Genomic DNA, 55881 nt, shown 5'->3' on the forward strand with positions numbered 1-55881 from the left:
TCATGAAGGTCACGACGCTGGTCGGACGCAACTCCTTGGCGGTGCGCTGCACCTTGAGCTTCATGCCTGGCGTGTAGCGGCCGGAGGCCATGCGCACGAAGGCGATTCGGTCGCGGTGGTTGGCGTCCATGTTGGCCTGTACCTTGAACACCACGCCGGCGAAGTCCTTGTCCTCGGGCTGGATCTCCTTGACCACCGGCTGCCGGTTGACCAGCGTGGTGCTGACGCGCGGCTGTGGTTGGGGCGCCAGGTCGACCAGCGCGTCGAGCACTTCCATCACGCCGAAGTTGTTGACCCCGGAACCGAAGAAGACCGGCGTCTGCTTGCCGGCGAGGAATGCCTCGCGGTCCCACGTGGGGGATGCGCCCGTGGCAAGTTCCATGCTCTCCATCGCGGTATCGAATTCGCGGCCGAAGCGCTTCTGCAGCGTCTCGCGGTCGGTAAGCGGGATGGCTTCGAAGTCCTGCGGCAGACGCTCGCTGCCCGACTCGAACACCGTCATCGCCTGGGTGCGCAGGTTCACGATGCCGCCGAAGGACTTGCCCTGGCCCACGGGCCAGGTCATCGGCACGCAGGGCATGCCCAGCTCGCGCTCGATCTCGTCGAGCAGTTCGAGCGGCTCGCGCACTTCGCGGTCCATTTTGTTGACGAAGGTGATGATCGGCGTGTCGCGCTGGCGGCAGACCTCGATCAGGCGGCGCGTCTGCGCTTCGACACCGTTGGCGGCGTCGATCACCATGAGCGCCGAATCGACCGCGGTGAGCACGCGGTAGGTGTCTTCAGAGAAGTCCTTGTGGCCGGGCGTGTCGAGCAGGTTGATGACGTGGTCGCGGTAGGCCATCTGCATCACCGACGAGGCGACCGAGATGCCGCGCTGCTTTTCGATTTCCATCCAGTCGGAAGTCGCATGGCGAGAGGCCTTGCGCGCCTTGACCGAACCGGCGATCTGGATCGCACCTGAGAACAGCAGCAGTTTTTCCGTCAGCGTGGTTTTACCGGCGTCAGGGTGGGAAATGATCGCGAAGGTGCGGCGGCGGCGGGTTTCGGAGGCGAATGTCATGGGGGTGAACGCGGTGCGCGCTCACGGGCGCGGGCTGCTGGAGGCAAAGCCCACGATTTTACCGTTTTGGCCCCTCCTGGGTCGTCCAGGGCGACCCTCGTGCTCACATGGGCGGGGTGAATCCGTTGCGGCCCACCAGGAGGCTCGAAGCGGTGGGCTGGCCGTCTTTCATCTGCGCGGTAACGACGACCTTCGCGCCCGGGACCACCAGCGCCGACTGGTCGTCCTTGCCGGGCTTGAAAGTGACGATCGGCGTGCCGCGCGGAACGATCACGGTCTTTTCGCCGTCCTTGTACTTCAGCACCAGCTTCTGGCCGCCCGGCACCGCGGCCGGCGCCGCCGACAGTTTGGAGACGGTGGCGTTGGTCATCGTGCCGTTGGGCATGTAGTCCCAGGGTCGAAAACCTTCGCCGGTGCCTCGCATGGATTCGGGAAACACCAGGACTTCGACCGCGCGCTGCGTGCCGTCGGGCTGCGGCATCGAGCCTGCGCCGACGAAGCTGTTGGGCTTGATGGCCGCCGCAGTCACCGGGAGCACCTCGATGACGCGCATGTCGGCGGGGCGCACCATGGTCACGACTTCCCCGCTGCGGTCCTTGACGGTCAGCGATTTCGCATCGACGTGCACGATGACACCGCGCACACGCACGTTCTGGGCGGCGGCCGGAGCGGCCGGGGTCTGCGCCGGGACCGCCATCGGCAGTACCGCCGACGCGATCACGAACGATGTGGCAAGGACTCTGGCTTTGAACATGTTGTAACGCCGTGGTGGGTGGGTCTGGGGTGGGCGTTGCAGTCTAGGCCGATCGAAACAATGCTGCTGCGACGGCTCCGCCCGCACGCGCTAAAATCCCCCGTTCCGAGGAGCGTTGCAGCGCCGACAGGCGTGAGGCTCGGACCACCATCGCAACCACGCTCACCCGCTGTTCTCGCGGTGAGTCCTTTCCCCGAACGCAGTGGCATCTTTCAAACTTGCTTTGGAGCCAACATGAGCGCTGTTCTCAAATCCCCCGTTTCCACCGCCGACCAGGCCATCGCCGACCTGACCCTCGCCGCCTGGGGCCGCAAGGAAATCCGTATCGCCGAAACCGAAATGCCCGGCCTGATGGCGATCCGCGAGGAATTCGCCAAGAGCCAGCCGCTCAAGGGCGCGCGCATCACCGGCTCGCTGCACATGACGATCCAGACCGCCGTGCTGATCGAAACCCTGCAAGCGCTGGGCGCCACCGTGCGCTGGGCCTCGTGCAACATCTTCTCGACGCAGGACCATGCCGCAGCCGCCATCGCTGCCGCCGGCACGCCGGTGTTCGCGATCAAGGGCGAGTCGCTGGAAGACTACTGGGACTACACCCATCGCATCTTCGATTTCGGCGCGAAGGGCTCGGCCGGCGAAGGCCCGAACATGATCCTGGACGACGGCGGCGACGCCACGCTCCTGATGCACCTGGGCCAGCGTGCCGAGAAGGACCAGAGCGTGCTCGCCAACCCGACCAGCGATGAAGAGCGCATCCTCTACGCCGCGATCAAGGCCAAGCTGGCCGTCGACGCGACCTGGTACACCCGCAAGTCGGCCGAGATCATCGGCGTGACCGAAGAGACCACCACCGGAGTTCACCGCCTGAACGAGATGAGCGCCAAGGGTACGCTGCTGTTCCGCGCCATCAACGTGAACGATTCGGTCACCAAGAGCAAGTTCGACAACCTCTACGGCTGCCGCGAATCGCTGGTCGACGGCATCAAGCGCGCCACCGACGTGATGATCGCCGGCAAGGTCGCCTGCGTGGCCGGCTACGGCGACGTGGGCAAGGGTTCGGCCCAGGCGCTGCGCGCGCTGAGCGCCCAGGTGTGGGTCACCGAGATCGACCCCATCAACGCCCTGCAGGCCGCGATGGAAGGCTACAAGGTCGTCACGATGGAATACGCCGCCGATAAGGCCGACATCTTCGTGACCACCACCGGCAACCGTGACGTCATCCGCCACGAGCACATGGCCGCGATGAAGGACCAGGCGATCGTCTGCAACATCGGCCACTTCGACAATGAAATCGCCGTCGCTTCGATCGAGAAGTACGAGTGGGAAGAGATCAAGCCGCAGGTCGACCACATCACCTTCCCGGACGGCAAGAAGATCATCCTGCTGGCCAAGGGCCGCCTCGTGAACCTGGGCTGCGGCACGGGCCACCCGAGCTTCGTGATGTCGTCGTCGTTCGCGAACCAGACCATCGCCCAGATCGAGCTCTTCACCAAACCCGACGCCTACCAGGCCGGCAAGGTCTACGTGTTGCCCAAGCACCTCGACGAGAAAGTCGCTCGCCTGCACCTGAAGAAGGTCGGCGCCATGCTGACCGAGCTGACGGATGCCCAGGCCGCCTACATCGGCGTTGACAAGAACGGCCCGTACAAGCCGGACACGTACCGCTACTGATGGCGCGGGCGTAGCGTTTTGCGCGCCGATCAATTGCTTGTCGAACGCGGCCTCGCTGCGTCGCGCTCGCAAGCCGTCCGGCTGATTGCCGGCGGCTTGCGATGGCGCGACGGAGCGAACTGGCGTGTGGTCAGCAAGAATCGCGACGAGGTGCCGGAGGCGGCCGAGCTCGAACTGCTCGATGCCGCCGAGGCGCGCTATGTCTCGCGCGGCGGGCTCAAGCTCGAAGGTGCACTGGCCGCGACCGGGGTCGACCCGCGGGGGCGGCGATGCCTCGACGTGGGCCAGTCGACGGGCGGCTTTACCGACTGCCTGCTGCAGCAAGGGGCCGGGCACGTGGTCGGCGTTGACGTGGGCCACGGGCAGTTGCATTCGCGCGTGCGCGACGATGCGCGCGTGACCGCCGTCGAAGGCGTCAATGCCCGCACGCTGAGTGCCGATGCCTGGGCAGACCCGTTGCCGGACGATTCGGATTTCGGGTTGATCGTGGGCGACCTCTCGTTCATCTCGCTAACGTTGGTGCTGCCGGCGCTGGTGCCTTTGCTGGCGCCGGGCGGCGACCTGCTGATGCTGGTCAAGCCGCAGTTCGAGTTGCAGCCCGGGCAGGTCGGCAAGGGTGGCATCGTCCGTGACCCCGCGCTGTATGAGGTCGTCGAGCAACGGCTGCGCGACGCCTGCGAGGCGCTCGGCCTGCATGTGCAGAGCTGGCTCGACAGCCCGATCGCGGGTGGCGATGGCAACCGCGAGTTCTTCATTCATGCCGTTCATGCCAACGGCGAACCAGGAGCCGGCCGTGCGCCTTCCGCTCAGCTTTGAATTCTTTCCGCCCAAGACGCCAGAAGGCGCAACCAAGCTGCGTGCCGTGCGGCAGCAGCTCTATGCGCAGGCCCCCGAGTTCTGTTCGGTGACCTACGGCGCGGGCGGCTCGACGCACGACGGTACCTTCGGCACCGTCCGCGAGATCCTGGAGGAAGGTGTCGCCGCCGCCAGCCACTTCTCGTGCATCGGCGCGACAAGGGCGACCGTGCGCGAGCAACTCGCCGAACTGAAGGCGATGGGCGTCGACCGTCTCGTCGCGTTGCGGGGCGACTTGCCCAGCGGCTATGGCATTGGTGGCGAATTCCTCTACGCGAGCGATCTCGTCGCCTTCATCCGAGAAGAGACCGGACGCGATTTCCATATCGAGGTGGCCTGCTATCCCGAAGTGCATCCGCAAGCCCGATCGCCCGAGGCCGACCTGCAGGCTTTCGCGGCCAAGGTGCATGCCGGTGCCGATTCGGCCATCACGCAGTATTTCTTCAGCCCGGAGGCCTACTTCCGCTTCGTCGACGAGGCGCGCGCCATAGGCCTCGGCACGCCAATCGTGCCGGGCATCATGCCGATCACCAGCTCGACGCAGCTGATGCGCTTCTCGGACGCCTGCGGCGCCGAAATCCCGCGCTGGATTCGCCTGCGGCTGCAGAGCTTTGGCGATGACACTGCGTCGATCAGGGCGTTCGGTCTCGATGTGGTCACCGACCTTTGCGAACGCCTGGGTGCCGGTGGTGCACCGGCGCTTCACTTCTACACGATGAACCAGTCGGTGGCTACGCTCGGCGTGCTGCAGCGGCTCGGCTGGGGTGCATGAGTTTGGGTAGGCGTGTCGCCGGCAGCTTGCCTGCGCTCGTCGCGGCGGTATGGCTGACAGCGTGTACCACGGCGCCCTCGACGGGAGATGACGACGGAATGGCTCAGATCAGGCTGCGCCCCCTGGTCAAGCAACTGGCCGTCCCGCCCGGCGCGCCGCCGCGCTCCCAAGTGCCCTCCGTGCGCTATGACCTCGCGGTCTCCGGCGCAGGCGAGGCGCCAGACGACGGCGTGCCGGGCGACGAGGGCCCGCGTGAGATCTTCGAGCGTGGCGGTGCTTCCTGGTACGGCATCCAGTTTCATCAACGCAAGACCGCAAGCGGCGAGCGTTTCGACATGACGGAATTCACTGCTGCCCACAAGACGCTGCCGTTCAATACGCGCGTGTGCGTTCGCAGCCTCGTGAACGGGCGGGAAGTACTGGTTCGCATCAACGACCGCGGCCCCTACACGTCGGGTCGCATCATCGACCTGAGCCGCGCCGCCGCCGAGTCGATCGGCCTCCTGGGGCTCGGGATCAAGCAGGTGGCACTGCATATCGTGGTCAAGGAGACGGACCGCTGCGGCGGTACGGTGGTCGGCGTGGCCGACGTGCCGGCGGCGCCGGCAGAGCCCGCACCCCAAGCCAAATCCGTGCGCAAGGTCGCACCCCGCACGCGGAAGTGACGTTGCCCTTATCCGCCGCTGTCCAGGGAAAAGGCAGCGTTGCGGTCTTGGCCGAGAAGGTCGGCCATTTGCGGCAGGGCGGCCGCCAGCAGCGGCTTGAGCGTGTAGGGCGGATTGATCAGGAACATGCCGCTGGCGGGCAGGCCGGGACGGTGCGTGGCACCTGTCGCATCGGTGGTGATCTTGCTGGACTTGACTGTCAGGGTGGCATGCAGCCACGGCTTGCCGGCTTTCGTGGCCATTGTCTTGAGGCGGCGCGGCAGGTCGTGCGCCTCGGGGCGCGGAATGATCGGGTACCACACGGCATAGGTGCCGGTCGCAAAACGCTTGAGCGCCTCGGCGACGAAATCCAGCACGCGGCCGTAGTCGCTCTTGATCTCGTAGCTCGGGTCGCACAGCACCAGGGCACGGCGTGACGGCGGCGGCAGGAACTTGGTGGCGCTGCCGAAGCCGTCGTCGCGCAGTACGCTGATCTGGCGCCCGGCTTCGAGTTGCGCGATGTTCGCGTCGAGCGTGCGCGCATCGGTCGGGTGCAGCTCGAACAGCTTGAGCTTGTCGTGATCGCGCAGCAGGTGGTGAGTGATGAAGGGCGAACCCGGATAGATTCGCGCGCCGCCCTTCGGATTGAAGTCGCGGATCACCTCGAGGTAGCGCGAGAGGGCGTCGGAAAGAGGCGCGGGTGGCTTTTCGGCCGTCTTTTTTGCCGATCCCTTGGCGGGGCTGGCCGCTTCGCCCGCGGCGGGCTTGGGATCGGAAAGCAGGCGCAGCACCCCATCTGCCGCCTCGCCGCTGGTGCCGGCGTAGTCGCCGTCGAGCCGGTAGAGACCGGCACCTGCGTGGGTGTCGACCACCGTCAGGGCGGCGTCTTTTTCGAGCAGGTGCTCGAGCGTGGCAATCAGCACCGTGTGCTTGAGCACGTCGGCGTGGTTGCCGGCGTGGAAGGCGTGGCGGTAGCTGAACATGACCCCGATGGTAACCGCCGGCCCCCGGAAACGGAGCCGAATTGCCTCTTGAGGACGATTCTTCGTATAATCGAGGGCTTCGCAGCGCTTTTGTGGCCCCGCGGCGAAGGAATGAAACCCACCTAAGAGATTCCCGCCAGAAATGGCACAGAGGAAAGCCGACCGTGGAAAAGGGCCCGCCAAACCCTCTTTCAAGAGAAAACTCATGACCAAAACGTTCAGCGCCAAGCCCGCTGACGTGACGCACGAGTGGTTTGTGATTGACGCGACCGACAAGGTCCTCGGACGAGTAGCCAGCGAAGTTGCTCTCCGTTTGCGCGGCAAACACAAGGCCATTTACACGCCTCACGTCGATACCGGTGACTTCATCGTCATCATCAACGCAGCCCAGCTGCGTGTCACCGGCGCCAAGCCGCTTGACAAGGTGTACTACCGTCACTCGGGCTACCCGGGCGGCATCACGGCCACCAACTTCCGCGACATGCAAGCCAAGCATCCGGGCCGCGCCCTGGAAAAGGCCGTCAAGGGCATGCTGCCCAAGGGTCCGCTCGGCTACGCGATGATCAAGAAACTCAAGGTGTACGGTGGCGCAGAGCACCCGCATACCGCCCAACAGCCCAAAGTGCTGGAACTGTAAGGAGCCTTGAGAATGATTGGTGAATGGAACAATGGCACCGGCCGTCGCAAATCGAGCGTCGCCCGCGTGTTTCTGAAAAAAGGCACCGGCAAGATCACGGTCAACGGCAAGGACATCCAGGAGTTCTTTGGCCGCGAAACCTCGATCATGATTGCCAAGCAACCGCTTTTCTTGACCAACAACGTCGAAACCTTCGACATCATGGTCAATGTGGCTGGTGGCGGTGAATCGGGCCAGGCAGGCGCGACGCGCCACGGCATCACCCGCGCCTTGATCGACTACGACGCGACGCTCAAGCCGGTGTTGAGCCAGGCCGGCTTCGTGACGCGCGACGCGCGTGAAGTCGAGCGTAAGAAGGTCGGTCTGCACTCCGCACGCCGCCGCAAGCAGTTCTCCAAGCGCTGATCGCCCTTTGGGCTTATCGCTTGCACTGTCAAAGAACCGCCTTCGGGCGGTTTTTTGTTGTTTGAAGTAGCATTGATCGATCGGCCGCACGTTCGGCCCCACAGGAGTCCCCTTCATGAGCGCCGTTGCAGAAAACATCCAGACCCAGATGCCTGAGCCCATCGTCTTCACGGACAGCGCGGCAGCCAAGGTTGCCGACCTGATCGCCGAAGAAGGCAATCCCGATCTCAAGCTGCGCGTATTCGTGCAGGGTGGCGGTTGCTCTGGCTTCCAGTACGGTTTCACGTTCGACGAAATCACGAACGAAGATGACACCACCATGACCAAGAATGGCGTGTCCTTGCTGATCGACGCCATGAGCTACCAGTACCTGGTCGGCGCCGAGATCGACTACAAGGAAGATCTGCAAGGCGCCCAGTTCGTCATCAAGAACCCCAACGCCACCAGCACCTGCGGCTGCGGATCGAGCTTCTCGGCCTGATGTGCTGAGTTCGTCCGCGTCCTTTCAAAAAGCCGCCTCCGGGCGGCTTTTTGCTGCCCGTCACCTTCCGAGTTCATGACTTCATCGAGTTCACCGCGCAAGAGCCTCCTGTGGCTGGTGGCCATCGGCTTCTTCATGCAGACGCTCGATGCGACGATCATCAACACGGCGCTGCCCGCCATGGCTGCCAGCCTGGGCGAGAGCCCGTTGCGCATGCAGTCGGTGGTGGTGGCCTATTCGCTCACCATGGCGATGCTGATTCCCGCGTCCGGCTGGATCGCGGATCGCTTCGGCACGAAGCGGATCTTCTTCGCTGCCATCGTGCTGTTCGTGCTCGGATCGGGACTGTGTGCCTTGTCACGGGGCATTGGGCAGCTGGTCGCGGCGCGTGTCGTCCAGGGGATGGGCGGCGCGCTCCTGCTGCCCGTCGGGCGCCTCGCATTGCTTCGCACGGTGCCGCGGGCCGAGTTCCTGGCGGCCATGAGCTTCGTCGCGATCCCCGGGCTGATCGGGCCGCTGCTGGGTCCGACGCTGGGCGGGTGGCTGGTGCAGTACGCGTCGTGGCACTGGATCTTCCTGACCAACGTGCCGGTGGGCCTGATCGGGTGCTTCGTCACCTTGCGCGTCATGCCGGACCTGCGCGCGGATCTACTGCATCGTTTCGACGCGGTCGGATATGCGTTGCTGGCCTTGGGCATGGTGTCGATTTCTCTCGCCATCGACGGTGTCTCCGGACTTGGATTGCGCCAGGTCGGCGTCCTCGTACTGCTGGTGTTCGGCTTCGCCAGCATCACGGCCTATTGGCTTCATGCGGTGCGTCGCCCCTATCCGCTGTTCGAGCCCGCTCTTTTCGGCATCCCGACGCTGAGCATCGGCCTGCTGGGCAATCTGTTCTCGCGCCTTGGCAGCGGCTGCATGCCTTTCCTGATCCCGTTGTTGCTCCAGGTCTCGATGAGCTACTCGCCGCTGAAGGCGGGGCTCATGATGCTGCCGATCGCGCTGGCCGGCATGGCGATGAAGCGCTTCGCCACGCCGCTGATCACGCGGTACGGCTACCGGCGGGTGCTGGTCGTCAACACCGCGCTGGTGGGACTGACGATGGCAAGCTTCGGCTTGACCACGCCCTCCCAGCCGGTGGCGCTGCACATCGTCCAGTTGCTGGTTTTCGGCGCAGTCAATTCGCTGCAGTTCACGGCCATGAACACGATCACGCTGAAGGATCTGGACGGCAGCATGGCGAGTGCCGGAAACAGCCTTCTGTCGATGGTGCAGATGCTCGCCATGAGCCTGGGAGTGGCTGCTGCGAGCGCGGTTCTCGCGGGCTACACGGGGATCTTCGGCAGCGAGACGCCGCTGGAAACGCTGCACGCGTTCGAGGCGACCTTCGCGAGCATGGGGTTGATCACGCTGGCCTCGGCGCTGATCTTCTGGCACCTGCCGCCGGAGGCGCGCGCGGTCCAGCCGGCGCAGCCGGAAGTGTCGGGTCAGGGGTGACGCGGATCGGCGTTGGCGCCGAACGAGCGGGAGCAATCAGGCGGGATAGAGGGCGCCGAGAACGCGCGCACCGCGCGCGCCGGTCACGCTGGCGAGGTTGCCTGCCTGGCCGAGCATGGTGCTGCGCGCCAGCCATGCAAATGCAGCGGCCTCGACCTCCTGCGGCGGCAAGCCGCGTTCGGCGGAGGAGAGCACTTCGAGGGACGGTAGCAATGCGCGCAGGCGCGACAGGAGATGGAGGTTGAGTGCGCCGCCGCCACACACGATCAGCAACTGGCTGTCGGGCCCGTGGCGGGTCAGATGGGTCGCACAGACCTGGGCAGTCAGTTCAGTCAGGGTGGCCTGCACATCGGCGGGCTTGGCGTCCGTCGTGCCCATGTGCGAAGCCAGCCAGTTTGGGTTGAACAAGTCGCGACCGGTGCTCTTGGGCGGCGCCTTCGCGAAATACGCATCGCCGAGAAGCCGCGACAGCAGTTCCGGCAGAACCTGACCGCTGGCCGCCCATTGGCCGGCCGCGTCGAAGGGCTGGCCGATGTGCGTCTGGCACCAGTGGTCGATCAGCGCGTTACCGGGACCGCAATCGAAGCCCAGCACCGTGCCGCTGCCGGCCGGCAGCAAGCTGAGATTGGAAATGCCGCCGATGTTCAGCACTGCCACAGCCCGGTCGTCCCGTGCGAACAGCGCCCGGTGGAAGCCGGGTACCAGGGGCGCACCCTGGCCACCCGCTGCGAGATCGCGACTGCGGAAGTCCGCCACCACGGGAATGCCGGTCAGCTCGGCGAGCAGGGAAGGGTTGTTGATCTGCAGCGTGTATCCGACGTCGTCGAATTCACCAGGGCGGTGGCGCACCGTCTGTCCGTGCGCGCCGATCGCGGTCACGGTATCGCCCGAGATGCCGGCATCGGCCAGCAACTGCTGCGCCACGCGCGCATAGACCCGGGCTAGGCCGTTGCCAGCCAAGGCGGCGCGGTGCAATTCGTTGTCGCCGCCGGGCGAATTGAGCGCCATCAACTCGGCGCGCAGGCTCACTGAAAACGGCGCTGCCGCAAAGCCCTGAACCGCGATGCGTCCGTCCGAGAAATCGGCGAGCACTCCGTCGACGCCGTCCAGCGAGGTGCCCGACATGAGGCCGATGAAGAGTTCAGCCATGGTTCGGGGAGTCGTGTGGTGGTCACCCGGGCGGCCAGGGCCCGTTGCTCAATCCGCGCTGGCTTGTACCACCGAGAACGCGGCCGAAAGCTCGGTGCGGGTCGCGAGGGCAAGGCGTTCGAACGCAGGGCGTGCCGCCGCGGTGATCGGGACACCACCTTCCTGCTGAGCGATGGTCGAGGGATCGTGGTATTCGCCGTTCACCCGGAATTCGAAGTGAAGGTGGGGGCCGGTGGCCCAGCCGGAAGAACCGACGGCGCCCAGGGTCTGGCTTTGGCTGATGCTCTGGCCGGTCTTGACGTCGATGCGGCTCAGGTGCGCGTAGGCCGTTTCCTGGTTGTTGCGATGCTTGACGATCACGATGTTGCCGTAGCCGCTTTGCGTGCCGGCAAACTCGACGGTGCCATCGCCAACGGCGCGGACGGGCGTGCCGGTGGGGGCTGCGAAGTCGATGCCGTGGTGCTGGCGCCAGCTGTTGAGGATCGGATGCAGGCGCATGGCAAAACCGCTCGATACCCGCGTGAATTCGACGGGCGAACTCAGGTACGCGCGGCGAAGGCTGTCACCGTTGGGGCGGTAGTAACCACCTTTCTGGCCGGGCTCCTGGAACCACAGCGCCTGGTGCAGCTTGCCGTTGCTCTCGAACTCGGCCGAGAGCACGCGGCCGCTGCGCAGCGACTGGCCGTCCGCGTCGAAGGTTTCGTAGACGACGGCAAAGCGGTCGCCCTTGCGCAGCGAGCGGAAGTCCACGTCGCCGGAGAAGACGTCCGCCAGCTGGCTGGCCACGGAATCGGGAATGCCTGCGTCATCCGTTGCCGCAAAAAGCGAGGTGCGGACGACACCGCTGGCGAGGCGGCTGCCGGGCGTTAGCGCGTCGGATTCGGTGCGGGCGGTGAAGCTGTCGCCCTTTTTCTCGACCACGAGGCGCTTGAAGCCGCCGTCGCCGTCGGGAATCCAGCGCGCGCTGAGCTTTTGCAGGGTGTTTTCCTGCGTGGCTTCCGCGGTGACCGTGCGGCCGGGGCGGCTGAGCAGGGCGGCGCGCGCTTCGGGATTTGCCCGGACGAAACCAGCGGCTGCCGGATCGGCAATGCCCAGACGCCGCAACAGCGCCTCGGCGGTGTCGCTCGAACGGGTGGTTTCGTTGCGGAACAGCGTGAAGCTGTGGGTGTCGAGCGCTTCGACCTGTTCGGCGAACGAGAGCGGCTTGACCGCTTCGAACACTTGCCTGACGGGGAGGTCGGCCGCATCGGGGCCGAGCGAGGCGACTGCAAAGGCACCGCCACCTGCGGACAACAGCACGGCAGCGATCGCGGCCGTGATCTGCTTCGGGTATGTCCGAAATGTGTGGGCCACGCGCGAAGCAATCAGCTCCTCGGCGGCCAGAATGCCGTTGATCAAACTTAGAAATTCCAACTCAGGTTCTGCAGATCCGTGCTGCGAAGGCCGTGTCGAACGGTCGGCAGGACGGTGCGGGCACACAGCGCCGCTTAGAATCCGGCGCTTGAAAAGTCCGGCTGAGTATAGCTTCGGCCATACAAAATTCAGCCAAAAAGCCCAATGAACCCCGGTTTTGTTACATCCGCAAGTCTGTCCGAAGGTGTAGGACGAGCCCTCGAAATTTCACTCCGTGGAACCGACGAGTTGCTCCCACAGGATGAATGGGTGCGCAAGCTCCAACGATCCGAAGCGACGGGAACCCCCCTGCGCATCAAGCTGGGTCTGGATCCGACCGCGCCGGACATCCATGTCGGGCACACGGTGGTGCTCAACAAGATGCGCCAGTTGCAGGATCTCGGGCACACCGTGATCTTCCTGATCGGCGACTTCACCACCACGATCGGTGACCCGTCGGGCCGCAACAGCACCCGGCCACCTTTGACGCGCGAGCAAATAGAGGCAAACGCCCAAACGTACTACCGCCAAGCCAGCCTGGTCCTCGACCCTTCGAAAACCGAGATTCGTTACAACTCCGAATGGAGCGACCCGCTGGGGGCCCGCGGGATGATCCAGCTGGCGGCCAAGTACACCGTGGCGCGGATGATGGAGCGCGATGACTTCAGCAAGCGCTTCAAGGCGGGCCAGTCGATCTCGGTCCACGAGTTCCTGTATCCGCTGATGCAGGGCTACGATTCGGTCGCGCTCAAGTCCGACCTCGAACTCGGCGGCACCGACCAGAAGTTCAACCTGCTCGTCGGTCGCCATCTTCAGCAGGAATACGGTCAGGAGCCGCAGTGCATACTCACTATGCCGCTCCTGGAAGGTCTCGACGGCGTCGAGAAGATGTCGAAGAGCAAGAACAACTACATCGGCATCAGCGAGGGCGCGAACACCATGTTCGCCAAGGTGCTGTCCATCTCCGACACGCTGATGTGGCGGTGGTACACCCTCCTGAGCTTCAAGTCCCTCGCCGAGATCGCAGTCCTCAAGGCCGAGATCGACGCTGGCCGCAACCCGAAGGACGCCAAAGTTGCCTTGGCCAAGGAAATCACCGCCCGCTTCCACAGCCCCGCTGCAGCCGAAGCCGCCGAGCAGGACTTCATCAACCGCAGCAAGGGAGGCGTGCCCGACGAAATCCCGGAAGTCGCCTTGTCAGGTGCCCCTCTCGGCATCGCCCAACTGCTCAAACAAGCCGGCCTAGCCCCTTCGACCTCCGAAGGCAACCGCCTCATCGACGGGGGCGGCGTCCGCGTCGATTCCACGGTGATCAGCGACAAGGCCCTCAAGCTCCCCGCGGGCAACTACGTCGTTCAGGTCGGCAAGCGCAAATTCGCTCGAATCACGCTGACCTGACCGAACGCCGGCCGGCGAAGCCCGGCCCGTTCGCGGAACACCGCGGATCCCGCTCCGCCGGTCCGCCGGTGCTGCCCCCGGTCAGGGGGTAGGCGAAGCGACACGAAGTGCGCGCAGCCTGGGGGCGAGCAACAGTCACCTGACTTCGATGGTCACCCGTCGATTCCTCGGCTCATTGACCTCATCGGCCGTCGGGATGGCCAAGTCGCGTTCGCCGCGACCGACTGCTTCGACGCGTGCCGCCGGAAAGCCGCGCGCCACGAAGAGTTGCCGAACAAGCAACGCCCGGCTGCGCGAGAGTTCGTCGTTGCGATTGACGACGCCGACGGTGTCCGTATGCCCGGTGACCACGATCTCGCCACCGCTGCGCGCCAGCGCCGCGGCCAGGGCCTCGCTCATCACGGCCAGCGACGCCGGTGTGAGGACGGTGCCTCCCGCCTCGAAATACAGCGTGAATCGTTGCGCCGGGGGTGGCATCAGATCAAACAGTGCCTTGTTGTCGGCCTTCACGCGTTCGGGGTCGGCCTTGTCGACGACGGGCGCGCCCCGTTTCCCCACTGCGGCAGTCGCGCGCTCGAACGGTTCCGAAAGCGTCTCTACGCCGTCTTCGGTGCTCACGATCACAGCCGACGGCTTGCCGTCGGCCTGGGGCAGCAGCACGACACGCGTCCCGGGGGTGGAGCATGCCGAGAGCAGCGCGAGCGAGAACAGGGCGGACAGAAGCGAGAAACGACGAAGCATCACGGCTGACCGTCCACCTGCACGATGAAATCAGTGCCTCGAATGCCGATCACTGCGGTCTGCGTCTCGACCCGCACGGCGTCGGGATGGGTCTTGCCGATGAGGCCGGTGATCATGCGCATTGATCCGCGTAGCAGCGATACCAGCATGCCGCCATCCTGCGTGGTCGAATCGAAATGGAATTGCTTGAGGTCCAGCCTCGAAGATGGACCCACGACCAGCGAAGTGCCGTCGCGAAGCACCATGCTCGCGCCGGAGTCGGCGCCGGTCACGATGCGGTCGATGGGCTCGACCGCATCGCCGGGCGTCGCGCCGCGCGAGGCACCGTCGGCGCTCAGCAGTTGAACGTCGCCGCGCACGGACTTCAGGGTGCCAGCCCGAATTTCGCTGGCCGCGGGCGACGGCGCGCCGCCCGGTGCGGTCTGGGCCCACGCACACGTGTTGGCGGCAAGGAGGAAGCCGCTCAGGGTGATGGCAATGCGCTTTTTCACGAATGCTTCTGGAGAGTCCTGGAATGTCAGGCAATAGTACGCGAGAGGTGTTTCGCTGATCGAGCCACGATAATTCGCCACGATTGTTCAGCCTTCCTTGCAGTCATTTCTCTCTTCGACCTTGATTTGAATCTCGCCGCACTGAGCCCCAGGCAGTTGCTCCGCGTCTCGATCGCAGTCGCGATCATCACCATTGTGCTCAAGGGCGCGGCCGGGTATATCACCAATTCCATGGGTCTGATCTCGGACGCCATGGAATCGTTCGTGAACCTCGCGAGCGCGACCTTCGCATTGGCGATGGTCACGGTCGCCGCGAGGCCGGCCGATGAAGACCATCCTTACGGCCATCACAAGGCCGAATACTTCTCTTCGGGTTTCGAGGGGATCCTCATCATCGGCGCGGCCATTGCCATCTTGTGGGTGGCCGTCGCGCGGCTGTTGTCGCCACAGCCGCTCGAGCAGCTCGGGTGGGGCCTGGCCCTGTCCATCCTCAGTTCGGGCTTCAACGGTGCGCTCGCCTTCGTGCTGTTTCGCGCCGCTCGCGTCCATCGTTCCATCGCGCTGGAGGCGGATGCGCGTCATCTGCTGACCGACGTCTGGACGTCCGCCGCAGTCGTGATCGGCATCGTGGCGGCCGGGTTGACCGGCTGGCTCTGGCTCGACCCGCTGCTTGCCATCGGCGTGGCGCTGAACATCGTGCGCGAAGGCGTGAAGCTGGTCTGGCGTTCGTCGCAGGGCCTGATGGACGAAGCGCTCGATCCCGAATCCCTCGCAGTGCTGGATACGACGCTGAAGCGCTTCGCGGCGAGCGTGCCCGAAGGCGCGGAGCTGCGTTTCGACGACATCGTCACGCGCCGTGCCGGCCAGCGTCGCTTTGCCGATCTGCACATGCATGCGCCAGGCACATGGTCGCTCGAGCGTGCAGCTGGCTTGCGCGATGCGCTCGAGCAGGCGCTGATGGATGCGGTGCCCGGCCTGCGCGTGACCATCCAGTTGCTGCCGCTGAGCATGGAAGCACGCGCGACGCAGAAGGAATACATGGCATGAAGGCATTGCTTCAGCGCGTGACCAATGCAAGGGTCGATATCGCGGGTCGCACTGTCGGCGCGATCGATGCGGGGCTGCTGGTGCTGCTGTGTGCCGAGCGCGGCGACACCGACGCGCTGGCCGATCGCATGCTCGCGAAGATCCTGAAGTTGCGGGTCTTCTCGGACGAGGGCGGCAAGATGAACCGCAGCGTCCAGGACAACGGCGGCGGCCTCCTGGTGGTGAGCCAGTTCACGCTCGCGGCTGACGTGAGCGGCGGCAACCGCCCTAGCTTCACACAGGCTGCGCCGCCCGATGAAGGCCGGCGGCTCTACGAATACTTCGTGGCGCAGGCGCGTGCCGCGCATCCCGTGGTGGCGACCGGCGAATTCGCGGCCGACATGCAGGTGCATCTCGTGAACGATGGACCGGTGACCATTCCGTTGCAGATGGCGGCCTGAGGTCCGGCGACTTCAGTAGGGGTTGCGGATGCCGAGCCCCGCGAGGATCTCGATCTCGCGCGCCTCCATGGCTTCAGCGTCTTCCTCGCCGGTCTCGTGGTCCCAGCCCTGCGCGTGGAGGGTGCCGTGGACCAGCAGGTGGGCATAGTGAGCGGCCAGCGTCTTGCGCTGCTCCTTCGCTTCCTTCGCGACCACGGGCGCGCAAAGCACCAGGTCCGCCATCACGACCGGCGCCTGCGCGTAGTCGAAGGTCAGCACGTTGGTTGCGTAGTCCTTGCCGCGGAATTCGCGGTTGAGTTGCTGACCTTCTTCTGCATCGACGACGCGCACGGTGAGTTCGCCGTCCGCATCCAGCGCATGACGGATCCAGCGCACGACGCTATGACGGGGGAGTGCCGCCCGATGGCGCTCCACCCCCTTGAAGCGCGCGAACTGCAGGGACAGAGACAGTGCAGCCAGCGCCATGTCAGCGTGCCGCGCCGCGCTTGCGCGCATTGTCGTAGGCGTCGACGATGCGGGCTACCAGCGGATGCCGAACGACGTCGGCGCTCGTGAAGTGCGTGATCGCGATGCCGTTCACGCGCTTGAGCACCCGCTCCGCGTCGATGAGCCCGCTCAATTGCGCCTTCGGCAGGTCGATCTGGCTCACGTCGCCGGTGACCACCGCCTTGGCGCCGAAGCCGATGCGCGTGAGGAACATCTTCATTTGCTCCGGCGTGGTGTTCTGAGCCTCGTCCAGGATCACGAAGGCATTGTTGAGCGTGCGGCCGCGCATGAAGGCCAACGGCGCGATCTCCAGCGCATTGCGCTCGAAGGCCTTCTGCACGCGGTCGAAGCCCATCAGGTCGTAGAGCGCGTCGTACAGGGGCCGCAGATAGGGGTCGACCTTCTGCGTCAAGTCGCCGGGCAGGAAGCCGAGGCGTTCCCCGGCTTCCACCGCGGGCCGGGTCAGCACGATGCGCTGCACGGCGCTGCGTTCGAGGGCGTCGACCGCACACGCCACGGCGAGATAGGTCTTGCCCGTGCCGGCGGGGCCGATGCCGAGCGTGATGTCGTGGTTCGCGATGTTGTGCAGGTACACGCTCTGATTGGGCGTGCGTGCGCGCAGGTCGGCGCGCCGCGTTGCCAGCATGACGGCGCCATCTTCGGCCTCCGTCATCGCTCCGTCGCCCGCAAGGGTCAGTTGGACGACCGCAGCATCGATCGGCCGTTGGGCGATCTCATAGAGCGCCTGCAGGACTTCCATCGCGCGCTGCGCGTTGACCTTGGGCCCGTCGATCTTGAACTGCTCGTGACGGTGCGCGATCTTGACGTTGAGTGCTTCCTCGATGCGCCGCAGGTTCGCGTCGAGCGGGCCGCAGAGGTGTCCCAGGCGCGTGTTGTTGGGCGGGGCGAAGGTGTGTCGCAGAATCACGCGGATTTCATTTTCAAAAGCGAGAAGGGCACCCATGATAGGCAAACTCACCGGCATCCTGGCCGAACGCAATCCGCCGCAGGTGGTGGTGGACTGCAACGGCGTCGGCTACGAGGTCGATGTGCCCATGAGCACTTTCTACAACCTGCCGGGCGCCGGGGAGCGGGTTTCGCTGCTCACGCACTTCGTGGTGCGCGAGGACGCGCAGATTCTCTATGGCTTCGGCACTGCCGCCGAACGCGTGGCCTTTCGCCAACTGATCAAGATTTCCGGCGTCGGGCCGCGCACGGCGCTGGGCGTGCTCAGCGGCATGAGCGTGGACGAACTCGCGCAGGCCATCACGCTGCAGGAGGCCGGGCGCCTCGTGAAGATTCCCGGCATCGGCAAGAAGACGGCCGAGCGGCTGCTGCTTGAACTCAAGGGCAAGCTCGGTGCGGAAATCGCGCTGCCTGCACACGCGGCGAGCGACGCGCAGGCCGACATCCTTCAGGCGCTGGTCGCGCTCGGCTACAGCGACAAGGAAGCCGCCGCGGCGCTCAAGGCATTGCCGAAGGACATCGCGGTGGGCGAGGGGATCAAGCTGGCGCTGCGGGCGCTGGCCAAGTAGGCGGCTCAGCGCCAGTCCTGCATCGCGAGCGCCATCGCGAACAGGACGGTCTGCACGACCACGACGATGCCGTGCCGCTGCATCAGCTTGCGAGCCTCCAGCACGCGATCGGCCAGTGGGCGCGATCCGTCGGAACTGCGGCGCAGGCCGAGTTTTTCCAGGCTGTTGTCCAGGGCGGACGGCGAGGCGATCGCACCTTGCACGAGCCCTTCGAACAACGAAGCGACGAGCGCAAGGCGAAGTGTCAGATAGCGTTCGGGCAGTCCGATCAGCCCGACCATCGCGTAGATGAACCAGGCCGACGAAGGCAGCGATCGCCCCGTGAGAGCCAGCACCAGCGCGGCGATGAAGGCGAGCGCGAGCCCCCAAAGCGCCAGCGCGCCGCTGGCACGCAGCAGGCCGGCAGTGGTGGCGCACAGCGCGCGATCGTTGTCATTCATGAGGTGATTTGACCCCTTCCCGGTGGCGCATTCTGCCGCAGGGCCGGCGCCAACAGGCTCTAAACTGCGCGCTCAGCCCATTGCCCCATGACCATCCAGACCGACGATTTCGCCCCGGCCCCGCAACGCGTGGTGTCCGCCGCGCCCGCCTCGCCCAACGAAGAAGCCATCGAGCGCGCGTTGCGGCCCAAGCTGCTCGACGAGTACGTCGGCCAGGCCAAGGTGCGCGAGCAACTCGAGATCTTCATCGGCGCGGCGCGCCATCGCGCAGAGGCGCTCGACCATGTGCTGCTGTTCGGCCCGCCGGGCCTGGGCAAGACCACGCTCTCGCACATCATCGCGGCCGAACTCGGTGTGAACCTGCGCCAGACTTCCGGCCCGGTGCTGGAGAAGCCCAAGGACCTCGCGGCGCTGCTCACCAACCTCGAGCGCAACGACGTGCTCTTCATCGACGAGATCCACCGCCTTTCGCCCGTGGTCGAGGAAATCCTCTATCCAGCGCTGGAGGACTACCAGATCGACATCATGATCGGCGAGGGTCCGGCAGCGCGCAGCATCAAGCTCGACCTGCAGCCCTTCACGCTGGTCGGCGCGACCACGCGGGCGGGCATGCTGACGAATCCATTGCGCGACCGCTTCGGCATCGTTGCGCGGCTGGAGTTCTACACGGCCGAGGAACTGGCGCGCATCGTGCGCCGCAGCGCCGGTCTCCTGGCCGTGCCGATGGACGACGAAGGTGGCCTGGAGATCGCGCGCCGTTCGCGCGGCACCCCCCGCATCGCCAATCGGCTGCTGCGCCGCGTGCGTGACTACGCGCAGGTCAAAGGCAATGGCCGCATCACGGTCGACGTGGCGCACAAGGCGCTGGCGATGCTCGACGTCGATCCCCAAGGCTTCGACCTGATGGACCGCAAATTGCTCGAAGCAGTCATCCATCGTTTCGACGGCGGGCCGGTCGGGCTGGACAACATCGCCGCCAGCATCGGCGAGGAATCCGGCACGATCGAAGACGTGATCGAGCCCTACCTCATCCAGCAGGGCTACCTGCAGCGCACGCCGCGCGGCCGAATCGCGACGCTCGCTGCGTATCGGCATCTGGGCGTTGCGGCGCCGCAGCGTGACGGGGACATGTTCGGCTGATGCGGCCTGCTCAGATCGATCGTGAACGCACGTTCGCGGCGATGAGCCACTGCGCGGCGTAGTAGCTGGCCAGCACCCACAACGAAGCCACCGGCAACGGCGAGACGAAGCGATTGGTCGCCAGCAAGGCGTCGCTCAGCATGAAGAGGCACGCCCCTACGGCGACCCGCCGAGCCGATGCATCGCTGAAAACCGCCGCACGCCCGAGCGCCTGGGCTGCCATGCAGGCAATCACCACGACATAGATGCCCACGGGCACCCGCAGGCCGGAGGGCAAGCCGCCCCACCACAGGAAGGCGTACATCGGCACGCCGATGGCCAGCGTGGCGGCGAGCGCGCGCCGCAGTGGAAACAGGCCGACTCCTGAGACAAAGAGTGCGATATACGCCACGTGCGCCAGCAGAAAGCAGACGAGCCCCGGCACGAAGAATTGCGGCCACATCAGAAGAACGTCACCGGCCAGCGAAGCCACGAGACCGGCCGTCAGCAGGAGGGCGAAGCGGCCCGGCATGTTCGTTGAGCGGGCGCGCACCAGCGCAAAGGCGATGAGGATCACCAGCGCGAGCGGCTTGAAGACGAAATGGAGGCCGGCGATGCCCAGGGCGCCGCTGGCGGTGGCCAACGCCGCTGCATCGATGAAGAGGACTTCGATCACCGACAGGCGGCCCTGCAGCACCGCTCCGGTCGCCCACAGGCCGGCCGTCAGCGCGACGAGCCACACCAGCGAGGAGGTGAAGGGCAGCGTGTCGGAATACCAGAGGAAGGCGGTGGCGCCGCCCAGCAGCGCGACGAACTGCATTGCCGCAAAGACCTGCGCGCCGCGCGAAGCCCGCGGTTCGTAGCGACGCACCTGGCTGATGTCGAATGGCGGCTTCGGATCCGCCGCCGCCACGTCCGCCGGCCGCCAGCCCGGCGGCTTGACCCAGATGCGCAGCTTGTCGCTCCAGCGCCGGGTGCGCCACGTGTCGCGCGCGAGCGACCAATAGACCTCGGCATTGGCCCAGACCGGATCCCAACTCTGCAACGGACTGCGCGTGCCGTAGACGCAGGGCTCGTCTTCTTCCTTGAAGCTGCCGAAGAGGCGGTCCCACACGATCAGCACGCCGCCGTAGTTGCGGTCGATGTAGCGGTCGTTCACGGCGTGGTGCACACGGTGATTCGATGGCGAGCAGAACCAGCGATCGAACCAGCCCAGCTTGCCGACCTGCTCGGTGTGCACCCAGAACTGGTAGAGCAGATCGATCAGCGCGACCGCGCCGAAGACCAGCGGCGGCACACCCGCCAGCGCCATCGGCAGATAGAAGATCCAGCCGAGCAGCACGCCGCTGGAGGTCTGGCGCAGCGCGGTGGACAGGTTGTAGTGCTGGCTCTGGTGATGCACCACGTGCGCGGCCCACAGCACCGCGCTTTCGTGACCGAAACGATGCAGCCAGTAATAGCAGAAGTCGTAGAAAACGAGTGCCAGCACCCAGCCGTACCACTGCATCCAGAATTCATCGTTCCGAAACAGGGCAAAGGCCGACCAGATCGCCGTGTAGATGCCGATGCGCAAGAGCCCGGTGATCGCCGCGCTGATCTGGCTCAACATGCCCAGGCCGATGCTGTTGAGTGTGTCGGGCAGGCGGTAGGTGTCCTGGCCGGTCCCGCGACGGGCGCGCAGGCGTCCCACGAAGAATTCGATTCCGATCAGCAGAAAGAAGACGGGGGTCGCGAGAACGATGATTTGGCCGGGTCGCATGCGTCGGATTTTCCGGTGCACGCGGCGCGACTTCGTCGCCGGCTTGTCATGGTTTGCCCGAAGAGACCCGCCGTTGTCATCGACAAGTCACGCCTGTGCCATAGCCGCGTCACGGGTGGAAGCGATCGTGTCCGTCCATGCAACGCGACGACGCCTTTCTTCGCGCATGGCGCGATTCCGCCCCCCAGCTTCCCGAGCCGGAAGACGGGGATGCCCTGTATCCCCCGCAGAAATACCGCACGCTCTGGATCTCCGACCTGCACCTGGGCACGCCCGGCTGCCAGGCACGGGCGCTGCTCGACTTCCTGAAGCACACCGACTGCGAGACGCTGTTCCTCGTCGGCGACATCATCGACGGCTGGCAACTGCGACGTCACTGGTACTGGCCGCAGGCACACAACGACGTGATCCAGAAGCTGCTGCGCAAGGCGCGCAAGGGCACCCGCGTGATCTTCATTCCGGGCAATCACGACGAGTTCGCGCGCAAATACCTGCACCACAACTTCGGCGGCATCGACGTCGCGGAGGAATGGATCCACGAAACCGCAGACGGTCGCAAGCTCTGGGTGATGCACGGCGACCTGTTCGACGGCGTCATCCAGTGCGCGAAATGGCTGGCGCATGTCGGCGACTCGCTCTATGAATTCACGCTCAAGCTGAACCGGCATCTCAACTCCCTGCGTGCGCGGATCGGGCTGCCGTACTGGTCGCTGTCGAAGTACCTGAAGCTGAAGGTCAAGCGCGCGGTCAATTACGTGGGCGACTTCGAGAACGCGGTGGCGCGCGAAGCCCGCAGGCGGGGCGTGCACGGCGTTGTGTGCGGCCACATTCACCACGCGGAGTTGCGCGACATCGACGGCATCCTCTACGCCAACGACGGCGATTGGGTCGAGAGCCTCACCGCACTGGCGGAGCATGCCGACGGCTCGCTGGAGATCCTGCACTGGGCAGAGCACATGCCCGTCGAGGCTCGCGCCGGGCGCGCGGCTCCGCGGCGCGAGCCGGCGCACGCATGACGCGCGCTGCGCTGCTTTCCCCGCGCCCCTCGGACCGGACCGTCGATCTCGTCTACTTCAACGCCGGCGGCGGCCATCGCGCCTCCGCACTGGCGCTCGAGGCGGCGATCCATCGTGCGGGTCTTCCGTGGGCGGTGCGGCTGGTCAACCTGCGCGAAGTGCTGGACCCGAAGGACAGCTTCCGCAAGTTGACGGGCATGGATCCGGAAGACGTCTACAACAAGCGCCTGGCGCGTGGCTGGACGCTCGGCCTGGCGCAGGAACTCAAGCTCCTGCAGGGAATGATCCGCTGGGGGCATTCGACGTTGTTGCGGCAATTGCAGCAACATTGGCTCGCGACCGAGCCCGACATGGTCGTGTCGCTGATCCCCAATTTCAACCGCGCGTTGTGCGAAGCACTGGCTTCGACATTGCCCGGCGTTCCCTTCGTGACAGTGCTGACCGACCTGGCGGATCACCCGCCGAACTTCTGGATCGAGAAAGGCCTGGACCAGCACTTCGTCTGCGGGAGCCCCAGGGCCGTGCAGCAGGCGCGCGAGGCCGGCTATTCGGACGATCGCATCCATGCGAGTTCCGGCATGCTCATCCGCTCCGCATTCCATGACGCGAAGCCGATCGACCGTGCCGCAGCGCGAATTTCGACGGGCCTCGACCCCGATCGCCCGACCGGCATCGTGCTGTTCGGCGGGCAGGGCTCCAAGGCCATGCTCGGCATCGCGAAGCGTCTGCCCGACACGCAACTCATCCTCGCTTGCGGCCACAACGCCAAGCTGGCTCACGTCCTGCGCGCGCTGCCGTCGCGAGCGCCGAGGCTGGTGCTGGAGTTCACGCCCGACATCGCCCGCTACATGCAACTGGCCGATTTCTTCATCGGCAAGCCCGGACCCGGCAGCCTCAGCGAGGCCGTGCAGATGCGCTTGCCAGTGATCGTCGTTCGCAATCGCTGGACCCTGCCGCAAGAGCGCTACAACGCCCAATGGGTGCGCGAACAGGGTGTGGGGCTGGTCTGCGCAAGCTTTGCGAAGGTCGCGAAGGCGGTCGACGAACTGACCTTGCACCTGGAGCGCTATCGGGCCGCGACGCGCGGAATTCGCAACGAGGCGATCGTGGAACTGCCTCGCATTCTTCAGAGCATCCTCGAAGGTAGAACTTTAGAGTTACAATTCGGTTGCACTCGCGCATCCGGACGCCCCGCAGGCTCGTGGGAAAGCGGGACAACCGAGGAGAAGCTGTGGAGAAATCACCCTGGTATGTGGCGGCGGGCCTGACGGCAATGGCGGCATGCCTTCTCGGCTGCGATGGAAGCAACAGGGAGGCTTCGATCGTTACCGGCACCGGCACCGGCGCCGCATCGGCGGCGCCCTCGGCCTCGTCGTCCCCGGTCGTGGTCACGTGGCAGCCGCAAGACAAGCCGGCAGAGTTCCTTAGTGCCTGGCGGCGTCCCAAGGACTAGCCGGCACTGAAGGTCCCAAAGCAAAAAAGCCTGCTATCGAAGTGATAGCAGGCTTTTCTTGTTTGGTGGCTCTTCACGGACTCGAACCGCGGACCTGTGGATTATGATTCCATCGCTCTAACCGACTGAGCTAAAGAGCCGAGCCCGAGATTATAGCAAGGCTCCAGGCCACTTTCAGCTGCCCGTCGAAGTTTCTTGAACTGCAGGGTGCTCCGTCGTCCCGACGGAATGCACGTCACGCGGTCCGGACGGCGGTGCAAGCCGGGGAGCGTGAGGTCAAAATCGCTCGATGCCCGCGCCCACCGCAATCCCCAGTTTCGACGGCACCTCGCCGGACGACGAGTTGATGCTCGCCTACGCCGGCGGGGAGGCTTCCGCCTTCGACGCGCTCTATGCTCGCAATGAATGCGCGCTCTATCGCTTCGTGCGGCGCCTGCTCGGAGTCCGCTTCTCGGGCGAAGTCGACGAGGTGTTCCAGGAAATCTGGATGCGGGTGAGCACCGGTCGCGACAGCTTTACGCCGCAGAGCTCTCCTTGGCGGATCTGGGCCTTCACCATCGCGCACAACCTCGCCATGGACAGGCTGCGGTTGAGTGGGCGCGAGGTCGCGTTCTACGCGCACGATGAAGACGGCGATGGCCTCGAGGCCGCGCAACTCTTCAGCCGTGGATTGCTCAGTGACGACGGCGGCGCGGCCAACGACCCCGCGCACCCATCGGAGGAGGAACTCGCCTTCTGGCGCGCCGCTGGCCGCCGGCTGCTGGCCTGCCTCGACGAATTGCCGAACGAACAGCGCGCAGCGTTCCTGCTCCACCACGAGGACGGCTTCACCGTCGAGACGCTGACCGGCACGCTCGACGTCGGCGCCGAAACCGTTCGCAAGCGATTGCGCCCAGGCTTGAAGAAGCTGCGAAGCTGCATGGAGCGGTACTTGTCGATTCTGGAACAAGGCATCGGTCCATCGGAGGACAGCGAGGACGACCTGCGCGATGCGCGCTTGTGGCAGGCACTGGAATACGCTCCGGACCAGAACACGGCGCCTGACTGGCGAATTCGCAAGGCGATCCTGAAAAGGGCGAGCGATGCCGTTGGCGCGGCTGATCCGGATGAGGCGGAAGCGGAGCTGGAACTGGCGGCGCGGCCATGGTGGCGCATCGGCCCGGCGGGCGGCAAGCGCTCGCGCATGCCGTGGGCAGCAGCGTTGGTGACGTTGGTGATTGCGACGCTGGTGGCGCTGCTCTGGCAGGGCGAGCCGGTGGTCGCGCCGCAGCCCGATTCGCCGCAAGTTCCCGCGACGACGCCACAAGCAGGAGGCGCGAGCACGTCGCAGCGGCCGAGCCTGCCCGAGTCCGGCCTGCCTCGGGATTCGTCACCGGCTTCGTCGGCATCAACCATGCCTTTTGCGTCGTCGGAGCCACAGGCCCCACCTGCGCCGGAGCCGAAGCCTCCGGTCACCTCCGTCGCACCATCCCCCCCGCCATCGGCGAAGGCGCAGAAGCCGCCTCAGGCCATCGCGCCGCCGCCACCGTCGAGACGCGAAAGCGCGGACGCGGCGAAATCTGCGCAGCCTGTCGTGCCGGCCACGCCTTCGGCGAGTGTCTCGCCGCGTTTGACGCCGCAAGAGTCACCAAGCGCTCGCTCGAGCATGGGGGACGATGCGTCGCTGGCGCTACGTTCCGACAACGCGGCCCGGCCATCGGCACCCGCCGCGCCTGCAGGCGGCGCACCCAGCGTCGCACGCGCTGCGCCCCCGCCCTCCGTGCGCACGGAGGCCACCGACCCTCCGACCTTCGCGGCACTTTCCCAATGGAGCCGCATCACGATCACACGTCGCGGTGGAGAAACCCGCACCCTCCAACGCGCCGAAGCGCGTGACCTGAATGCGTTGCTGGGTTCGGCCGCGATCTCTGCCGTCAGGGCGCAGCCGCTGTCCGGCACGCCCGAATACCGGATCACGCTGGAGCGCGATCGCGAAGTGCTGGCGGTGTTCGAAGTCGCGCCGGCCCAGGTGCGCTGGCGTGAAGGAAAGACGCCGTCCGCTACCGGGGTGCCGTCGGCACCGGCGCTCGCGGCGCTGCGGGATGCGCTGCGGGATGCGGTGCAGGCGCCGTTGGCGAACCCCGTACCGGCCGCTGCAGCTCCGCCACAAAATCCCTAGCGCCCCTGGGCGCCGCCTCACTGGTGCTTGAAGTCCGCGGCGCGCTTGTTCAGGAAGGCGTCCATGCCTTCCTTCTGGTCCGCCGTGGCAAACAGCGCGTGGAACAGCCGGCGCTCGAACATCACGCCGTCCGACAGGCCGCTTTCGAAGGCGCGGTTGACGGATTCCTTGGCCGCCATCACCGCGATCTGCGAGAAGTTCGCGATCACGAGCGCGGCGCCCAGCGCTTCGTCGGCCAGCTTGTCGTAAGGCACGACGCGGCTGACCAGACCGGCGCGCTCGGCCTCGGCGGCATCCATCATGCGGGCGGTCAGCACCATGTCCATCGCCTTGGACTTGCCCACCGCGCGAGGCAGACGCTGCGTGCCGCCGGCACCGGGGATCACGCCGATCTTGATCTCGGGCTGACCGAACTTGGCGTTGTCCGCCGCGATGATGAAGTCGCACATCATCGCGAGCTCGCAACCGCCGCCCAGCGCGAAGCCGCTCACGGCCGCGATCACCGGTTTGCGGATCTGGCGGATGGTTTCCCAGTTGCGCGTGATGAAGTCACCCTTGTAGGCGTCGAGAAAGCTGTACTTGGCCATCGCCGCGATGTCGGCGCCTGCTGCGAACGCGCGCTCGCTGCCGGTGACGATGATGCAGCCGATGGCCGGGTCGGCGTCGAAAGCCTTCAGGGCGTGGCCCAGGTCGGTCATCAGCGCATCGTTCAGCGCGTTCAGCGCCTTGGGCCGGTTGAGCGTGACGATGCCGACCTTCTCGGCCTCGACGCGGACTTCGATGTTTTCGTAGCTCATGCGTGTCTCCTTGATACGAACAATCCGTCGGCCGGCGTGGCTACGGCCGAGTCAGCCATTTCGCGAGTTTCGCCGGGTCCTGCGCGAAGAGGCGCCATGTCGTCACCCCGGCGGGCAGTGTCAGCGGCAGGCGCATCAGGCGGCGGTCTCGCGCGACCAGCGCGGTGGCTTTCTTCAGCGGTCCCAGGTAGAGCGCGAGATCGTCCAGCCGCGCGAGCCGCCAGCCCTGGACCGGCCGGCCCTTCGCCGCAGGCAGCTCGATGCCGATCCATTCGTCGTTCGCCGAGAAGCCTGCCTGTTCGGCCGCGCCACCGCGCAGTACCACCTTGACCTGCACGCTGCCGCCGGTCTCGGCCACGCGAAGGCCGAGTTCCTGTGCGCGCTGCGCCGGATCGTCGAGTGCAGCGACGCCGTGCGCGCGCAGCAGGTCGGACAGGGGCAGTTCATCGGTCGAATGAACCCAGCTGGTGATTTCCTTCGCGAAAGAACGTCCGGCGATGGCCTCCAGTGCGGCGGCGAAGTCCGCCTCGGTGATGGGGCCGCCTTCGCTCTTCTTCCAGAGCAGCCGCATGACGTCGTCGAGCGAACCCTGACTTTCTGCGCGCAGGGTGAGATCGAAGCACATCGCGACAAGCGCGCCTTTCGTGTAGTAGCTCACCGTGGTGTTCGGTGTCTGCTCATCCTGGCGGTAATACTTGATCCAGGCGTCGAAGCTGGCTTCGGCCACCGATTGCACGAAGCGGCCCGGCGTCTGCTGCACCTGGTTGACGGTCTTGTTGACGAGCTTGAGGTAGGTCGCATCGTCGATGCGGCCGGCCCGCCGCAGCAGGAGGTCGTCGTAGTAGCTGGTAAAGCCTTCGAACAGCCAGAGCAACTGCGTGTAGTTCTCCTGCGCGTAGTCGTAGCGAGCGAACTCGGCGGGCCGCAACCGCTTCACGTTCCAGGTGTGGAAATACTCGTGGCTGATCAGGCCGAGCAGCGTGACGTAGCCATCCGTCTGCTTTCTGGCGCCGATCTGCGGCAGGTCGCGGCGCGTACAGATGAGCACGGTCGAATGACGATGCTCCAGCCCGCCGTAGCCATCGTCCACGGCATTGAGCATGAACACATAGCGGTCGTGCGGCGGCTTGGGGCCGCTGCGCTTGCCGACCTTTTCGCCATGCCAGAAGCGCATCTGCTCTTCGCAGATGGCGCGGGTGTCGGCGATCAGGCGTTCGCCGTCGAAGGACGCTGGCGCGCCCGCGATCACGAAGCGGTGCGGAACCCCGCAGGCCTCGAACTCCGCGCTCCAGAAGGCGCCCATCTCGACAGGGCTGTCGACCAGTTCGTCATAGCCGCTGGCGATGTAGCTGCCGAATCCGTGGCGGTCGACCTTCGTCGGCTTCAGCGCTGTTGCACATGACCAGTGGGTGCCATCCGCCGATGTCGGCGGCGCGAGCACCTCGAGCGCGTGCGGCGCATCGAGCTGGCCTTCGACCTGGAGGCACAGGCTGGTGCCGTTGAAGAAGCCCCGATCGGCGTCCAGCCAGGCGGTCCGCACCGAGTTGTCGTACGCGCAGACTTCGTAGCGCAGCACCAGCGGCTTGCCCGGCGTGCATTCGATCTGCCAGCTGCGCTTGTCGAGTTGCTCCGCCGCCAGCTTGCGCCGGCCCTGCGTCGCGCGCAGGTCCTGCAGGTTCTTCGAAAATTCGCGGACCAGGTAGCTGCCCGGAATCCACACCGGCAGCGCCACGCGCTGCAGCGCGACCGGCTGGTCGATGGTCAGAGTGACGGCGAAGAGATGTGCCTTGCGATCCGCGCACTCGACGCGGTAGTGAATGGCCGGCGCGGCCATCAACTGCGAGCGGCGAGTTGTTTTTCGACCTGCGCCGCCGGCAGTGCTCCCGGAGCGCGCGAACCGTCGCTGAAGATCAGCGTGGGCGTGCCGGTGATGTTGTACCTCTGGCCGAACTCGCGATTGCGGGTGAGCGCGGTGGTATCGCACTCGCTGGCGTCCGGCGTGACGCCGCGCTGCATCCAGTCGTTCCAGGCCTTGGTCTTGTCCTTGGCGCACCAGATATTGCGCGCCTTGGCGACCGAATCTGGGCCAAGCACCGGGTACAGGAAGAGATGAATGGTGACGTTGTCGACCTTCGTCATGTCGCGCTCGAACTGCTTGCAGTAGCCGCAGTTCGGGTCGGCGAATACGGCCAGCTGACGCTTTCCGTTTCCGCGCACGATCTTGAATGCGTCCTTGACGGGCAGCTTGTTGAAGGCGACCTCGCTGAGCTTCTCGACCCGCTCTTCGGTGAGGTTCTTGCGCTCCTTCACGTCGATCAGGTTGCCTTGCAGCAGGTAGTTGCCCTGTTCGTCGGTGTAGAAGATCTCGAAGCCGTTGATGCGCACTTCATAGATGCCCGGCATCGGCGACTTGGTGATCTCGTCGATCTTCGCGAACTGCGGGATGCGAGCGGCGAGGTTCTTTCGGATCTCGGCTTCGCCGGCGGTCGCGTTCAGGGCGTAGCCCAGCGTGAGAGCGGCCAGCGCGGCAAAAAGGGGGCGGGTAAGTTTCTTCATGGTGATATTCCCGGGATTCATTGCAAGCCCATCGCCTGCCGGGCGATCCAGTTCTTGACGAGCCGCGTGCGGTCGAAGCCGCGCATGCCCCAGTTGCGCAGCGCCGGCAGGGGGTCGGCGCTGTGTGCGAAGAGTTGTTGCAGACCGTCGGTGGCCAGGCTCATCGACAGCACGTCGGTGCGGCGCGCCCGTTCGTAGCGTCGCAGCAGGCGCGCATCGCCGACGCTGCGCCAGTAGTCGCGCGACTTGATCAGGTCGGCCAGGGCGGCGGCGTCGGCCAGGCCGAGATTCAGGCCTTGGCCGGCGAGCGGATGCACGGTGTGCGCCGCGTCACCCGCCAGGGCCCAGGCGGAGCCGTCTGCGAAATGGCCCGTCCAGCGGTTGGCGATGGCACGCTGCAGCGGCCACGCGGCGCGCTCGCTGGTCAGCTTGAGGGCGCCGAACGCATGGTGGGTCGCCTCGGTCAGCGAGGTATTGAATTCTTCGGCGTTTTGCGCGAGGAGGGCGGGTGCGCGAAGTTGGTCGACTGACCACACGAGTGCCATTGGGCGGTCGAGCTCGGCAGGTGCGTCCGCGGGACGATGGACGTCGCCGAGTGGCAACAGCGCCAGCACTTCGCCCTTGTCGTTGAACCACTGGCGGGCCGTGCCGTCGTGCGGCGTCTCGGCTTCGACCCGCGCGGCGATCGCATGCTGCGGGTAGCGGGTGACTTCGTAGCTCACGCCCAGCGCTTCGCGGGTGGCACTCATGCGGCCTTCGCAGACCACGGTCAGCGGTGCCGGAACGGGGGCGGTCACGACTTCGATGCGGGGCTGGAAACGCACGGCGTCGCTCAATCGTTGTTCGAGGGCCGGCACGTCGACGATCCAGGCCAGGGCCTCGACCTTCTGCCGCGCGGCGTTGAACTGCACCCGGCCGCCTTCGTCGCCGTGCACCAGCATTTCGCGCACCGGAGTCGCGTGCGCGGCATCAGGCCAGGCGCGCAGGGATTCGAGCAGCGTCCTGGAGGCGGCATTGAGCGCATAGGCCCGGACGTCCTGCCCGTTCGACGCGCTGGCGGGCGCTACCAGCGCCACGCGCACGCGCTCGCGCGCCAGCAGCAGCGCCAGCGTGCGTCCGACGATGCCGGCGCCGCGAATGCAAACCTCGGGGGGAAGAGCCATCGCGGCATTGTAGGAGGAGCATTCGCCATCGGCGGCGTGCTGGACAATCGCGGTTCTTGAAAAGGAACCGATCCGTGAATGCTCCCGTTTTCGACCTCCAGGCGACGATCGCGCGCCTGTTCGTCTACCCGATCAAATCCTGCGCCGGCGTCGAGGTGAACGAGACCTTGCTGATCGAAACCGGCCTGGAATTCGACCGCGCCTGGATGGTGGTCGACAGCGCTGGCGAATTCGTCACCCAGCGCGAACTGCCCCGCATGGCGCTGATCCGGCCGCAGCTCAAGCATTCCGAGATGATCCTGCGTGCGCCGGGCATGCTGGCGCTGCACATCGCCTTCGATCGCGTCGAGGAGCCGGTACGCGTGCGCGTCTGGAAGGACGAGGTGGCCGCCTATGACATGGGCGACATTGCGGCGCAGTGGTTCAGCGACTTCCTTTCGGAGCCCGGACAGCCACGCCAACTCCGGCTGGTGCGCTTCGACCCCGAGCAGCAGCGCCTGTCGAACCTGAAGTGGACCGGCGGCGTCGAAGCGCCGAACCAGTTCGCCGACGGGTATCCGCTGTTGGTGGCCAGCGAAGGCTCACTGGCCGAACTCAATGCCAGACTGGTGGCGGCCGGCCATGGGGCCGTCGGAATCGAACGCTTCAGGCCCAACGTGGTGCTCGCCGGCATCGAGGCGCATGACGAGGATCGCGTCGACACGCTGCACATCACGACCGCCGAAGGCGAGGTCAGCCTGCGACCGGTCAAGCCCTGCGTTCGCTGCCCTATCCCCGACATCGACCCGGCGACCGGCACGAGCAGCCCCGAGGTCGGCGACATGCTGCGGACGTACCGGTCCGATCCGCGCGTCGACGGCGCCATCACCTTCGGGATGAACGCGATCGTGCTGAAGGGCGTCGAACATGCGCTCAGGGTGGGGCAACCCGTGGGCGCCAACCTGCGCTTCGAATGACGCAGTAGCCCCGGAATCAGGGCGCGAAAGGCCGGGCGCCTAAAATCACCGGTTCCCCCCAAGATTTCTGAAAGCACCCGCCATGAGCCTCCAGTGCGGCATCGTCGGCCTGCCCAACGTCGGCAAGTCCACCCTCTTCAACGCGTTGACCAAGGCAGGCATCGCGGCCGAGAACTATCCCTTCTGCACCATCGAGCCGAACGTCGGCGTGGTCGAGGTGCCTGACGCGCGCCTGGCGGCGCTGGCCGAGATCGTGAAACCGGAGCGCGTGGTGCCGGCCATCGTCGAGTTCGTCGACATCGCTGGCCTGGTGGCCGGTGCCAGTCAGGGCGAAGGATTGGGCAACCAATTCCTCGCGCACATCCGCGAGACGGACGCGATCGTGAACGTCGTGCGCTGCTTCGAGGACGACAACGTCATCCACGTGGCCGGCAAGGTTGACCCGATTTCCGACATCGAAGTGATCCAGACCGAGCTCTGTCTGGCCGACTTGTCGACGGTCGAGAAGGCTTTGCACCGCCACACCAAGACGGCCCGTTCGGGCGACAAGGAAGCGATCAAGCTGGTGGCCCTGCTTGAGAAGTGCCAAGCCGCGCTGAACGAGAACAAGCCGGTGCGCGCCATCGAGTTCAGCAAGGAAGACAAGCCGCTGATCAAGCAGTTCTCGCTGATCACCGCCAAGCCGGCGATGTTTGTCGGCAACGTCGCCGAAGATGGTTTCGAGAACAACCCTTTCCTCGATCGTCTGCGCGAATACGCTGCGGCGCAGAACGCGCCCGTCGTCGCCATCTGCGCCAAGATCGAAGCCGAACTGGCCGACATGGACGATGAAGACCGGAAGATGTTCCTGGCCGAGATCGGCCAGGAAGAGCCGGGCCTGAACCGCCTGATCCGTGCGGCCTACACCCTGCTTGGCCTGCAGACCTACTTCACGGCCGGCGTCAAGGAAGTGCGCGCCTGGACCATCCACATCGGTGACACCGGCCCGCAGGCTGCCGGCGTGATCCACACCGATTTCGAGAAGGGCTACATCCGTGCCCAGACCATCGCCTTCAACGACTTCATCACGTACAAGGGCGAGCAGGGCGCCAAGGATGCCGGCAAGATGCGCGCGGAAGGCAAGGAATACGTCGTCAAGGATGGCGATGTGATGAACTTCCTGTTCAGTTCCTGAGCCACCGAGCGCCCGGGCATTCATGATCACCGTCCACCACCTGAACAACTCGCGCTCGCAACGCGTGTTGTGGCTGCTCGAAGAACTCGAGATTCCCTACGAGATCGTCCATTACCAGCGCGATCCGAAGACGATGCTGGCGCCGCCCACCTTGCGTGCAGTGCATCCGTTGGGAAAGTCGCCGGTGGTGACGACCGACGACGGGCTCACGCTCGCTGAATCGGGCGCGATCCTGGAGACGGTGATCGAGCGCTATGGCAACGGCCGTCTCGCACCCGCTGCAGGATCGTCCGAAGCCTTGCGCTACCGCTACTGGATTCACTATGCCGAAGGCTCGGCCATGCCGCCGCTCTTGATGAAACTGGTGTTCGACCGGATCGAGAAGTCGAAGATGCCGTTCTTCGCCAAGCCGATCGCACGGTCCATCGCGGCCAAGGCCAAGGCCGGGTTCGTCACGCCGAACATCACGAGCCACCTCGACTTCATGGAAGGCGAACTCGGCAAGAGCGAATGGTTTGCGGGCGAGGCGTTCACCGGCGCGGACATTCAGATGAGTTTTCCGGTGGAAGCCGCTGCGACGCGCGGCGGGCTCGATGCTTCGCGGCCCCGCTTGATGGCGTATCTCCAGCGCATCCATGCGCGGCCGGCCTATCAGCGTGCACTGGAGCGTGGCGGGCCGTACGGCCTGTTGAAATGAGCCGGTCCTAGTTGTTGGGCCATATATAGAGAAGCGCGACCGTCATCGTCACGTAGCGCGCGAATTTGCCGATCGCCATGTAGAACAGGCAGGGCCAGAACGGAAGTTTCAGCCATCCGGCGACTGCACAGAGCGGATCGCCGACGACGGGCAGCCAAGCCAACAGGCAGGCTTTGGGCCCCAGCTTTTCGAGCCAGGTCAGCACACGCAGATGATGCTTGGAGTGCGAATACTTGTCGGCCACCTTGTGCGCGCCGTAGCCCATCCACCAGTCGACGGCGCCACCCAAGGTGTTGCCGAATGTGGCCACGAAGATGGCCGGCCAGAACATCTCGGGGTTGAGCTTGAGCAGTCCGAACAGCACCGGCTCGGAGCCGACCGGCAAAAGAGTTGCCGACACGAAAGCGGCGATGAATACCGTGCTCAGCCCGTATTGCGGCAGCGCGAGCAGCGCGAGAAGTGAGTCGAGCCAGGCTTGCATGTGCGCTGGAGTATAGAAAGGCAACTGCCCCCTGGCGTGTAGGTGCAAGTACGGCCCTCGGGTGTCGCGAACCTGCCTTTCTCTTGTGGGCCGAGTGCAAATCGTTTCAGCCGACACATCGTGGCGCCGCTACAATCGTGCCTCATTTTTCAGCAGCCCAGCGCTCGCCCCCTTTCTCTCCATGACCCTGCAAATCGGCAACATAGCGCTGGAAAATCGCCTGTTCGTCGCGCCCATGGCTGGCGTCACGGACCGGCCCTTCCGCATGCTCTGTCGCGAACTCGGCGCGGGGTATGCGGTCAGCGAGATGGTCACTTCGCGCAAGGAGCTGTGGGGCACGCTCAAGACTTCGCGGCGCGCCAATCACGACGGCGAGCCCGGCCCCATTTCGGTGCAGATCGCAGGAACCGACGCGGACATGATGTCCGAGGCGGCGCAATACAACATCGAGCGCGGCGCGCAGATCATCGACATCAACATGGGTTGCCCCGCCAAGAAGGTCTGCAACAAGTGGGCCGGATCGGCGTTGATGCGCGACGAGCCGCTGGCGCTCGAGATCGTCGAGGCGGTGGTGACGGCTGCCGCGCCGCACCAGGTGCCGGTGACGCTCAAGATGCGCACGGGCTGGAGCGAGGACCATCGCAACGCCGTCACCCTGGCGCGGCGCTTCGAGCAGGCTGGTGTGCAGATGCTCACCGTCCACGGCCGCACGCGCGAGCAGGGCTACAAGGGCTTTGCCGAGTACGACACCATCGCCGCCGTGAAGGCCGCGGTGCGAATTCCGGTTGTTGCCAACGGCGACATCACTTCACCCGAGAAAGCACGCGATGTGCTGGCACTCACTGGCGCTGACGCGGTCATGGTGGGCCGCGCCGCGCAGGGGAGGCCATGGATCTTTCGCGAGATCGCGCACTTCCTCGCCACAGGCACGCATCTGGCCCCGCCCCTGGTGGTCGAGGTGCGGCGCCTGATGCTCGACCATCTGCGAGAGCACTACGCCCTTTACGGCGACTACAGCGGCGTGCGCACGGCGCGCAAGCACATCGGCTGGTACGTGCGCGCATTGCCCGGCGGCGAAGCGTTCCGTGGCGCCATGAACGCCATTGAGGACTGCGACGAGCAACTGCGAGCGGTGGCCGGATTCTTCGACACGCTGGCGACGCGGATGGACCGCATTCCGCACGCCTCGGATGCGGTCGAGCCATCCGACGAACATGCCGCCGACACCCTGGCGTAGAAAGAGCAGAACAAGAGGAGAAGAAGAGAAGGCCATGAGCAAGAAACACATCGAAGACTGCGTACGCAGCAGCCTGGACAGTTATTTCCGCGACCTCCGCGGTACCGAGCCCGACGGCATGTACGACATGCTCGTGCGCGTCGTCGAGAAACCGCTGCTCGACGTCGTGATGACGCGCGCCGAGGGCAATCAATCCAAGGCCGCGCAATGGCTCGGCCTGAACCGCAACACGCTGCGCAAGAAGCTGGTCGAACACAAACTGCTGAAGTAACTCCTGATGAACGCACTGATCTCCGTTTCCGACAAGACCGGCATCCTCGAATTCGCACAGGCCCTGCATGCGCTGGGCATCAAGCTGCTGTCCACGGGCGGTACCGCCAAGCTCCTGGCCGACGCCGGCCTGCCGGTGACCGAAGTGGCCGAACTCACCGGCTTCCCCGAGATGCTCGACGGCCGTGTCAAGACGCTGCACCCCAAGGTGCACGGCGGCCTGCTGGCGCGCCGTGACCTGCCGGCCCACATGGCGGCGCTGAAGGAGCACGGCATCGACACCATCGACCTGCTGGTCGTGAATCTGTATCCGTTCGAAGCCACGGTCGCCAAGCCCGGCTGCACGCTGGAAGACGCCATCGAGAACATCGACATCGGCGGCCCCGCCATGGTTCGCAGCGCAGCGAAGAACTGGAAGGACGTCGGCGTGCTGACCGATGCCGCGCAATACCCGCAGGCACTCGCCGAACTCAAGGCCGACGGCAAGCTCAGCGACAAGACCAAGTTCGCCTTCTCGGTCGCCGCGTTCAACCGCATCAGCCAATACGACGGCGCGATCAGCGACTACCTCTCCCGCATCCAGGAAGACGGCACGCATGCGCTGTTCCCGGCGCAAAGCAACGGCCGCTTCGTCAAGCTGCAGGACTTGCGCTATGGCGAGAACCCGCACCAGCAGGCCGCGTTCTATCGCGACCTGTACCCGGCGCCCGGATCGCTGGTGACGGCGACGCAGCTCCAGGGCAAGGAACTCAGCTACAACAACATCGCCGACGCGGACGCGGCCTGGGAATGCGTGAAGAGCTTCGACACGGCGGCCTGCGTGATCGTGAAGCATGCCAATCCTTGCGGTGTCGCGACCGGCAAGGATGCGCTGCAAGCCTACAGCAAGGCTTTCAAGACCGATCCGACCTCGGCCTTCGGCGGCATCATCGCCTTCAACCGTCCGCTGGACCGCGCTGCGGCTGAAGCGGTGAGCAAGCAATTCGTCGAAGTGCTGATGGCGCCCGGCTATGCGCCCGAAGCGCTCGAAGTGTTCAAGAGCAAGGTCAACGTGCGCATCCTCCAGATCGCGCTGCCGCCCGGCGGCGAGACCGACTGGGACAACGGCCGCAATGCGATGGACGTCAAGCGCATCGGATCGGGCCTGCTCATGCAGACGGCCGACAACCGCGAGCTTTCGATCGACGAACTCAAGATCGTCAGCAAGAAGCAGCCGACGCCGCAGCAGCTGCAGGATCTCCTGTTCGCGTGGAAGGTCGCGAAGTTCGTCAAGAGCAACGCGATCGTGTTCTGTGCGGACGGCATGACGATGGGTGTCGGGGCTGGCCAGATGAGCCGGCTCGATTCGGCGCGCATCGCGAGCATCAAGGCGCAGCACGCGGGCTTGTCGCTGTCGGGCACGGCAGTCGCGAGCGACGCGTTCTTCCCGTTCCGCGACGGGCTGGATGTGGTGGTCGATGCCGGCGCCACCTCGGTGATCCAGCCGGGTGGCTCGATGCGCGACCAGGAAGTGATCGACGCTGCCGACGAACGTGGCGTGGTGATGGTGCTTTCAGGCGTCCGTCACTTCAGACATTGAGCTAGCTGCCATCGGAGAACCGGTACTTCAGCTGAAAGCTGATGGCGCCGTAGAGGCGGTTCTTGATGGTGGGGACGATCGCAATGTTCAGTCCCCAGTGCTTTCCTTCGATCGCCGCGGTCGGGATCAGGGCAGGGAACCAGCCGCCGTTGTTGCTCCTCTGGTAGCCGTCGAAGCCCCCCACCACGGCGCCGAGCTTCACGCCGTGGAACTCGAAGGGCATGACGTAGAGGCCGACGTAGTGCGAGCGGTCGCGATCGCTGTTGCGAAAGGCGCCGGCCGTGAGCGAGAAGATCTTGTCGATCGGCCACTCGATGCCGATGCCTGGATTGAAGTCTTCCAGCCCCTTGTTCCGATCGAAGTGCAGCGAATAGAAGCCGGGATTGATCCAGACCTGGCTGACGTCGACCTGGGCCGAGGCCAAGGCAGGCAGGAGCAGGCTCGCGCTTGCCAGGAGCGACGGCAGCTTCATTGGCGCTAGAGCGTCTTGAAGATCTGGCGGGCAGCTTCGATCGTGGCTGCGACGTCTTCCTCGCTGTGGGCTGCGCTCACGAAGCCTGCTTCATACAGCGCCGGCGCGATGTAGACGCCGCGGTCCAGCAGGCCGTGAAACAGGCTGTTGAACTTCGCGCCGTCGCTCTTCATCACGGCCGGATAGTTCTGCGGCAGCGCGTCGAGCAGGAAGAAGCCGAACATGCCGCCTTCGCTGTCGGAACTGAAGGGGACGCCTTCGGCCACTGCCGCGGCTTTCAGTCCATCTGCGAGAGAAAGCGTCTTTTTCGACAGAGCTTCGTAGAAGCCGGGCTTTGCGATCTCCTTCAGGGTCGCGAGGCCGCAGGCGGTCGCTACCGGATTGCCCGACAGCGTTCCTGCCTGGTAGACCGGCCCTTGCGGCGCGAGTTGTTCCATGATCGCGCGCGGTCCGCCGAAGGCTGCGAGCGGCATGCCGCCACCGATCACCTTGCCAAGCACCGTGAGGTCCGGCGTGATGCCCAGCACGCCCTGCGCGCCGCGCAGGCCGACACGGAATCCGGTCATGACCTCGTCGAACACCAGCAGCGCACCATGCTGAGTGCAAAGCTCGCGGCAGCGCTTGGCGAAGGTGGCGCTCGCACGCACGAAATTCATGTTGCCCGCGATCGCCTCGATCATCAGGCAGGCAATCTCGTGCCCATGCAGCGCGAACGCTTCCTCGAGTTGCGCCAGGTTGTTGTATTCGAGAACCAGCGTGTGCTGCACGACTTCCGGCGGCACGCCGGCCGACGTCGGATTGCCGAAGGTCGCGAGGCCCGAGCCCGCCTTGACCAGCAGCGCGTCGGCATGCCCGTGATAGCAGCCTTCGAACTTGATGATGTACTTGCGTCCGGTCGCGCCACGCGCGAGGCGCAGTGCGCTCATCGCAGCTTCCGTGCCGGAACTCACCAGCCGCACCATCTCCATCGACGGCACCAGCGCGAGGATGGCCTCGGCAAGCTCGATCTCGCGCTCCGTGGGGGCGCCAAACGAAAAGCCTTCGGTCACTGCACGCTGCACCGCTTCGACCACTGCGGGATGCCCGTGGCCCAGAATCATCGGCCCCCACGAGCCGATGTAGTCGATGTATCGCTTGTCCGCCGCATCCCAGAAGTAGGCCCCCTGCGCGCGCTTGACGAAGCGCGGCGTGCCCCCGACAGCCTTGAAGGCGCGAACGGGCGAATTGACACCCCCGGGAATCACTGCGCGTGCGCGTTCGAAGAGGGTGTCGTTCTGGTCCATGTTGATCATTGCATCGAGGAGTGGTCGGTATTCAAGTCGGGAGGGCAGGCCGCCGCGCCCGGCCGCCCGTAGCGGCCGGCCCGCCCCGGTCAGGGGGTAGGCGAAGCGACACGCAGTGCGCGCAGCCTGGGGGCGAGCCTAATGCCTCGTGTCGTGCGGCGGCAAGGCAAAGTCGGTTGGAGATGCAGGGTCGCCATTGTCCTCGTCCTCTTCGTCTTCCGGCTGCGCCCAGAACAGGCGATCGGGCAGGACATGGCCCATGCCGGGGCGGAAGCCTGCATCCAGGCAGCGGTCCATGTAGCTCAGCGCCTCGCTGGTGGCGGCGACGAGATCGGTGCCGCTGGCGAGTAACGCGGCCAGCGCGGCGGACAGCGTGTCGCCAGCGCCCGCGAACACCGCGTCGAGCCGTTCGTACTTCTCGCTCGCGAGCACCGACTGCGGCGATGCCAGCACGTTGTCGATGAACTGGTCGGGCAGCACGAGCCCGGTGACCAGCGTGTACGGCACGCCGAACTCACCCGCGGCCTTCGCGATGTCGCGTGCGGTGGGAGGGCGCTCGCCGCTCCAGTCGGGCAGCAGCCAGCGCCACAGCGTACTGTGGTTGCCGACCAGCACGGTCGTCTGCGGCAGCACGAGTTCGCGAAACGCGTCGTGGTAGGCCTCGATCTGGCTGTCTTCCCACCACGAGAGGTTGGGCATGTACGCGACGACGGGAACCTCAGAGTAGTCGGTCGTGGTCTCGGCCACGGTGCTCAAGACTTCCGGAGAGCCCACGAAGCCGATCTTGATAAGCTGAACCTCGACGTCTTCGAGAATCGAGCGCGCCTGCTCGGCGACGGCTTCCTCGTCGAACGCGAAGTGATCGAAGATTTCCGCGGTGTCCCGCGCGTAGGCGCCAGTCACGACAGCCAGCATGTGGGCCCCGACCGAGGCCATGGCCAGCGCGTCGCCGCCCAATCCGCCGGCGCCGCTCGGGTCGCTGGCATTGAAGACCAGCACGCAGGGTGGGTTCAAATCGCCTTCTGCAGTGTCTTCGTCGTTCGAGGGGTCGTTAAGATCGCTCACTTTGTGATCGTGCTCTGTTGGTAGTAAAGAAGTGTTCATGGCCAATCAGGGCTCACCAGATGGTGGCATATCTGAGACGATTCTCACGGACTTTGAGATACGTTTGGATACGATCGTTGCATTTGATGAACAGGGACTTTAAGCTGCGATGAATACGAAAACCTGGATGTGCCTGATTTGTGGGTGGATCTATGACGAATCGGTCGGCGTGCCGGAAGATGGTATTGCTGCCGGTACGGCATGGGCTGATGTTCCGATGAACTGGACCTGCCCCGAGTGCGGTGCGCGCAAGGAAGACTTCGAAATGGTTGAGATCTGAAGCATGGCATAGGGCCGCGCTTCCTGCGCTCCTGAAGGGGGCGCAGCGGTCGTCAAGGTGTCACAAGAGGAGCGGTGCGAAATGAGCGCGAATGGATCCGGTTACAAGGTGCTCGTCATCGACGACAGCAACACCATTCGGCGCAGCGCCGAGATCTTCCTCAAGCAGGGCGGTCATGAAGTCCTGCTGGCCGAGGACGGCTTCGATGCGCTGTCCAAGGTCAACGACCACAAGCCGCATCTGATTTTCTGCGACATCCTGATGCCTCGCCTCGACGGCTATCAGACCTGCGCGATCATCAAGCGCAACTCTCATTTTTCCAATGTGCCTGTCGTGATGCTCTCGTCGAAGGACGGCGTGTTCGACAAGGCGCGCGGCCGCATGGTCGGCTCGCAGGATTACCTCACCAAACCTTTCACCAAAGACCAACTGCTCCATGCCGTGCAGCAGTTCGGCATTGTTCAGGAAGCGCAGTAAATGGCTATTCGCAAAGTGCTCGTGGTCGACGACTCGAAGACCGAACTGGTCTTCCTGACCGATCTCCTCCAGAAGAACGGCTTCTCGGTGAAGACCGCCGAGAACGCCGACGACGCAATGCGTCGTCTCGAGGAAGAGCAGCCCGATCTCATCCTGATGGACGTCGTGATGCCCGGCCAGAACGGCTTCCAGCTCACGCGCGCCATCGCCCGCCATCCGCAGTACGCGGCGGTGCCGATCATTCTGTGCACGAGCAAGAACCAGGAAACCGATCGCGTCTGGGGCATGCGGCAAGGTGCCCGCGACTACATCGTCAAGCCCGTCAACGCGGCCGAGCTGATGGCAAAGATCAGCGCGCTGGCCTGATCTCGCAAGTCCTCCATCCATGGCCAACCGCGACGCTCTCCGCGCTTTCCAGTCCCGGCTCGCCAGTCGCCTCCAGGCGGCGCGCACCTCGGGCGTTTCCGCATCGTGGCTTGCCGTCGAGGCGGGCGACGCGAACTACCTGTTCCCGCTCGGGCACGCGGGCGAAATCTTTCCTTGGATGCCCCCGCAGCCCGTGCCTTACACCGAGCCCTGGTTTCTCGGCGTGGCCAATCTGCGCGGCGGGCTGTACGGCGTCGTGCAGCTCTCGACCTTCGCCTCCGGCGCCGCAACGCCACCCGCGGTGAGCGAGACGGCGCGTGCGCAGTCCCGGCTGGTGGCGCTCAACGAATTGCTCGAAGTCAACTGCGCATTGCTGATCGACCGGCTGGTCGGCTTGCGCGGCGTGGACGCCTTCGTTGCATCGCAGGCCCCGGCCAGCGATGCTCCGGCGTGGTTCGGACACGCCTACACCGATGCGGCAGGAGGGCGCTGGCAGGAGATCAACCTGCAGGCGCTTTCGCAGCAACCCCAATTTTTGAGCATCGGCGCCTGAGTGGGCCGCTTTGCACACAACCTGAAGGACCGACCGTGAGCTCGATCGCCGACAAGTTCAAGAAACTCCTGCCCGTGAGCGGCAACAGCGTGTCAGTGAGCGCCGATAGCGCCGCCGCACTCACGCTGGAAAATATCGATACCTTGCAGACTCCCGAGGAGAAGACCGTGCTCATACGTAGGGATGCCGCTCCCGAGCCAACCGGCCTGTCGGCCGATACCGATGCAGGCGACGCGGCCGCTGCGGGTCAGGATCCGGAGCAAGCCGTCCAGGCCGAGGCTTCCAGCACCGCGCCGGGTTCGTCGCGCGGCTCCCGCACAAGACGCTCGCAGCGCTCGAATCCCGCGCGCCAGCAGCGGATCCTCGCGATGGCCTTGGCGGGCGTGGTGCTCTTGCTGCTGCTGGTCGCCGGCTCCGCCATCCTGCGCGCCGAACGGCTGGCGCAACAGGTGGCTGCCACGGGTCAGTCGCTCATGCAGTCGCAACGGCTCGCCAAGTCGGTGTCGCAGGCGCTGGTCGGCAACGTCGCGGCATTCGCCGAGGTCAAGGACAGCTCGGACGACCTGACGCGCCGCGTGCAAGGTCTCTCGAACGGCGACGACGCGCTCAAGCTGGAGCGCGTGGGCACCCAGTACGACATGGAGCTCGGCAAGATCACCCCGCTGGTCGAGCGTGCCGACAAGAGTGCCAAAGCCGTGCTGGCCCAGCAGCAGATCCTGACGCAGGTCGGCAACGCGCTGCGCGACATCAATCGCCAGTCTTCGGACCTGCTCGAAATGACCGAGACCGTGGCCTCGCTCAAGATGCAGCAGAACGCCACTCTGCCCGAGATTTCCGCCGCGGGTCAACTGGTGATGCTGACGCAGCGCATTGGCAAGTCGGCCAACGAGTTCCTCACCGTCGAAGGCGTGAGCCCCGACGCGGTGTTCCTGCTCGGCAAGGACCTGAACACCTTCCAGGAAGTCACGCGCGGCCTGCTCGACGGCAGCGCCCAGCAACGCCTGCCCGGCACACGGGACGCCCAGACGCGCCAGCAACTCGATGCCATCCTGAAGACCTACGAACAGACGCGCACACAAGCCGGCGCCATCCTGGGCAACCTCCAGGGCCTGGTCGCCGCGCGCGAAGCGCAAGCCGCCATCCTGGCCGACAGCGAACCGCTGCGCACCTCTCTCGGCGACCTGCAGGAAAAACTCTCCGCACGCACCGGGCTGGGTGCCGGCACGGTGGTGATGCTGTTCGTGCTGTCGCTCGCCGCCCTGGCACTCGCCGGCGCGATCGGTTTCGTGCAGGTGCGCGAAGGCCGCGAACGTGCCGCGGCAGCCGAGCGCGACCGCGTCGAGGCCGAGCGTGTGTCCGAGGACGCCAGCCGCGTCAACGCCGCCAACCAGGCCGCGATCTTGCGCCTGATGAACGAACTGCAAACCGTCGCTGAAGGCGACCTGACGCAGGAAGCCACCGTGACCGAGGACATCACCGGCGCCATCGCCGACTCGGTCAACTACACGGTGGAAGAACTGCGCCTGCTGGTGGGCAACGTGCAGAACACGGCAACCCGCGTGGCGCAGACGACGTCGCAGGTCGAAAGCACCTCGACCGAACTGCTCGCCGCATCCACCGAGCAGCTGCGCGAAATTCGCGAAACCGGTCAGTCGGTGCTGACGATGGCGGAGCGAATCAACGGCGTGTCCTCGCAAGCGCAGGAATCGGCCACGGTGGCGCGCCAGTCGCTGCAAGCCGCTTCGTCGGGCCTGCAGGCGGTGCAGAACGCGATCGGCGGCATGAACTCCATTCGCGACCAGATCCAGGAAACCTCCAAGCGGATCAAGCGCCTCGGCGAATCCTCGCAGGAGATCGGCGAAATCACCGAACTGATCTCGGACATTACCGAACAGACCAACGTGCTGGCGCTCAACGCCGCCATCCAGGCGGCATCCGCCGGTGAAGCCGGTCGCGGCTTCTCGGTGGTGGCGGAAGAAGTGCAGCGACTGGCCGAGCGTTCCGCAGACGCCACGCGCCAGATCTCGGCACTCGTGAAGGCCATTCAGACCGACACGCAGGATGCGGTCGGCGCCATGGAGCGCTCTACGCAAGGTGTGGTGGAAGGGGCCAAGCTCTCCGACAACGCCGGTACCGCGCTCTCCGAGATCGACCGCGTGTCGCGCCGCCTCGCGGAGCTGATCGAGCAGATTTCGCAATCCGCCTCCCGCGAAGCCGATTCGGCCAACGTCGTGGCCGCCAACATCCAGCACATTTTTGCCGTGACCGAGCAGACCGGCGAAGGTACGCGTACCACCGCGCAGCAGGTCCGCGAGCTTTCGCACATGGCCGAGGAGCTGCGTCAGTCCGTGTCTCGTTTCAAGATTGCCTGAACGCCGAGCGCCCAACGTGTCGACCCAAAGCCCTGCCACCGCCCATACCGCCGGCAACGCGCCGGCGACCGAGGATCTTGGGCCGCTGGCCTGGGTGCTCGGAGAAATCCAGAAATCGCTCGACGGTGTGGGCAAGACGTTGCGGCGCTTTGCCCGCGACGCGGCCGCCGCTGCACCGGGCTCCGAGATCGATACCCAGCCGCTGCGCCTCGCGCGACAGCAACTGCATCAGGCCGTCGGCGCCCTTCAGATGGTGGGCCATACGGCACCTGCACTGGTGCTCGGCGCCATGGAGTTCGCAGTCCAGAGCTTCGTCACGGAGCCGCTGCGATGCACCGACTCCGCAGTCCAGAAGATCGACCGCGCGGGTTTTGCCGTCGCTGACTTCCTGAATGCGTTGATCGTGGGCAAGACGGTCTCGTCGGTCGCGCTCTTCCCGCAGTACCGCGAGGTGCTTGAACTGGTCGGCAATGAACGGGTCCACCCCGCTGACCTGTGGAGCATGACTTGGCGCTGGGTCGAGATCAAACCCGCGCCTACCCAAACCGCGCTGGTCTATGACCCCGCCGTCCGCTCGAAGCTCGACCGCGAAGTGCTCAAGGTCGTCAAGAGCGGCGATGACCATGCCGCCCGCCGTCTGCAGGCACTGTGCCTCGGGCTCGGCCGTGGCGCGTCGGTTCCGCGGGTCGCCAGTTTCTGGACGCTCGCGGCCGGCTTCTTCGAGGCCTTGGCGCTGGCGCTGATCCCGACCGACTCGCATGTGAAGCGCGCCGCTTCGCGTGTGCTGCTGCAATACGCCACGCTGGCGCGCGGTGACAACACCGTATCCGACCGTCTGGGCCAGGATCTCCTGTTCTTCTGCGCGCAGGCCGTCCCTGGCTCGCGCGACGAGGCCGCCACGCTGCGCGCGGTGCGCGTCGCCTGGGGCGTCGCGAACGAGCAGACCGTCGACTACACGATCGAGCAGTTCGGCCGTTTCGACCCAGTGGTGCTCGCCCAGGCGCGCAAGCGCATCGAGGCCGCCAAGGAAATGTGGTCGGCGCTCTCGGGCGGCGACGTGAACCGTACGCGGCAGGTGGCCGATACCTTCGCGCAGCTTGGCGAATCGTTGCAGAAGCTGCACCCGCCGAGCACGCCGATGGTGCAGGCGCTGAACAACGCGGTCGACGCGTCGCTGCGCTCCGGCCAACCGCCGGCGACCGAACTCGCGATGGAAGTCGCGACCTCGGTTCTCTATCTGGAAGCGGCTTTCGAAGACCTCGATCCGCATGATCGTCAGCTGACCGCCCGTACTGTGCAACTCGCCGGCCGGATCGAGCGCGCACGCGAAGGCGGCCGATCGGAGCCGCTCGAGCCGTGGATGGAGGAGCTCTACCGCCGCGTGAGCGATCGCCAGACGATGGGCACCGTGGTCGGCGAACTGCGCAGCCACCTCAGCGAACTCGAAAAGTCGCTGGACCAATTTTTCCGCCGGCCCACCGAAAAGGGCCTGCTGCGGACCGTGCCGAGCCAGCTGCTGCAAATGCGCGGCGTGTTCTCCGTGCTCGGACTGGACCAGGCGGCCCAGACCGTGCAGCGCATGCGCGAGAACGTCGACCAACTGCTGGCCGAAGAATCCCCTGCCGACGAGATCCAGGCTTTCGATTCGCTCGGCAACAACCTGGGCGCGCTGGGCTTCCTGATCGACATGCTCAGCTACCAGCCTGCGCTGGCCAAGCGGTTGTTCGTGTTCGATGCCGAACTCGGCGAACTCAAACCTCTCATGGGCCGCCAGGCCAGCGACGCCAGCTTGCCCGAGGCGGTCGCGCCGGTGTCGTTTGCGTCGGCTTCCGGGCCTGTCGCCGTCACCGACACGGTGCTGAGCGTCGAGGAAGTCGATGCGCAGATCGCGGCCAAGCTTGCCGCGCTGGCGGGGCCTGGCACGCGCAAGACACCGCCGTCGCCGATCGAGGAATTCAGCCGCGCAACTGCGAGCTGGACCGCGAAGATCACCGGCCCGGCGCCGCTGGAAGGTTTGCCCGACACCGAGGTGACGGAACTCGAGGAAGACGACCTCCAGAACATCTTCCTGGACGAAGCTCGCGAAGTGCTCCACAACGGCCTCGCCGCTGTGTCTGCGCTCGGTTCGCGGCCGGACGACAGCGGCGAACTGACCGTGCTGCGCCGCGCCTTCCACACGCTCAAGGGCAGTTCCCGCATGGTCGGGCTCATGGACTTCGGCGAAGCCGCCTGGTCGTTCGAGCAGGTGCTGAATACCTGGCTCGCCGATCAGCGCCCCGCCACGCCCGAATTGCTCACAGGCACGCGCACGGCGCTGCAAGACTTCGCGAAGTGGGTCGAAGCCATCGCCGCCAGCGAGCCGCATAGCTGGCAATCGGCCCCGTTCCGCGCGATCGCCGAGGCCTTGCGCACCGGCGAACCGCTCGCGCCGGCTCCGGCCCCCGTCGCCGATGCCGACACCCTGGTGGCCGCCGCCCGTCACATCGCAGCAGAATCGGCGGTCGAAGCGTCGCCGGCGCCCGCCGCGCCGTTGCCGCTTCCGGAGATGCCGGACCTTCCCGACCTGGATCTGGAATCCGAGCCCGTTGCATTCGAAGAGCCGGCCGAGGACGAGAAGCCCGCTGCATCGCAGGTCGAGGAAACGACCGTCTGGCTGGGTTTCGACCGGCCCGCCGCGCACCAGGAAGCCGAGCCGGAAGCTCGGCGCGAGGAAGAACCTGGAAGCGACGATGGCTTTGCGTCGACCGACTTCCTCGATTTCGACGCCAAGCCCGCGGCCCCGCCTGCAGATCCGCAGGTCATGGATGAACTCGAGGACGTCGATTTCCTGGAGACGGTGCATACCTCGCTCGAGCCCGCGCTCGCTGCGCGTGCCGTGCAGCCGGAGCGCGAACCGGAACCGACGCCGGCAACCGCTACCGATGCCGAGATCGAAGCCATGTTCGAGGTGCCCGCACCCGAGGTGGCCGAGGTTGCGCAACCTGCGGAAGAACTCGCGTTCGAACTGACGCTGGCGCCGGAAGCTTCGGCCGAACCGGAAGCCGTTGCCGCACCCGTGCCCGCCGTCGAGCCCGAAGCTCAAGCACCCGCACCCGCACCGGAAGTGGTGGAGGAAGTGCCGGTCGAAGCGACCGTTGAACCGGTCGCTGAAGCGAATGAAGCGCCGGCTGCAGTGGCATCGACCGAAGCCGAAGCCGAACGGGCGGCGGCGGCACCGAGTGCCGAAGAGCAAGTCAAGGTGATCGGCCCGCTGCGGATCGGCATCGCGCTCTACAACGTCTATCTGAACGAAGCCGACGAGTGGTCGAGGCAGCTCGCCACCGAAATCGGCGAATGGGCGCTCGAATCGCATGAGCGCGTTCCCGACTCGATGATCGGCCTGGCCCATTCGCTGGCCGGCAGCTCGGCGACGGTCGGCTTCCAGAGCCTGTCGAACATGGCGCGCCTGTTCGAGGCTGCGCTGCAGCATCTCCAGATGCAGGGCCGCGGAACGCCGGAGCAGGGCGTCGTGCTCGTCGTGGCGGCCGAGGAATTGCGGCGCCTGCTGCATCAGTTCGCCGCCGGCTTCCTGCGCGAGCCCGCCGAGGAAACACTCCAGGCGCTGCGAGAAGTCGCTGCCTCTCAATTGCCCGTCGAGCCCGTCGAAGGCCGGCTGGTGACCTTCCATGTGCCGCGCGACGCGATGGCCGACGTGGCGCTCGACGACTCCGAGGACGCGGTCGACGTGACCGACGCGGTCGACGTCGACCTGTTCCCGATCTTCGAGGAAGAGGCCGCCGAACTGCTGCCCCAACTGGGCGCCGCGCTGCGAGAGTGGTCGCAGCATCCGGAGAACACGGGTCCGCGCTCCTCCACCTTGCGCACGCTGCACACGCTGAAGGGCAGTGCGCGGCTGGCCGGTGCGATGCGCCTCGGCGAACGCGCGCACCGCATGGAGTCCGACATCGAATCGCTCGGCTCCGAGGGCGCCGACCGGAAGTCGATCGAACAACTGCTCACGCGCTTCGACGCACTGCAGGCCACCTTCGATGCGCTGCGCGCTGCCGATGACGCGGTCCAGACCGAACTGGTGCAGCGTGCAACCGCCGCAACGTCCGCACCCAAGCCGGTCGAACTGCCCGCGGCCGTTGAAACGCCGGCGAGCGAGAAGGAAGAAGCCGTCCCCACCGACGAACCCGTCGTGCAACGCAGTGCGGTCGCCTTGCCTTCGCCGTCGGCCCTCACACCGCTGCGCGCCATTTCGAACCAGGCCGTGCGCATCCGCACCCACCTGCTCGACCGCCTGGTCGCGCAGGCGGGCGAGGTGATCATCACGCGCTCGCGGCTCGAAGCCGAACTGGGCCAGCTGCGCAGTTCGCTCGGCGACCTGACCGGCAACCTGGATCGCTTGCGCCAGCAATTGCGCGACATCGAAGTGCAGGCTGAAAGCCAGATGCAGTCGCGCCTGGCACAGGCGAAGGATTCGCAGCAAGGCTTCGATCCGCTCGAGTTCGACCGCTTCACGCGCGTGCAGGAACTCACCCGCATGATGGCCGAGTCGGTCAACGACGTGGCGACCGTGCAGCGCACGCTTCAGAAGACGGTGCAGGCGACGGAAGACGACCTGAGCGCCCAGGCCCGCCAGACCCGCGAATTGCAGCGCGGTTTGCTGCGCACGCGCATGGTGGAGTTCGAGGGGATTTCCGAACGCCTCTACCGCGTCGTGCGGCAGGCCTCGAAAGACACCGGCAAGCAGGTGCGCCTGGATATCACCGGCGGGTCGATCGAAATGGACCGTGGCGTGCTGGACCGCATGACGCCAGCCTTCGAGCACCTGCTGCGTAACTGCGTGGCGCATGGCATCGAGGACGCGGCGGTGCGCGAGAAAGCCGGCAAGGATTCGAGCGGCCTGATAGCCATTGAACTGCACCACGAAGGCAACGACGTCTCTGTCAGCTTCCGTGACGACGGCGCCGGATTGAACTTCGAGCGCATCGCCTCGCGGGCGGTGGCGCTCGGCGTGATCCCCGAAGGCAAGCAACTCAGCCCCGCCGAAGCTGCCGAGCTGATCTTCCAGCCCGGCTTCTCCACGGCGGAGCAGGTCTCCGAACTGGCCGGCCGCGGCATCGGCATGGACGTGGTGCGCGCGGAAGTCGCCGCGCTCGGCGGCCGGATCGAAACGAACAGCCAGCCTGGCCAAGGCACCGTCTTCAAGCTGGTGCTGCCGCTGACGACCGCCGTGACGCACGTGGTCATGCTGCGTGCAGGGGCCGTGTCGATCGGCGTGCCTTCCAGCCTGGTCGAACTGGTCTTGCGTGCCGGGGCTTCCGATCTTGAATCGGCCTACCTCAACCAGCGCTACGCCTTCGGCGGCGAGCAGGTCCCGTTCTACTGGGCGGGGGCGTTGCTCCAGTCCACCGCAGGCAGCGAACGCGCGCCGGGCAAGGCCAACACGATCGTCATCGTGCGAAGCGCCGCACAGCGCGTCGCGCTGCACGTGGATGAAGTCCTGGGCAACCAGGAAGTCGTGGTCAAGAACCTCGGGCCGCAGCTCTCCCACCTGCCCGGCATGGCCGCCATCTCGGTGCTGGCCTCCGGCGCGGTGGCGCTCATCTACAACCCGGTGGCGCTGGCCGCGGTGCATGGCGAGAAGGCGCGCGAGCTTCAGGCAACGCGCAGCCGCCAGGCCGCGACGAAGGACATCGGCGGCGCAGAGCCGACCCGGCAGGCGCCGCAAGCGGTGCCGCAGGTTCCGCTGGTGCTGGTGGTGGACGACTCGATCACGGTGCGGCGCGTCACGCAGCGTCTGCTGCAGCGCGAAGGCTACCGCGTCGCGCTGGCGGCCGACGGCCTGCAGGCGCTCGAGCGGCTCCAACAGGAGCGGCCGGCCGTCGTGCTGTCGGACATCGAGATGCCCCGCATGGATGGATTCGACCTTGCCCGCAACATCCGCGCGGACGAGTCGCTGGCCGACCTGCCGATCATCATGATCACCTCGCGCATCGCCGAAAAGCACCACGACCATGCGCGCGCGCTGGGCGTGAATCACTACCTCGGCAAGCCGTATTCGGAAGAGGAACTGCTGCGGTTGGTGCGCAGCTACACGGGCGTCGAAGTGCCTGTGGCGCTGGTTGCTTAAGCACACCCCCAGGCTTGTGCTTGGAGCACACCCCCAGGCTTGCTCACTTCGTGTAGCCGCCCACCCCCTTGCAGGGGGCGCAGCCGGCGGCCCGGCGGAGCCGGTTCCGCGGCTGCTCACGAAGGGCGGCGCGGCGCCGGCTGCGGCTATCTCTTAACGACCGCGTAGCGCTGCAGCGTGCGGTCGCGCGCCTCGGCGTGATCGACGATGGGCTTGGGGTAGGTCTCTCCCAGCTTCACGCCTGCGGCCACGAGTTCCAGCGGCTTGGCTGTCCATGGCGCATGGATGTGCGCATTGGATAGCTTGGCGAGTTGGGGCAGGTAGCGGCGGATGAACTTGCCTTCGGGGTCGAAGCGCTCGCTTTGCGTCACCGGGTTGAAGATCCGGAAATACGGCTGTGCGTCGCAACCGCTGGAACTCGCCCACTGCCAGCCCCCGTTATTCGAGGACAGCTCGAAGTCGTTGAGATGCCCGGCAAAGTAGCGCTCGCCGCGCCGCCAGTCGATCCCCAGGTCCTTGCAGAGAAAGCTCGCGACCACCATCCGCAGGCGGTTGTGCATGTAGCCGGTCTGGTTGATCTGGGCCATGGCCGCGTCGACAAGCGGATAGCCGGTGCGGCCCTTGCACCAGGCTTCGAAAAGCATGTCCGCATGTTTGCCGTGGTGCCACTGGATCTTGTCGTACTCGGGCCTGAAGCTACGCGACTCGCCGCCCGCTGCCACGTACGGATGATGCGCGAGGATCTGGAAATAGAAATCGCGCCAGATCAGTTCGCTGAGCCAAGTCCCCGCACCCGGATCGCCCTGCAGCGTCAGCTGGTGCGCGATGCCCGCGAGCTGGCGAATCGAGACGGTGCCGAAGCGCAGGTGCACGCCGAGGTAGCTCGGCCCGCGCACGGACGGAAAGTCGCGCGTCTGGTGATAGCGGTCGATGCGCTGGAAGAAGTCGTCGAAGAGCGCGGCGCCGCCCTGGCTGCCGGTGGGGATCTCCAGTTGGTCGAGGTTGCTTTTCTCGAAGCCGATCTCGGCAAGCGGCGGCACCGGGCCCTTGAACTTCTCCGGCACCGGCGCCAGCGCATCGGCATAGCTGCGCACCGGGTAGGGTTTCAGGTAGAAGGTGTCGACCTTGGAAAGCCAGGCGCGCTTGTAGGGCGTGAAGACGGTGTAGGGCTGTCCTGCCTGGGTCAGGACCTCGTCGCGCTCGAAGACGGAATGGTCCTTGTAGGTGTGAAAAGCGACGCCGCCGTTTGCCAGTGCGCCGAGGACCTTGGCGTCGCGCGCCAGCGCGTCGGGCTCGTCGTCGCGGTTGGCGAAAACGGCCTGCACGTCCAGCGTGCGTGCGAGCTGACCGATCTCGTCCTCGGCGACGGCATGGCGAATGATCAGGCCCCCACCCAGCGACCGCAGTTCGGCGTCCAACTCGACCAGCGATTCCCGGATGAACTCGACGCGCCGGTCCACGCGGGGGAGCGAATCGAGGATCGCGCGATCGAAAACGAACACGCACACCACCTGCCGGCACGCGCGCAGGGCCTGGTAGAGCGCCGCGTTGTCGTCCACTCGCAGATCGCGGCGAAACCACATCAACCCCTTAGGATATGTTTTGTCGACGGCCAGTAAAATCGGCGGCATGGCCTCCGATTCTGCCCCGATGAACCTTACGCATCATTTTCTGATTGCGATGCCGGGTCTGGAAGACAAGGCCTTCAGCCGCAGCGTGGTCTACCTCTGCGAGCACAGCGAGCGCGGCGCGCTCGGCCTCGTCATCAACAAACCCAGCGACATCAATCTCAAGGTGCTGTTCGAGAAGATCGAACTGCACCTCTCCAGCCCCGAACTCGGCAAGGCGCCCGTGTTCCAGGGCGGCCCGGTGCAGACCGAGCGCGGCTTCGTCCTGCATGAGCCGGTTTTCGCCCAGGCGGACAAGCCCAACGAGTCGGTCTACGCATCGACCATGACGATCCCTGGCGGCCTCGAAATGACGACCTCCAAGGACGTGCTTGAAGCGCTCGCCACCGGGGCCGGTCCGCGCAAGGTGCTGGTTTCGCTGGGCTACGCGGCCTGGGGCGAGGGCCAACTCGAATCCGAATTGGCCGAGAACAGCTGGCTCACGGTCGGCGCCGATCCCGCGGTGATCTTCGACACGCCGATCGAACAGCGCTACGACAAGGCGCTGTCGCTGCTGGGGCTGGAGGCGTGGACCCTGTCGCCGGACGCGGGGCACGCATGAGCGCAGCGCCGGGCCGCCCCAAGCAAGCTCGCACCCCCTTGGGGGGCAGCGTGGACACGAAGTGCCAAGCGTGGGGGCGCGCATGAGCGTTACGGCGATGCCCGACGCTACCCCTCCGGTTTCCGTTCCCTCCCACTTTCAAAGCTTCCTGGCCTTCGACTTCGGCCAGAAGCGCACCGGCGTCGCGAGCGGCAATCGTTTGCTCAGAACAGCGACGCCGCAACCCACCATCAAGGCCGAAGGTGATGCGCGTTTCGCGCAAGTGGAGGCCCGTATCCGCGATTGGCAGCCCGATGCGCTGGTCGTCGGCGTGCCCTATCACCCCGACGGCGCGCCACACGACAACACCCGCGCCGCTCAACGCTTTGCCCGGCAACTGCACGGCCGCTTCAAGCTGCCCGTGTACGAGGTCGACGAACGCTACAGCACGACCGAGGCGCTCGCCTCGGGCGCGCGCGATGCCGACGCCGCGTCGGCCTGCATCATTCTTGAACAGTTCCTGAGGAGCCTTCCGTGAACTCCATCCCTGACGCCGAAGCGCTCTACGTCGAGTTGCTCCGCGGCGTGAAATCCCTGATGCGCCAGGACACGCGCCTGGTCGGCATCACCTCCGGCGGCGCATGGCTGGTCGAGCGCCTGCAGAAGGACCTGGGCCTGGCCGGTGCGCCAGGCATCATTTCTTCGGCCATGCACCGAGACGACTTCGCGCGGCGCGGGCTGGCCGCCAGCGCGCAGACGACGCTGCCTTTCGACGTCAACGGCGCCGACGTGCTTCTCCTCGACGACGTGCTCTACACGGGCCGCACGATCCGCGCGGTGCTCAACGAGCTGTTCGATTTCGGCCGGCCTGCCTGCGTGCGCCTGGCGGTGCTGATCGACCGAGGCGGCCGGGAACTGCCGGTGGCCGCGGATTTCTCGGCCCAGCGCCTCGAACTGCCGGCAACCCAATTGCTCGCGCTCGCACGCAGCGACAAGGGCGCCTTCAGCTTCAAGGTAGAGGAAAACACCTGATGCTCTACAAACGAAACCCCCAGCTCAACAAGCACGGCGAGCTGATCCACCTGCTCTCGATCGAGGGCTTGCCGAAGGACATCGTCACCCACATCCTCGACACCGCCGCCAACTTCACCAGTGTGAGCGATCGCGAGGTGAAGAAGGTGCCGCTGCTGCGCGGCAAGAGCGTGTTCAATCTGTTCTTCGAGAACTCGACGCGCACGCGCACCACCTTCGAGATCGCGGCCAAGCGGCTGTCGGCGGACGTGATCAACCTCGACATCGCGCGCTCGTCGGCGACCAAGGGCGAATCGCTGCTCGACACCATCGCCAACCTGAGCGCGATGGCCGCCGACCTGTTCGTGGTTCGCCACAGCGAATCGGGCGCGCCCTACCTGATCGCGCAGCACGTGGCGCCGCACGTGCACGTGGTGAATGCCGGCGACGGCCGCCACGCGCACCCGACGCAGGGTCTGCTCGACATGTACACGATCCGTCACTACAAGAAGGACTTCGCGAATCTCACGGTCGCGATCGTCGGGGATGTGCTGCATTCGCGCGTGGCGCGCTCCGACATCCACGCGCTCACCACGCTCGGTTGCGCCGAGGTGCGCGTGGTCGGCCCCAAGACGCTGGTGCCCACAGACATGGCGCAGATGGGCGTGCGGGTGTGCCACACGCTGGAGGAGGGCATCAAGGACTGCGACGTCATCATCATGCTGCGGCTGCAGAACGAGCGCATGAGCGGCGCGCTGCTCCCGTCGTCGCAAGAATTCTTCAAGACCTTCGGCCTCACGCCCGAGAAGCTGCAGCTGGCCAAGTCCGATGCCATCGTGATGCATCCCGGGCCGATCAACCGCGGCGTGGAAATCGACTCTGCCGTGGTCGACGGCCGGCAGAGTGTGATCTTGCCGCAGGTCACTTTCGGCATCGCCGTGCGAATGGCGGTCATGAGCATCGTCGCGGGTAACGAAGCATGAGCAACATCCTGATCACCAACGGTCGCGTCGTCGACCCCGCAGCCGGCCTGGACCGGAAGGCCGACGTCGCGATCGCCGACGGCAAGGTCTTCGCCATCGGCGACGTCTCCAGCGAATTTCGCGCGGAGCGCACGCTCGACGCGCAGGGCTGCCTCGTCGTGCCCGGACTGGTCGACCTTGCCGCCAGACTGCGCGAACCCGGCTATGAGCATGAGGGCATGCTGGAAAGCGAAATGGGCGCGGCCGTCGCTGGCGGCGTGACCAGCCTGGTCTGCCCGCCGGATACCGACCCGGTGCTCGACGAGCCCGGCTTGGTCGAGATGCTCAAGTTCCGCGCCGAGAAGATGCGGCGCGCGCGGCTCTTCCCGCTCGGCGCGCTCACGCGCAGCCTCGCGGGCGAGGTGCTGACCGAGATGGCCGAACTTACCGAGGCCGGCTGCATCGGTTTCGGCCAAGCCGACATTCCGCTGGGCAACACGCAGGTGCTGCAGCGCGCACTGCAGTACGCCAGTACCTTCGGCTACACCGTGTGGCTGCGCCCGCAGGACCGCGACCTGGGCAAGGGCGTCGCAGCCAGCGGTCCGCTCGCCACACGGCTGGGGCTTGCGGGCGTGCCGGCCGCGGCCGAGACGATCGCGATCTTCACCATCATCGAACTCATGCGCAGCACCGGCGCGCGCGTGCACCTGTGCCGCCTGTCGAGCGCGGGCGGCGTGGCGCAAGTGCGTGCGGCCAAGGCCGAGGGCTTGCCGCTGACCTGCGACGTCAGCATCAACTCTTTGCATCTCGTGGACACGGACATCGGCTATTTCGACAGCCGTGCGCGCCTGAATCCGCCGCTGCGCCAGCAGCGCGATCGCGATGCGCTGTCGGCCGGCCTGGCCGACGGCACCATCGATGCGCTGGTGTCCGACCACACGCCGGTGGAGGCCGATGCCAAGACGCTGCCCTTTGCCGAGAGCGAGCCTGGCGCGACCGGCCTCGAACTCCTGCTGCCGCTCGCATTGCTGTGGGGCGAGCAGAGCGGTGCGGGCCTGGCGCGCGCCATCGAAGTGGTGAGTTCCGGGCCCGCCAAGCTGGTCGGCGCCCAAGGGGTGGGCCGCCTGATGAAGGGCGGCGCGGCGGACCTCTGCGTCGTCGATCCTGCACTTGAATGGCAGGTGCAGCCCGAAGCGCTCAGGAGCCAGGGCAAGCACACGCCCTTCGGTGGCTACGCCATGCACGGCCGTGCCCGCTTCACGCTGGTGGGCGGACGCATCGTCCACGGCTAGCGCAAACAGCATGCACGCCTTGTCCGCGAGCCTCAAGCTCTTGCGCGCGCTCGCGAACGTGTTTGCGGGCTGGTGGATCATCCGCACGCAGTT

The 55881-nt window shown here is 65.8% G+C and carries 55 protein-coding genes, 1 tRNA gene and 1 riboswitch (2 of these 57 cut by a window edge); of the genes, 35 read left to right on the forward strand and 21 right to left on the reverse strand.

Translation table 11 applies throughout. From position 1 onward, the window contains the following. A protein-coding gene (locus QTI04_RS08670; RefSeq protein WP_286601117.1) for a peptide chain release factor 3 crosses the window boundary here: on the reverse strand, positions 1 to 1060 show its 5' portion. 569 nt of this gene lie to the left of the window's left edge; the window shows 1060 of its 1629 coding nt (coding positions 1–1060); its start codon is at positions 1058 to 1060; its stop codon lies beyond the left edge, outside the window. 103 nt (positions 1061 to 1163) lie between these two features. Then, positions 1164 to 1814, reverse strand: coding sequence for a hypothetical protein (locus QTI04_RS08675; protein ID WP_286601118.1), 651 nt, complete (start codon positions 1812 to 1814; stop codon positions 1164 to 1166). Between the two features lie 101 nt (positions 1815 to 1915). Beyond that, positions 1916 to 1985: riboswitch (S-adenosyl-L-homocysteine riboswitch) on the forward strand. 63 nt (positions 1986 to 2048) lie between these two features. Between QTI04_RS08675 and ahcY the strand changes: the two genes are divergently transcribed. The 4 genes from ahcY (at position 2049) to QTI04_RS08695 (ending at position 5777) form a co-directional block, all read left to right on the forward strand. Further along, complete coding sequence (ahcY, locus tag QTI04_RS08680; RefSeq protein ID WP_286567922.1) at positions 2049 to 3485, forward strand: adenosylhomocysteinase; 1437 nt, start codon at positions 2049 to 2051, stop codon at positions 3483 to 3485. Positions 3486 to 3503: 18 nt separating this feature from the next. Next, entirely contained in the window at positions 3504 to 4301 is a 798-nt protein-coding gene (locus QTI04_RS08685; RefSeq protein ID WP_286615124.1) for a TlyA family RNA methyltransferase, read from the forward strand. Further along, positions 4279 to 5112 (forward strand): methylenetetrahydrofolate reductase [NAD(P)H], encoded by an 834-nt coding sequence (metF, locus tag QTI04_RS08690; RefSeq protein WP_286615127.1) that lies wholly within the window; start codon positions 4279 to 4281, stop codon positions 5110 to 5112. Before QTI04_RS08685 ends, metF begins: the two co-directional genes overlap by 23 nt. A gap of 98 nt (positions 5113 to 5210) precedes the next feature. Continuing rightward, positions 5211 to 5777: a septal ring lytic transglycosylase RlpA family protein gene (locus tag QTI04_RS08695; RefSeq protein WP_286615128.1), complete on the forward strand. Its 567-nt coding sequence runs from the start codon at positions 5211 to 5213 to the stop codon at positions 5775 to 5777. Between the two features lie 8 nt (positions 5778 to 5785). Here QTI04_RS08695 and QTI04_RS08700 read toward each other — a convergent pair whose 3' ends face one another. Then, entirely contained in the window at positions 5786 to 6739 is a 954-nt protein-coding gene (locus QTI04_RS08700; protein WP_286615366.1) for a 23S rRNA (adenine(2030)-N(6))-methyltransferase RlmJ, read from the reverse strand. A 205-nt stretch (positions 6740 to 6944) separates the two neighbouring features. Between QTI04_RS08700 and rplM the strand changes: the two genes are divergently transcribed. The 4 genes from rplM to mdtD all read left to right on the forward strand — a co-directional run bounded on the left by rplM (position 6945) and on the right by mdtD (position 9756). Beyond that, positions 6945 to 7376, forward strand: coding sequence for a 50S ribosomal protein L13 (rplM, locus tag QTI04_RS08705; RefSeq protein WP_028249522.1), 432 nt, complete (start codon positions 6945 to 6947; stop codon positions 7374 to 7376). Between the two features lie 12 nt (positions 7377 to 7388). Then, entirely contained in the window at positions 7389 to 7781 is a 393-nt protein-coding gene (gene rpsI / locus QTI04_RS08710; protein WP_286601128.1) for a 30S ribosomal protein S9, read from the forward strand. 115 nt (positions 7782 to 7896) lie between these two features. Continuing rightward, the gene (gene erpA / locus QTI04_RS08715) at positions 7897 to 8262 is read left to right on the forward strand and encodes an iron-sulfur cluster insertion protein ErpA (RefSeq protein ID WP_007827949.1); all 366 of its coding nucleotides are present in this window, start codon (positions 7897 to 7899) and stop codon (positions 8260 to 8262) included. Between the two features lie 75 nt (positions 8263 to 8337). After that, entirely contained in the window at positions 8338 to 9756 is a 1419-nt protein-coding gene (gene mdtD, locus QTI04_RS08720) for a multidrug transporter subunit MdtD (RefSeq protein WP_286615130.1), read from the forward strand. Positions 9757 to 9792: 36 nt separating this feature from the next. Here mdtD and QTI04_RS08725 read toward each other — a convergent pair whose 3' ends face one another. Continuing rightward, on the reverse strand, positions 9793 to 10905 hold the full coding sequence (locus QTI04_RS08725; protein WP_286615135.1) for an anhydro-N-acetylmuramic acid kinase: 1113 nt from the start codon (positions 10903 to 10905) through the stop codon (positions 9793 to 9795). A gap of 48 nt (positions 10906 to 10953) precedes the next feature. Continuing rightward, the gene (locus tag QTI04_RS08730; RefSeq protein ID WP_286615137.1) at positions 10954 to 12303 is read right to left on the reverse strand and encodes a M23 family metallopeptidase; all 1350 of its coding nucleotides are present in this window, start codon (positions 12301 to 12303) and stop codon (positions 10954 to 10956) included. A 159-nt stretch (positions 12304 to 12462) separates the two neighbouring features. On the opposite strand from QTI04_RS08730, the gene tyrS reads away from it, so the two are divergent. Then, positions 12463 to 13695 (forward strand): tyrosine--tRNA ligase, encoded by a 1233-nt coding sequence (tyrS, locus tag QTI04_RS08735; protein WP_286615138.1) that lies wholly within the window; start codon positions 12463 to 12465, stop codon positions 13693 to 13695. A gap of 135 nt (positions 13696 to 13830) precedes the next feature. Here tyrS and QTI04_RS08740 read toward each other — a convergent pair whose 3' ends face one another. Further along, the gene (locus tag QTI04_RS08740) at positions 13831 to 14436 is read right to left on the reverse strand and encodes an OmpA family protein (protein ID WP_286615368.1); all 606 of its coding nucleotides are present in this window, start codon (positions 14434 to 14436) and stop codon (positions 13831 to 13833) included. Beyond that, positions 14436 to 14927 (reverse strand): FecR domain-containing protein, encoded by a 492-nt coding sequence (locus QTI04_RS08745; RefSeq protein WP_286615139.1) that lies wholly within the window; start codon positions 14925 to 14927, stop codon positions 14436 to 14438. The genes QTI04_RS08740 and QTI04_RS08745 overlap by 1 nt, the downstream gene beginning before the upstream one ends. A 126-nt stretch (positions 14928 to 15053) precedes the next feature. Here QTI04_RS08745 and QTI04_RS08750 point away from each other — a divergent pair, with 126 nt between their 5' ends. After that, positions 15054 to 15974 carry a cation diffusion facilitator family transporter gene (locus QTI04_RS08750; protein ID WP_286601404.1) on the forward strand — a complete coding sequence of 307 codons (921 nt, stop codon included), beginning with the start codon at positions 15054 to 15056 and terminating at the stop codon, positions 15972 to 15974. Next, entirely contained in the window at positions 15971 to 16414 is a 444-nt protein-coding gene (gene dtd, locus QTI04_RS08755; RefSeq protein WP_286615140.1) for a D-aminoacyl-tRNA deacylase, read from the forward strand. Before QTI04_RS08750 ends, dtd begins: the two co-directional genes overlap by 4 nt. Before the next feature lie 12 nt (positions 16415 to 16426). Here the strand turns inward: dtd and ybeY are convergent, their stop codons facing one another. Beyond that, positions 16427 to 16879, reverse strand: coding sequence for an rRNA maturation RNase YbeY (gene ybeY / locus QTI04_RS08760; protein WP_286601138.1), 453 nt, complete (start codon positions 16877 to 16879; stop codon positions 16427 to 16429). A 1-nt stretch (position 16880) separates the two neighbouring features. Then, entirely contained in the window at positions 16881 to 17828 is a 948-nt protein-coding gene (locus QTI04_RS08765; RefSeq protein ID WP_286615142.1) for a PhoH family protein, read from the reverse strand. Positions 17829 to 17862: 34 nt separating this feature from the next. Between QTI04_RS08765 and ruvA the strand changes: the two genes are divergently transcribed. Continuing rightward, on the forward strand, positions 17863 to 18435 hold the full coding sequence (gene ruvA / locus QTI04_RS08770; RefSeq protein ID WP_286615144.1) for a Holliday junction branch migration protein RuvA: 573 nt from the start codon (positions 17863 to 17865) through the stop codon (positions 18433 to 18435). A gap of 5 nt (positions 18436 to 18440) precedes the next feature. Here ruvA and QTI04_RS08775 read toward each other — a convergent pair whose 3' ends face one another. Beyond that, on the reverse strand, positions 18441 to 18875 hold the full coding sequence (locus QTI04_RS08775; protein WP_286615146.1) for a hypothetical protein: 435 nt from the start codon (positions 18873 to 18875) through the stop codon (positions 18441 to 18443). 87 nt (positions 18876 to 18962) lie between these two features. On the opposite strand from QTI04_RS08775, the gene ruvB reads away from it, so the two are divergent. Continuing rightward, positions 18963 to 20015: a Holliday junction branch migration DNA helicase RuvB gene (ruvB, locus tag QTI04_RS08780; RefSeq protein WP_286601145.1), complete on the forward strand. Its 1053-nt coding sequence runs from the start codon at positions 18963 to 18965 to the stop codon at positions 20013 to 20015. Between the two features lie 10 nt (positions 20016 to 20025). Here the strand turns inward: ruvB and QTI04_RS08785 are convergent, their stop codons facing one another. Beyond that, a complete protein-coding gene (locus QTI04_RS08785) occupies positions 20026 to 21753 on the reverse strand; it encodes a lysoplasmalogenase family protein (RefSeq protein ID WP_286615147.1) in 1728 nt (575 codons plus the stop codon). A 137-nt stretch (positions 21754 to 21890) separates the two neighbouring features. On the opposite strand from QTI04_RS08785, the gene QTI04_RS08790 reads away from it, so the two are divergent. Genes QTI04_RS08790 through QTI04_RS08800 form a run of 3 tightly spaced genes read left to right on the forward strand, consistent with a single transcriptional unit; the run spans position 21891 to position 24222 of the window. Further along, positions 21891 to 22769, forward strand: coding sequence for a UDP-2,3-diacylglucosamine diphosphatase (locus QTI04_RS08790; RefSeq protein ID WP_286615148.1), 879 nt, complete (start codon positions 21891 to 21893; stop codon positions 22767 to 22769). After that, positions 22766 to 24037 (forward strand): glycosyltransferase, encoded by a 1272-nt coding sequence (locus QTI04_RS08795; protein WP_286615150.1) that lies wholly within the window; start codon positions 22766 to 22768, stop codon positions 24035 to 24037. The genes QTI04_RS08790 and QTI04_RS08795 overlap by 4 nt, the downstream gene beginning before the upstream one ends. Continuing rightward, positions 24001 to 24222 (forward strand): hypothetical protein, encoded by a 222-nt coding sequence (locus tag QTI04_RS08800; protein WP_286615151.1) that lies wholly within the window; start codon positions 24001 to 24003, stop codon positions 24220 to 24222. The genes QTI04_RS08795 and QTI04_RS08800 overlap by 37 nt, the downstream gene beginning before the upstream one ends. A gap of 63 nt (positions 24223 to 24285) precedes the next feature. On the opposite strand, the gene QTI04_RS08805 is transcribed toward QTI04_RS08800, so the two are convergent. Beyond that, positions 24286 to 24362 (reverse strand) — tRNA-Met (locus tag QTI04_RS08805). Between the two features lie 149 nt (positions 24363 to 24511). Between QTI04_RS08805 and QTI04_RS08810 the strand changes: the two genes are divergently transcribed. Next, a complete protein-coding gene (locus QTI04_RS08810; protein ID WP_286615153.1) occupies positions 24512 to 26380 on the forward strand; it encodes a sigma-70 family RNA polymerase sigma factor in 1869 nt (622 codons plus the stop codon). Between the two features lie 17 nt (positions 26381 to 26397). On the opposite strand, the gene QTI04_RS08815 is transcribed toward QTI04_RS08810, so the two are convergent. Genes QTI04_RS08815 through QTI04_RS08830 form a run of 4 tightly spaced genes read right to left on the reverse strand, consistent with a single transcriptional unit; the run spans position 26398 to position 30896 of the window. Next, the gene (locus tag QTI04_RS08815; protein ID WP_286615155.1) at positions 26398 to 27177 is read right to left on the reverse strand and encodes an enoyl-CoA hydratase; all 780 of its coding nucleotides are present in this window, start codon (positions 27175 to 27177) and stop codon (positions 26398 to 26400) included. A gap of 40 nt (positions 27178 to 27217) precedes the next feature. Further along, positions 27218 to 29011 carry a M61 family metallopeptidase gene (locus tag QTI04_RS08820; protein WP_286615156.1) on the reverse strand — a complete coding sequence of 598 codons (1794 nt, stop codon included), beginning with the start codon at positions 29009 to 29011 and terminating at the stop codon, positions 27218 to 27220. Further along, positions 29011 to 29733, reverse strand: a complete 723-nt coding sequence (locus QTI04_RS08825; protein ID WP_286601153.1) for a DsbC family protein — start codon at positions 29731 to 29733, stop codon at positions 29011 to 29013. The genes QTI04_RS08820 and QTI04_RS08825 overlap by 1 nt, the downstream gene beginning before the upstream one ends. Before the next feature lie 17 nt (positions 29734 to 29750). Beyond that, positions 29751 to 30896, reverse strand: a complete 1146-nt coding sequence (locus QTI04_RS08830; RefSeq protein WP_286615157.1) for an FAD-dependent monooxygenase — start codon at positions 30894 to 30896, stop codon at positions 29751 to 29753. A 74-nt stretch (positions 30897 to 30970) separates the two neighbouring features. Between QTI04_RS08830 and QTI04_RS08835 the strand changes: the two genes are divergently transcribed. From QTI04_RS08835 to QTI04_RS08845, 3 genes are all read left to right on the forward strand, one after another. After that, positions 30971 to 31852: an MOSC domain-containing protein gene (locus QTI04_RS08835; protein ID WP_286615158.1), complete on the forward strand. Its 882-nt coding sequence runs from the start codon at positions 30971 to 30973 to the stop codon at positions 31850 to 31852. An 82-nt stretch (positions 31853 to 31934) separates the two neighbouring features. After that, entirely contained in the window at positions 31935 to 33026 is a 1092-nt protein-coding gene (gene ychF / locus QTI04_RS08840) for a redox-regulated ATPase YchF (RefSeq protein ID WP_286601156.1), read from the forward strand. 22 nt (positions 33027 to 33048) lie between these two features. Beyond that, the gene (locus tag QTI04_RS08845; RefSeq protein ID WP_286601157.1) at positions 33049 to 33723 is read left to right on the forward strand and encodes a glutathione S-transferase; all 675 of its coding nucleotides are present in this window, start codon (positions 33049 to 33051) and stop codon (positions 33721 to 33723) included. A gap of 7 nt (positions 33724 to 33730) precedes the next feature. Here the strand turns inward: QTI04_RS08845 and QTI04_RS08850 are convergent, their stop codons facing one another. Continuing rightward, entirely contained in the window at positions 33731 to 34204 is a 474-nt protein-coding gene (locus tag QTI04_RS08850; protein ID WP_286601158.1) for a YqaA family protein, read from the reverse strand. A gap of 181 nt (positions 34205 to 34385) precedes the next feature. Between QTI04_RS08850 and dusB the strand changes: the two genes are divergently transcribed. Genes dusB through purH form a run of 3 tightly spaced genes read left to right on the forward strand, consistent with a single transcriptional unit; the run spans position 34386 to position 37290 of the window. Then, positions 34386 to 35441, forward strand: coding sequence for a tRNA dihydrouridine synthase DusB (gene dusB / locus QTI04_RS08855; protein ID WP_286615159.1), 1056 nt, complete (start codon positions 34386 to 34388; stop codon positions 35439 to 35441). Between the two features lie 34 nt (positions 35442 to 35475). Further along, positions 35476 to 35712 carry a Fis family transcriptional regulator gene (locus tag QTI04_RS08860; protein WP_068683508.1) on the forward strand — a complete coding sequence of 79 codons (237 nt, stop codon included), beginning with the start codon at positions 35476 to 35478 and terminating at the stop codon, positions 35710 to 35712. A 6-nt stretch (positions 35713 to 35718) separates the two neighbouring features. Then, on the forward strand, positions 35719 to 37290 hold the full coding sequence (purH, locus tag QTI04_RS08865) for a bifunctional phosphoribosylaminoimidazolecarboxamide formyltransferase/IMP cyclohydrolase (protein ID WP_286615160.1): 1572 nt from the start codon (positions 35719 to 35721) through the stop codon (positions 37288 to 37290). A 1-nt stretch (position 37291) separates the two neighbouring features. Here the strand turns inward: purH and QTI04_RS08870 are convergent, their stop codons facing one another. From QTI04_RS08870 to QTI04_RS08880, 3 genes are all read right to left on the reverse strand, one after another. Next, the gene (locus QTI04_RS08870; protein WP_286615161.1) at positions 37292 to 37762 is read right to left on the reverse strand and encodes a hypothetical protein; all 471 of its coding nucleotides are present in this window, start codon (positions 37760 to 37762) and stop codon (positions 37292 to 37294) included. A 5-nt stretch (positions 37763 to 37767) separates the two neighbouring features. After that, entirely contained in the window at positions 37768 to 39054 is a 1287-nt protein-coding gene (hemL, locus tag QTI04_RS08875) for a glutamate-1-semialdehyde 2,1-aminomutase (RefSeq protein ID WP_286615163.1), read from the reverse strand. Positions 39055 to 39183: 129 nt separating this feature from the next. Then, entirely contained in the window at positions 39184 to 40149 is a 966-nt protein-coding gene (locus QTI04_RS08880) for a bifunctional hydroxymethylpyrimidine kinase/phosphomethylpyrimidine kinase (protein WP_286601165.1), read from the reverse strand. A gap of 109 nt (positions 40150 to 40258) precedes the next feature. Between QTI04_RS08880 and QTI04_RS08885 the strand changes: the two genes are divergently transcribed. The 6 genes from QTI04_RS08885 (at position 40259) to QTI04_RS08910 (ending at position 50315) form a co-directional block, all read left to right on the forward strand. Then, the gene (locus tag QTI04_RS08885) at positions 40259 to 40429 is read left to right on the forward strand and encodes a rubredoxin (protein ID WP_081781356.1); all 171 of its coding nucleotides are present in this window, start codon (positions 40259 to 40261) and stop codon (positions 40427 to 40429) included. Between the two features lie 81 nt (positions 40430 to 40510). Continuing rightward, positions 40511 to 40906, forward strand: a complete 396-nt coding sequence (locus QTI04_RS08890) for a PleD family two-component system response regulator (protein WP_286567888.1) — start codon at positions 40511 to 40513, stop codon at positions 40904 to 40906. Then, positions 40907 to 41272 carry a response regulator transcription factor gene (locus QTI04_RS08895; RefSeq protein ID WP_286601167.1) on the forward strand — a complete coding sequence of 122 codons (366 nt, stop codon included), beginning with the start codon at positions 40907 to 40909 and terminating at the stop codon, positions 41270 to 41272. Between the two features lie 19 nt (positions 41273 to 41291). Beyond that, positions 41292 to 41825, forward strand: a complete 534-nt coding sequence (locus QTI04_RS08900) for a chemotaxis protein CheW (RefSeq protein WP_286601169.1) — start codon at positions 41292 to 41294, stop codon at positions 41823 to 41825. A 35-nt stretch (positions 41826 to 41860) separates the two neighbouring features. Further along, positions 41861 to 44197, forward strand: a complete 2337-nt coding sequence (locus QTI04_RS08905; protein WP_286601170.1) for a methyl-accepting chemotaxis protein — start codon at positions 41861 to 41863, stop codon at positions 44195 to 44197. Positions 44198 to 44213: 16 nt separating this feature from the next. Further along, positions 44214 to 50315: an Hpt domain-containing protein gene (locus QTI04_RS08910; protein WP_286615164.1), complete on the forward strand. Its 6102-nt coding sequence runs from the start codon at positions 44214 to 44216 to the stop codon at positions 50313 to 50315. 146 nt (positions 50316 to 50461) lie between these two features. Here the strand turns inward: QTI04_RS08910 and QTI04_RS08915 are convergent, their stop codons facing one another. Further along, on the reverse strand, positions 50462 to 51946 hold the full coding sequence (locus QTI04_RS08915; RefSeq protein ID WP_286615166.1) for a deoxyribodipyrimidine photo-lyase: 1485 nt from the start codon (positions 51944 to 51946) through the stop codon (positions 50462 to 50464). Between QTI04_RS08915 and QTI04_RS08920 the strand changes: the two genes are divergently transcribed. The 6 genes from QTI04_RS08920 to QTI04_RS08945 form a co-directional block, all read left to right on the forward strand. Next, entirely contained in the window at positions 51945 to 52544 is a 600-nt protein-coding gene (locus tag QTI04_RS08920) for a YqgE/AlgH family protein (RefSeq protein ID WP_286567882.1), read from the forward strand. The two genes, QTI04_RS08915 and QTI04_RS08920, sit on opposite strands and share 2 nt — an antisense overlap. Positions 52545 to 52626: 82 nt before the next feature. Beyond that, positions 52627 to 53061, forward strand: a complete 435-nt coding sequence (gene ruvX, locus QTI04_RS08925; protein WP_286615168.1) for a Holliday junction resolvase RuvX — start codon at positions 52627 to 52629, stop codon at positions 53059 to 53061. After that, a complete protein-coding gene (gene pyrR, locus QTI04_RS08930) occupies positions 53058 to 53555 on the forward strand; it encodes a bifunctional pyr operon transcriptional regulator/uracil phosphoribosyltransferase PyrR (protein ID WP_286601175.1) in 498 nt (165 codons plus the stop codon). Before ruvX ends, pyrR begins: the two co-directional genes overlap by 4 nt. Next, on the forward strand, positions 53555 to 54517 hold the full coding sequence (locus QTI04_RS08935) for an aspartate carbamoyltransferase catalytic subunit (protein WP_286567879.1): 963 nt from the start codon (positions 53555 to 53557) through the stop codon (positions 54515 to 54517). The genes pyrR and QTI04_RS08935 overlap by 1 nt, the downstream gene beginning before the upstream one ends. After that, the gene (locus tag QTI04_RS08940; protein ID WP_286615170.1) at positions 54514 to 55788 is read left to right on the forward strand and encodes a dihydroorotase; all 1275 of its coding nucleotides are present in this window, start codon (positions 54514 to 54516) and stop codon (positions 55786 to 55788) included. The genes QTI04_RS08935 and QTI04_RS08940 overlap by 4 nt, the downstream gene beginning before the upstream one ends. A gap of 10 nt (positions 55789 to 55798) precedes the next feature. Further along, positions 55799 to 55881 carry the beginning of a 1-acyl-sn-glycerol-3-phosphate acyltransferase gene (locus QTI04_RS08945; RefSeq protein WP_286601179.1) on the forward strand. 661 nt of this gene lie beyond the right edge of the window, so 83 of the gene's 744 nt are visible here — the first part of the coding sequence; the start codon lies at positions 55799 to 55801; its stop codon lies off the right edge, out of view.

This window comes from Variovorax sp. J22R115, from assembly GCF_030317005.1.
Lineage (GTDB): Bacteria > Pseudomonadota > Gammaproteobacteria > Burkholderiales > Burkholderiaceae_C > Variovorax.

Coding starts and splice junctions, on each gene's coding strand:
- QTI04_RS08790 (WP_286615148.1), top strand. CDS start 21,891: ATGCAACGCGACGACGCCTTTCTTCGCGCATGGCGCGATTCCGCCCCC.
- QTI04_RS08845 (WP_286601157.1), top strand. CDS start 33,049: ATGATCACCGTCCACCACCTGAACAACTCGCGCTCGCAACGCGTGTTG.
- hemL (WP_286615163.1), bottom strand. CDS start 39,054: ATGATCAACATGGACCAGAACGACACCCTCTTCGAACGCGCACGCGCA.
- ychF (WP_286601156.1), top strand. CDS start 31,935: ATGAGCCTCCAGTGCGGCATCGTCGGCCTGCCCAACGTCGGCAAGTCC.
- QTI04_RS08700 (WP_286615366.1), bottom strand. CDS start 6,739: ATGTTCAGCTACCGCCACGCCTTCCACGCCGGCAACCACGCCGACGTG.
- purH (WP_286615160.1), top strand. CDS start 35,719: ATGAACGCACTGATCTCCGTTTCCGACAAGACCGGCATCCTCGAATTC.
- QTI04_RS08895 (WP_286601167.1), top strand. CDS start 40,907: ATGGCTATTCGCAAAGTGCTCGTGGTCGACGACTCGAAGACCGAACTG.
- QTI04_RS08830 (WP_286615157.1), bottom strand. CDS start 30,896: ATGGCTCTTCCCCCCGAGGTTTGCATTCGCGGCGCCGGCATCGTCGGA.
- QTI04_RS08725 (WP_286615135.1), bottom strand. CDS start 10,905: ATGGCTGAACTCTTCATCGGCCTCATGTCGGGCACCTCGCTGGACGGC.
- QTI04_RS08870 (WP_286615161.1), bottom strand. CDS start 37,762: ATGAAGCTGCCGTCGCTCCTGGCAAGCGCGAGCCTGCTCCTGCCTGCC.
- ruvX (WP_286615168.1), top strand. CDS start 52,627: ATGAGCGTTACGGCGATGCCCGACGCTACCCCTCCGGTTTCCGTTCCC.
- ahcY (WP_286567922.1), top strand. CDS start 2,049: ATGAGCGCTGTTCTCAAATCCCCCGTTTCCACCGCCGACCAGGCCATC.
- QTI04_RS08935 (WP_286567879.1), top strand. CDS start 53,555: ATGCTCTACAAACGAAACCCCCAGCTCAACAAGCACGGCGAGCTGATC.
- ruvB (WP_286601145.1), top strand. CDS start 18,963: ATGACCATCCAGACCGACGATTTCGCCCCGGCCCCGCAACGCGTGGTG.
- QTI04_RS08900 (WP_286601169.1), top strand. CDS start 41,292: ATGGCCAACCGCGACGCTCTCCGCGCTTTCCAGTCCCGGCTCGCCAGT.
- rplM (WP_028249522.1), top strand. CDS start 6,945: ATGACCAAAACGTTCAGCGCCAAGCCCGCTGACGTGACGCACGAGTGG.
- QTI04_RS08880 (WP_286601165.1), bottom strand. CDS start 40,149: ATGAACACTTCTTTACTACCAACAGAGCACGATCACAAAGTGAGCGAT.
- dtd (WP_286615140.1), top strand. CDS start 15,971: ATGAAGGCATTGCTTCAGCGCGTGACCAATGCAAGGGTCGATATCGCG.
- QTI04_RS08860 (WP_068683508.1), top strand. CDS start 35,476: ATGAGCAAGAAACACATCGAAGACTGCGTACGCAGCAGCCTGGACAGT.
- QTI04_RS08825 (WP_286601153.1), bottom strand. CDS start 29,733: ATGAAGAAACTTACCCGCCCCCTTTTTGCCGCGCTGGCCGCTCTCACG.
- QTI04_RS08850 (WP_286601158.1), bottom strand. CDS start 34,204: ATGCAAGCCTGGCTCGACTCACTTCTCGCGCTGCTCGCGCTGCCGCAA.
- QTI04_RS08795 (WP_286615150.1), top strand. CDS start 22,766: ATGACGCGCGCTGCGCTGCTTTCCCCGCGCCCCTCGGACCGGACCGTC.
- dusB (WP_286615159.1), top strand. CDS start 34,386: ATGACCCTGCAAATCGGCAACATAGCGCTGGAAAATCGCCTGTTCGTC.
- QTI04_RS08810 (WP_286615153.1), top strand. CDS start 24,512: ATGCCCGCGCCCACCGCAATCCCCAGTTTCGACGGCACCTCGCCGGAC.
- QTI04_RS08695 (WP_286615128.1), top strand. CDS start 5,211: ATGGCTCAGATCAGGCTGCGCCCCCTGGTCAAGCAACTGGCCGTCCCG.
- QTI04_RS08815 (WP_286615155.1), bottom strand. CDS start 27,177: ATGAGCTACGAAAACATCGAAGTCCGCGTCGAGGCCGAGAAGGTCGGC.
- QTI04_RS08675 (WP_286601118.1), bottom strand. CDS start 1,814: ATGTTCAAAGCCAGAGTCCTTGCCACATCGTTCGTGATCGCGTCGGCG.
- QTI04_RS08885 (WP_081781356.1), top strand. CDS start 40,259: ATGAATACGAAAACCTGGATGTGCCTGATTTGTGGGTGGATCTATGAC.
- QTI04_RS08820 (WP_286615156.1), bottom strand. CDS start 29,011: ATGGCCGCGCCGGCCATTCACTACCGCGTCGAGTGCGCGGATCGCAAG.
- tyrS (WP_286615138.1), top strand. CDS start 12,463: ATGAACCCCGGTTTTGTTACATCCGCAAGTCTGTCCGAAGGTGTAGGA.
- erpA (WP_007827949.1), top strand. CDS start 7,897: ATGAGCGCCGTTGCAGAAAACATCCAGACCCAGATGCCTGAGCCCATC.
- QTI04_RS08920 (WP_286567882.1), top strand. CDS start 51,945: ATGGCCTCCGATTCTGCCCCGATGAACCTTACGCATCATTTTCTGATT.
- QTI04_RS08740 (WP_286615368.1), bottom strand. CDS start 14,436: ATGCTTCGTCGTTTCTCGCTTCTGTCCGCCCTGTTCTCGCTCGCGCTG.
- ybeY (WP_286601138.1), bottom strand. CDS start 16,879: ATGGCGCTGGCTGCACTGTCTCTGTCCCTGCAGTTCGCGCGCTTCAAG.
- QTI04_RS08890 (WP_286567888.1), top strand. CDS start 40,511: ATGAGCGCGAATGGATCCGGTTACAAGGTGCTCGTCATCGACGACAGC.
- QTI04_RS08915 (WP_286615166.1), bottom strand. CDS start 51,946: ATGCCGCCGATTTTACTGGCCGTCGACAAAACATATCCTAAGGGGTTG.
- mdtD (WP_286615130.1), top strand. CDS start 8,338: ATGACTTCATCGAGTTCACCGCGCAAGAGCCTCCTGTGGCTGGTGGCC.
- rpsI (WP_286601128.1), top strand. CDS start 7,389: ATGATTGGTGAATGGAACAATGGCACCGGCCGTCGCAAATCGAGCGTC.
- QTI04_RS08785 (WP_286615147.1), bottom strand. CDS start 21,753: ATGCGACCCGGCCAAATCATCGTTCTCGCGACCCCCGTCTTCTTTCTG.
- ruvA (WP_286615144.1), top strand. CDS start 17,863: ATGATAGGCAAACTCACCGGCATCCTGGCCGAACGCAATCCGCCGCAG.
- QTI04_RS08940 (WP_286615170.1), top strand. CDS start 54,514: ATGAGCAACATCCTGATCACCAACGGTCGCGTCGTCGACCCCGCAGCC.
- QTI04_RS08775 (WP_286615146.1), bottom strand. CDS start 18,875: ATGAATGACAACGATCGCGCGCTGTGCGCCACCACTGCCGGCCTGCTG.